Genomic DNA, 56,379 nt, shown 5'->3' with positions numbered 1-56,379 from the left:
CGAGAGCGTGGCGCCCGATTTGCCGCTGATCGACTACGTGGTGGACTGGCCGGGACAGGAGCCGGAATCGGCTCGTCGCTGGACCCCAATGGTTCGCCAGCCGCAGGAGTAGCCGTGTCGCGGGTGGTGGACCTGTTCGTTTACGGCACGCTCAAGCGTGGCTTGGCGAATCACCGCGCGTTCTGCGCCCAGGCCGTGCACATCCAGCCCGCGACGATCATGGGGCGGTTGTATCACCTGCCTGTGGGCTATCCGGCCGTGCAGATCCCGCCAAGCCAGATCCTGCTGGAAGCTAGCCCCGATCCGGCGCGCGACGCGGACCGTCAACACCGATCCCCTAAGCCTGCGTCTCCCGAGGCTCCGGAGGCCCACTGGGGTGCCATCCACGGCGAGTGGGTTCGCCTGCCCGATCCTGCGCGGACCCTGCCGCCGGTGGACACCCTTGAAGGCGTGCGCCCCGATGGCCGTGGGGAGTACCGCCGGACGCTGGTGTTGGCTCGAACCGAGGGTGGTCCGAGAGCCTTGTGGGTGTACTGGATGCCGCAGTTGCCATCTGGCGCGCGCTACCTTCCCGAAGGGACATGGCCGCCCAACTCCTGACCCGGTCGTAGCGCTTACCGTGTTCCCCCTTGATCCCGGCCGCCGGTGAACGGTGCGTCTCGCTTTGCTCAACCGCACCCTGAAACGCCGACTTAGGGCCTTCCTACCCGGCGGCGGCGAGGAGTTCGCGGGCGTGGGTCCGGGTGGTCTCGGTGAGCTGACTCCCACCGATCAGGCGCGCCAGGGCCTCCACACGGTGCTCGTCGTCCAGTGACTGGATTGCGGTGCGGGTCCCGTTCTCGGCGTGGGTCTTTTGCACCTCCAACTGGTGATGCGCTTGCGCGGCGACCTGGGCCAGGTGGGTGACGCAGAGGACCTGATGGCGCTCGCCGAGGGTCCGCAGTTTGCGCCCAACCACCTCGGCCACCGCGCCGCTGATGCCGCTGTCGACCTCGTCGAAGATCAGGGTGGGCACGGTCTGTTGCTGACTGGCCAGGACCTGAAGGGCCAGGCCGATGCGCGAGAGTTCGCCGCCGGAGGCGACCTTGGCCATCGGCTGCGGTGCGCTGCCCGGGTTCGCGGCCACGCGGAACTCGATCTGGTCGAGACCGTGCGCCTGTGGCTTGTCGGCGGGTTCGATGCCGATCTCGAAGTGGCCGCCGGCCATGCCCAGTTCCTGCATGGTGTCGGTGACTGCCTGGCCAATGTGTTCTGCCGCTTGCTGGCGGGCCTGGGTAAGTGCCGTCGCGGCGGTGTCGAAGGCGCTGCGGGTCTCCTGCTCGCGCTCCTCCAGCGCCTCTACGGTCTGGCCGCCGTTCTCGAGGGCGTCCAGCTCCGCCTGGAGTTCGTCGTACAGGCTAGGCAGGGTCTCGGGGTCGACGTGGTGCTTGCGCGCCAGGCGCAGGTATTCGCTGACCCGGGTGTCCAGCTCGGCCAGGCGCTCCGGGTCCAGCTCGACGCTGTCCGCGAGGCGCCGCAGGGTGTCGCCGGCCTCGTCGATCTGGATGCGGGCGGACTCCAGTAGGTCGACTGCCGGCTGGATCCGTTCGTCATGTTGCACGGCATCCTGCAAGGCATGCAGGACTTGGCTGAGCTGGGTGTCCAGCCCGCTGTCGTCCTCGATCTGCTGGCTGGCCGTTTGCAGGGCGCTCAGGACCTCGGTGCCGTGGGCGAGCTGGTTCTGCTCGGTCAAGAGCCGCGGGTACTCGTCGGCGACCGGCGCCAGTTCGGCCAGTTCGCCGGTCTGGAAACGCAGCAGGTCGAGACGGTCGGAGGTGTCGGCCTGGGCCTCGCGCGCCTGTTCCTGCGCGCGGGCGGCTTCGCGCCAGGCGCGGTAGGCATCGCGCACGGTCGCGACCGGCTGGCCCTCGAGAAAACCGTCCAGCCAGTGGCGCTGGGTGTCGCGCTGCAACAACTGCTGGTGGGCATGCTGGCCATGGATGTCTACCAGCCATTCGCCCAGGGTACGTAACTGGCCGACGGCAACCGGGCGTCCGTTGATCCAGGCGCGGCTCTTGCCCTGGCGGGTGAGGACCCGGCGCAGAAGCACGTGGTCGTCCTCGTCGGCGCCCAGCTCCTGTTCGGCCAGCCAGGCGGTGGCCGGGCCCTCGTCGGGCAGGGCGAATTCCGCGGAGAGATCGGCCTGCTCGGCGCCCTCGCGCACCATGCTGGCATCGGCGCGATCACCCAGCAGCTGGCCGATCACGTCGATCAGGATGGACTTGCCGGCCCCGGTTTCGCCGGTCAGGGCACTCAGGCCTGTATCCAGCTCCAGTTCCAGCTGGTCGATGATCGCGAAGTCGCGGATGCTGATCAGGCGCAGCATGAGATCAGGGTTGCTCGCCCCAGCGCAGCTTGGTGCGAAGCACGCGCAGGAAGTGATGTTCGCGGGGATGGATCAGCGTCAGCGCTTGCTCGCGGCGGTGGATGCGGAGCAGGTCGCCGGGGGCAAAATCCACGTTCTCCTGGCCGTCCAGTGCGATCTGGGCCGGCGAGCGGCTACCACTGGACAGTCGGATCTCGATGGTGGAGCGACCGCTGACGACCAGCGGGCGATGGTTCAGGCTGTGCGGGCAGACCGGTACGAGCACCATCGCGTCTAGCTGTGGGGTCAGGATCGGCCCTCCGGCGGACAGGGCGTAGGCGGTGGAGCCGGTTGGGGTGGCCACCACCAGACCGTCGGCGCGCAGACGGCCGACATCCATGCCGTCGATGGCGGTGTCGAATTCGATGATGCGCACCACGCTCAGCACGTGCAGGACCACATCGTTCAGGGCGATACCGCGGTGGATGGTGACACCGTCGCGGATCAGTTCCGCCTCCAGCATCGCGCGCGGTTCGCGCTCGAAGGCCCCATCGAGGACCTCGCCCAGCTCCTCGGGAGCCGTGTCGGGGGAGACGTCCACCAGGAAACCCAGCCGACCCAGGTTGATCCCCAGCAGCGGCGTGTCGGCGTCGGCCACCTCGCGGGCGGTGGCGAGCAAGGTCCCGTCGCCACCAATCACGATCAGCAGATCGACCGCCTGGGCCAGCTCTTCCAGGGGCAGCAGGTCGACGCGGTCCGGGCGTTCGAAGCCGTCGATCTCCTGTTCCATGAAGACCTGGCGTCCGCGTTCCTGCAGCAGACCCACCAGCGTCGCGACCAGCGGCGCGGTGCGCGAATCGCTGGTCTTGCCGACCAGTCCGACCTTATTAAAGTCTGGCATCATGCCGGCATTATCCGGAAAAGGGCCCGCGACTGCACCCGGGGTTTACAGGGACACACTAATCAGTGTTTCCCTTGACGTGCTTCCGACTCCATCCAAGACTGTACCTTTGTAGCACTCGACCGAGTGGAGCGCTGACGATCCATGGAAAACGCAACGATCAATCTGGACGCCAGGGCCCGCACCCTGCTGCGGACCCTGATCGAGAGTTATATCCGGGATGGTCAGCCCGTCGGATCGCGCACCCTGGCCCGAACCTCCGGGCTGAGCGTGAGTGCCGCCACTGTGCGCAACGTGATGGCGGATCTCGAGGATATGGGGCTGATCCACTCGCCGCACACCTCGGCCGGTCGTATTCCCACGCCGGCCGGTTACCGGTTGTTCGTCGACAGCCTGCTGGAGGTGCGTAACCCGTCGCCGGAGGACATCCGTGCGATCCAGTCCGGGTTCGACCCGAATGCCAGCACCCAGGACCTGATGGATGCCACCAGTAACCTGCTTTCGAGGGTCACGCGCATGGCCGGGATGGTACGTCTGCCCCGGCATCGCAACGTGGCACTCAGTCAGATCGAGTTCCTGCGTCTCGGCGAGGGCCGCGTCCTCGCGATCCTGGTGATTGATGGTAAAGAGGTGCAAAACCGGGTCCTGGAGCTGGAGCGTGACTTCGACCAGGACGAGTTGCAGCGCATGGCGAACTACCTGAACGCCCATCTGGCCGGGAAGAGCCTGCATACGGTGCGGGCCGAACTCCTGCGCGAAATGCGCGAAGTGCGCGACGACCTCGACGCGATGATGCTGGCCGCGATCGACCTGGGCGAGAAGGCGGTCGGCGACGAAGATCCGGACGACGTGGTCGTGGCCGGCCAGACGCATCTGCTCGGCTACGAGGAGTTGGCGGATATGGCCCGCCTGCGCCAGTTGCTGGAGGCCTTCAACGAGAAACAGGAGATCCTTGGCATCCTCGACCAGTGCATCCGCAGCGACCGAGTGCAGATCTTTATCGGTCGCGAATCCGGGCTCGACTGGTTCGAGAACTGTTCGGTGGTAACCGCTCCCTATAGCGTGGATGGTGAAGTGGTCGGCGTGCTGGGGGTCATTGGGCCCACGCGCATGTCCTATGACCGGGTGATCCCGATTGTGGATGTGACCGCCCGGTTGCTCGGTTCGGCGCTGGGCGATCCGGCCAACGATGCGAAGAAGTAGTTCCGCGGCCTTGAAACCACTACGAGTGCCCCCAACATTCGCTAGACAACCCGAATTCACTCTGCCTGCCGGTCGTACACCGGGCGGGCGGTCCCATTTTTTTCGATTCGCGAGGCCATCATGTCCGAACAGCGGGAACCCCAGGAACAGCCGGAAGAGCTCGAGAGCCGACACGAAGAGTCGCCCAGTGCCGATAGTCAGGACGACGGCGGCACGGACGATCGGTTACAGGAGCTTGAGGTCCTGGCCGAAGAGCGCCGCGATCAGGCCCTGCGCGCGCAGGCGGAGCTGGAGAATCAGCGCCGGCGTTTCGAGCGTGAGCTGGAGAACGCGCACAAGTACGCGATGGAAAAGTTTGCCTCCGAGATGCTAGAGGTGAGCGACTCGCTGGAGATGGGCCTGCAGGCCGCGCGCGAGTCCAAGGATGTCGAGCGCATCATCGAGGGCGCCGAGCTTACCCTGAAGAATCTGACCCGCGTGTTCGAGAAGTTCGGTATCCAGTCCGAAGACCCGACCGGCCAGCGTTTCGATCCGGAACGCCACCAGGCGATGTCCATGCAGGAAGATCCGGAAAACCCGCCGAATACCGTGGTCGCCACTATGCAGAAGGGCTTCCTGCTGCAGGGCCGTGTATTGCGCCCGGCCATGGTGGTGGTCTCCAAGGCGCCGACCTCTCCGAATATTGACGAGAGCGCCTGACGCCGTGTTTCCGGGGCGGGTTTCGGGGATGTCGGACACGGTCCCCTTGAAAACCCGACCCGAGGCCCCAGATTCCCGTACAAGTTGGCAGACGAACACGTGCTGCCGGAAAAAATTTTTCGCATCAGGAGATTTCAGTCATGGGCAAGATCATTGGTATTGACCTCGGTACCACCAATTCCTGTGTCGCCGTCATGGAAGGCGATCAGGCCAAGGTGATCGAAAACGCCGAAGGTACCCGCACCACTCCGTCCATCGTCGCGTTTAGTGACGACGGCGAGGTGCTGGTCGGCCAGTCCGCGAAGCGTCAGGCGGTCACCAACCCACAAAACACCGTGTTCGCGGCCAAGCGTCTGATCGGGCGCAAGTTCGATGAAGGCGAGGTCCAGAAGGACATCAAGCTCGTCTCCTACAACATCGTGAAAGCCGACAACGGCGACGCGTGGATCGAGGTGCAGGGTAAGAAGATGGCCCCGCCGGAGATATCCGCGCGCGTGCTGCAGAAGATGAAGAAGACCGCCGAGGACTACCTGGGCGAGACCGTGACCGAGGCGGTGATCACCGTCCCGGCCTACTTCAACGACTCCCAGCGCCAGGCGACCAAGGACGCCGGCAAGATCGCCGGGCTCGAGGTCAAGCGCATTATCAACGAACCGACCGCGGCCGCGCTGGCCTACGGCATGGACAAGCAGCGCGGGGATCGCAAGATCGCCGTGTATGACCTGGGTGGCGGTACCTTCGACGTCTCGATCATCGAGATCGCCGAGGTGGATGGCGAGCACCAGTTCGAAGTGCTGGCGACCAACGGCGATACCTTCCTGGGTGGCGAGGACTTCGACAACCGCCTGATCGACTACCTGGTCGAGGAATTCAAGAAGGATCAGGGCATCGACATCAAGGGTGACCCGCTGGCGATGCAGCGCGTGAAGGAGGCCGCCGAGAAGGCCAAGATCGAGCTGTCCTCCAGCCAGCAGACCGAGGTCAACCTGCCGTACATCACGGCCGACAACACCGGGCCGAAGCACCTGGCGCTGAAGATTACCCGCGCCAAGCTGGAGAGCTTGGTCGAGGACCTGGTCAAGCGTTCCATCGAGCCGTGCAAGGTCGCGCTGAAGGACGCCGGCCTGTCCGCTTCCGAGGTGGACGATGTGATCCTGGTCGGCGGTCAGACCCGCATGCCCAAGGTGCAGGAGGCGGTGCAGGCGTTCTTCGGCAAGGAGCCGCGCAAGGACGTGAACCCGGACGAGGCCGTCGCCGTGGGTGCCGCGGTGCAGGCCGGCGTGCTGGGTGGCGACGTCAAGGACGTGCTCCTGCTGGACGTGACCCCGCTGTCGCTCGGGATCGAGACGATGGGTGGCGTGATGACCAAGCTGATCGAGAAGAACACCACCATCCCGACCCGGGCCAACCAGGTGTTCTCCACCGCCGACGACAACCAGACCGCGGTGACCGTGCACGTGCTGCAGGGAGAGCGCGACATGGCCAGCGCCAACAAGTCGCTGGGCCGCTTCGACCTGCAGGACATCCCGGCCGCGCCGCGTGGTGTGCCGCAGATCGAGGTTACCTTCGACATCGACTCCAACGGGATCCTGAACGTCTCGGCCAAGGACAAGGCGACCGGCAAGGAGAATAAGATCGTGATCAAGGCCTCCTCTGGCCTGTCCGACGAAGAAGTCGAACAGATGGTCAAGGATGCCGAGGCCCATGCCGAGGAAGACAAGAAGTTCCAGCAGTTGGTCGGTGCGCGTAACCAGGCCGATGCCCTGGTGCACTCGGCCGAGAAATCGCTGAAGGATCTGGCGGACCAGGTTTCCGACGAGGAGCGCACGGCGATCGAGTCGGCCGTGGCCGAGGTCAGGACTGCGATGGAAGGGGACGATCCCGAGGCCATCGAACAGGCCACCCAGAAGCTGGCGGAGGCCTCCGGCAAGCTGGCCGAGAAGGCCTATGCCCAGGGCGCGGATGCCGCGGGCGATGCGGGGGCTGAGCAGGCCGATAGCGGCCAGCAGACCGACGACGTCGTGGACGCCGAATTCGAGGAAGTCAACGACGACCAGAAAAAGCAGGGCTGATGCCACACCCGGTGGGGCCTGGTGCCCCACCGCCAGGGAGACTTGCGTTTCCCTGTCGATTTAACGCCGCGCCCGGGGTACTCTCCGGGCGTTTGCGTGAAGGCATCCCGCGTTCACGCGAATATTCGGGCTAGCTGGGAATGACCATGTCACAACGCGACTATTACGAGGTGCTGGGCGTCTCCAAGGACGCCTCGGCCGCCGATATCAAAAAGGCCTTCCGCCGCCTGGCGATGAAGTACCACCCGGACCGCAACCCGGGGGACGAGGAGGCCGAGGCCAAGTTCAAGGAGGCGCGCTCCGCCTATGATGTCCTCAGCGACGATCAGAAGCGCGCGGCGTACGACCGCTACGGCCACGCTGGGGTGGATGGCAGTGCCGGCGGCTTCGGCGGCGGGGCCGGGGCCTCCAACTTCAGCGATATTTTCGAGGATATCTTCGGGGACATCTTCGGTGGTGGCGGGGGCGGCCGCGGCCAACGGGCCTATCGTGGCTCCGATCTGCAGTACAACCTGGATCTGACCCTGGAGGAGGCTGTATTCGGCACCGAGGTGAAGATCCGCATCCCGACCACGGTGAGCTGCGAGGCCTGCGACGGGTCCGGCGCCGAACCGGGAACCTCGCCGGAGACCTGTCCGACCTGTAACGGTGTGGGGCAGGTGCGCATTCAGCAGGGTTTTTTCTCGGTTCAGCAGACCTGCCCGCGTTGTGAGGGCTCGGGCAAGATCGTCTCCAGCCCCTGCAAGTCCTGCCACGGCAAGGGCCGGGTGCAGGAGCAGAACACCCTGGATGTGAAGATCCCGGCCGGAGTGGACAATGGCGACCGTATCCGCCTGGCCGGCCAGGGCGAGGCGGGCATGAACGGTGGCCCGCCCGGCGATCTCTACGTGCAGGTGCGGGTTAAGCCGCACAAGCTGTTCCGACGCGACGGTTCGGACCTGCATTGCGAGGTCCCGGTCTCGTTCGCGACGGCCGCGCTAGGGGGTGATCTGGAGGTCCCGTCGCTGGATGGACGGGTCAAGCTCAAGGTTCCGGCGGAGACCCAGACCGGCAAGCAGTTCCGGGTTGGGGGCAAGGGCGTGAAATCCGTGCATGGCGGCGGGGTTGGTGACCTGATCTGCCGCGTGGTGGTGGAAACGCCGATCAACCTGACCAAGGAGCAAAAGCAGCTCCTGCGCCAGTTTGATGAATCGACCCAGGCCGGTGGCACCAAGCACAGCCCGCAGGAGCAATCCTGGCTGGACGGCGTGAAAGGCTTCTTCGAAGACCTGAACTTCTGGTCCAAGTAGCCCTTCCTCACTCGTGCCTGTGGCCACTCGTGTTGGTTGCACCACAGAAAAAAGCGATTCACAGGAAGACGGGAAGATTGAAAGGGGGATAATGTGGTCGGCCGCACAGGCACGGTCGGCGTTGGCTTCGCGACGGTCACTGTTCCCGTCCTTTCACCCCAAAAAATCTTCCTGTCTTCCAAACTTCCTGTGAATCGCCCTTGGCCCGTCTTTTTCTGTGCGCTTTGTGGCGAAAAATGGAGCGCTGAGCGTTATGGCTCAGGTCGAGGAGAAGTCGAAGGTCGGTGCCGTCATGGGGGCCTGCAGGAAGTAGCCCTGGACGAGGTTCACGTTCAGGCTGTAGAGCACGGCCAGTACGCTGGCGTCCTCGACGTAAGGGACGATGACCTGCTTGCCTTTGGTGTGCGCCGCCTCGGTGTATTCGCGGATGACCTGCTGGTTCTCGTCGCTTTCCGCCAAGTTCTTCACATAGGACGGGTCCAGTTTGATGTGGTCCGCCTCCAGGTGCTGCAGCAGCTGGAACGGGTTCAGGCCGTTACCGAAGTCGTCGATGCACAGGTGGCCGTGCATTTCCTGGAGCCCGCGAGCGACGTGCATGGACGGTTTGAGGTGGGTGACGACGGTTGGCTCTTTCAGCTCGACGATCACGTTGTCGGCTGGGACGCGCAGGGTATGCAGATCGTCGTGTAGCCAGCTGACGACCGAGGGGTCGCCCAGTGAGCCGGTGGTCAGCTTCAGGAAGAACTGAGTACCCGGATCCTGCTTGAGCTGTTCCGCCAGGACCTGCAGCGCCGTCTTCAGGATCCACCGATCGATGGGGGTGGCCATGTCGGTACGTTCGGCGCTGGGCAGGAAGGCGTCCGGTTCGTGGACATGCCCTTCGGCATCACGCAGACGCACGAAGACGGAGTAACGCGGTCGATCGGCCCCGTGAAGGTTTACGATCGGCTGGTACAGCAGTTCCAGGCGGTTGTGATCCAGGGCATCCTGGATGCGCAGCTTCCACTGCTGGTCGGCCTGGGCCTGATTCATCTCGCCTTCCGCTGGGCGGAAGAAGCGGTGGGCTCCGCCGCCGACCTCCACGGCCTTCTGCAGCGCGCGGTCTGCCTGAGCGAGCAGTTCCTCGGCGTTCGCTGCGGCCTCGTCGGCGATCACGACCCCGGCCGACAGGGTGCAATTGGTGGAGGCATTGCTGAGTTCGAAGACGCGCCCGGTGACGGCCTCCATCAGTCCATGAATGCGGGATTCGACCTCGTTGCGGCGGGTGTCGGGAATCAGGATGCCGAAGTGCTCGCCATCCAGGCGGGCCGCGATCGCGGGTTCGGCGAAGTGGTCCTCGATCAGCTTGCCGATATCGGCCAGTAGTAGGTCACTGGCGGACATCCCGACGTTGGCCCGGATATCGGTGAATCGGTCCACCGCCAGGGTCACCAGGGCAAATGGTTTCTCCGACTGGGCGGCCTGGGTCTGAGCGGCCTCGATCATCCCGGTGAAGTGCTGACGGTTGTACAGCCCGGTGACCAGATCGCGTTGCGACAGGTAGTCGATCTTTTCCGCCAGCTCCGGATCTTCCTGGGCCGAGTCCAGCAGGACCTGAGTGCAGGCCTCGCCCTCGACGCTGGCGGTGGACAGGCGCAGGTTGGCCTCGAACGGGGTGCCGTCAAACGACTGCAGCTGGAAGGCCTGGTGCGCCTGCTCGCCCTCCTCGCCATTCTGGAAGCGTCGCAGCAGGGCCTTCAGTTCGTCCCGGCTTTCCGGGGCGATCAGGTCCATCAGGGGGAGGCCGTCAATCTCTTCGGGATCGGCAATCCCGAACCGCTCGCGCCAGGAGGCATTCGCGTAGATGTGCATGCCCTCATGCACGTAGGCGATCGCGTCGCGCGAGTTATCCAGCAAAAGCTGACAGCGGCGCTCCGATTCCTGCAACGAGGTGTCGATACGCGCCATCTGCTGGCGCAGCTGGAATTGCTCGGCGGCGCGAACGGTAAGGATACTGGCGAGCTCGTTCAGTTCGTGGTCCACAACGGCATAGGCACCCGCCTCGTAATCATCCAGCCGCTCCGCCTCAGCGCGTTCAGTCAAAACGATGACGGGCGTGCGGCGGCCGGAGGCCAGCAGGGCCTCGTCGATGTGTTCCCGGGTCAGGCCGAGGCCAGGTTCGATGAGTACGAGTACATCGAAGCGCCGGTTTTCCAGCGCCTCGGCCAGGGCGTCCGTAGTAGAGACCTGTTCCGGGCGAATCGCGTTACCGCGAGTGCGTATGTTGCTGATGACCTCTTCCGCCCGATTGGGGTTGCTGGTGACGAAGAGGGTGCGAATGGTCTCGTTCATGGGGCTTGATCGTCGCGGTTGCGGGTCGTGAATGGCGGTCCGTCGTCATTCTCGAGGGCGGGTCCGTTGTTGACCCCAAAATCCTCGTCGGGCGGCTTGGTGACCTCCAGGGCGGTCATACGGCAGCCCACTTCGGTGAACAGCGTAGTGCCTGTGCGCTCATTGTCCAGCTCGAGGACACGTGCGCGGCCGTTCAGCCAGCAGACGACGTGTTTCTCATGGTCGAACACCTGCGCCGGGAGGAACAACGCGGCCCCTTCGGCATCGGTGCGTTGTGGGGCAAAAAGGCCGGGGTGCGGTACCCCGGCGGCAATGCCATTGCGGTAGTCCTGAATCTGCATCGGCAGGCAACGGTTGGCCAGGTACTCCACGCCGATGCTGATACGGGCACCACGGTCGGCGTCGGGGGCGTCGTCGTAACGGATCCAGCGCAGTACGCCTACCGTCCAACGGTGCCCGTCTACCGCGCGCAGCCCGACCAGGTCGCCAATTAGCAGGGATTGCTGGGGCGCGTCCAGGTTCAGGCGAACACCGCCGGCACCGACGTCGTCGACCCGCCAATGTTCCGGGGGGTGGCGCTTGGTGATCGGCCCCTGTGGATCGTTCAGCGAAGAGATCTCGAGCCCCCGACTGACGTCTTCCCAGGCCGTGGCGCTGGCGCTTGGGATATCGTCCATCAGGGGGCGAAGGTCTTGGGTGCGACCGGTCGAATGCGGGTTGTCGGCCAGCGCGAGATCCGAGCCGCGTAAGGCCGCCTGGGACATAGCAAAGACGCTGACCCCGCGGTCGCGCTGTTGCAGGGATTGTGGTCGACCCTCATCCGGATCGCCTTCTGTGGGCGCTTCCCGTTCCTGGCGCTGGGTCTCCATGTCGGCCAGCAGGAAACCGTGGATCCGCTCCAGCCCGAGGACACAAACCCGCTGCTGATCCTGGGTGCGTTCACGGCTGTGGCGGCGGGTGGGCAGATGCGACCACAGTCGAATGAGGTGCTCGGCCAGGGGGCTCTCGTCCTGGTGGGTACCGGGTTCCAGGCGATCCGGATGTTCGCGCAGTTCTTCCAGAACCGGGGCCAGCTCTACGAAACAGGCGGAGTCGGTCGGGGGGTTGCTGCGCAGGACCAGGCCCGGGGCATGGTCGCGATCAAGATCGCAGCGCAGAACCGGGAGTTCCGGATGCTGAGTGGGGTCAGGGGCGGCGCGGCACTGCATCGGGAGCTTGTCGATCCAGTGGGCCAGGATGTCGATCTCACCCATCTTCAAGGCGTTCGTGTCCGTGTTGCTCAATACCATCAGGCGTGCCATCACGCTCTCGATGGTGTCGACCGACAGGGGGCCAAGGCGTTTCTGCGTGGCGGCCGCTTCGTTGGCCAGACCCTGGGATCGGGCCAGTCGAAGCAGGTCGAAGAGTTGTTGCCAATGCCCCGAAGGCATTGGCTGGTACAGCCGCCAATAGTGCACGCTCAAGGCGGCGAGCAGGGTGACGGCCGCTTGCAGGTGGGGTGCCACACGCTCGCTGTGGCGAGCGTCGACCGTGTCGATGCGTTCGCGTACGACCAGCAGCTCGGCCTGAACCAGGGCATGTAGCACGGTGCTGTGGCTTTCGGCGCGCTCCCGGCTGCGGTCGCCTAGCGGGAGTGGACGCTGGCGCAGCAGGCGCTCCAGTGCCGGCAGCAGGGGCAGTAGATGGTCTTCCAGGATCTCCAGCAGCGAGGCCCGCAGACCCGGGCGCAGGGCGGTGGCGTTGAGTGCGTTCACCGCGTCCCCCAGCTGTCGGATGCCGAGCTCGGGCTCGCTGCCGGGTAGCGCTTCGCACCAGGCCCTCAGCGCCTGCGGGGTCTGGTGAGGAAAGCTGCCAGGACCGGCCGGTTGGGCGGGTAGCTCGGGCAGGGCTTGCAGCATGGGCATATCCAGTGGTTGCTGGGGAGATGCTGACCTTATGGTCTTCGCGGGCGCTCGAGACGATAAAGCTGGCGCTACTTTAGCAGCAAACGGTGCAAACGGTGTGGTCGCTGATGTGCTTCATTCACGACCGGGAAACAGTGCCAGGAGCGTCTTTCCGGGGGCGCCGGAGATCTCGCGCGCCAACCGAGGAACCAGGTAGCCTGGCAGGCGGGCGTGCAGTGCCTGGTACAGCGCGTGGGCGCGCGCGTCCGGGACCTCGAAGTGCGCGGTGCCGCGGGTGCGATCGAGCTGGTGCAGGTAGTAGGGAAGCACGCCGAGGCGAAAACCGGCCTCCTGGAGTTCGACCAGGGTCTCGACATCGTCGTTGACCCCCGCGAGCAGGACGGCCTGGTTGAGCAGGGTGATCCCGGCCGCCTGCAGTCGCCGCAGGGCCGCATCCGCCGGTGCGGCGAATTCGCGCGGGTGGTTCGCGTGCAGCACCAGGACGTGCTGCAGGCGACCCTGCCCGAGCCAGGTCAGCAGGGCATCGTCCACTCGCTCCGGCAGGACCACGGGCAGACGGGTGTGAATGCGTAGACGCTGGAGGTGGGGGATGGCGGCCAGGCGATCGGCGAGGCGCTTTAGCCGGACGTCACTAAGCGCTAGAGGGTCTCCGCCGCTGAGGATGATTTCGTGGAGTTCCGGATGGCCCGCGATGTAGTCCAGCGCGGGTTCCCAGTCGTCCTGGGCAGGATTGTGTTCGGCGTAATCGAACTCGCGGCGGAAGCAGTAGCGGCAGTGGATGGCGCAGGCCCCAGTGGTTAGCAGCAGGGCCCGGCCATGATATTTGTGCACCACGCCCGGCGCTGCCAGGGCGTCGTGATCCCCCACCGGGTCGCTGACGAAGCCGGGAAGCTCATGGGTCTCTTCGTTGCGCGGCATGACCTGCCGCAGCAGCGGGTCATCCGGGTTGCCCGGACGCATGCGCGCCAGGTAACTCTCCGGGATGCGGGTGCGGAACAACCGATGCCCCGCCTGCGCGCTCGGCAGCGACGTGGATGGTAGCCCGAGCCTTTGCAGAAGCGTCTCCGGGTCCTTGATCGCGCGTGCCAGCGCCTGTTGCCAGAGCGGTGTGGTGCGCGGCCCGGTCGTTGTGGATGACTGGGTTCCGCGCGGCGCGCGCGTTATCATGACGGGCTTTGTGGGCATGGTTCGTTTCCGGACGGGGCGGCGTGTCCGCGCCACGCATCTTTGAGGACAGCGCGCAATGGCAACCTACAGTACCAACGAATTCAAGGCCGGTCTCAAACTCCTGTTGGATGGCGATCCGCAGTCCATCGTCGAGAACGAATTCGTCAAGCCTGGCAAAGGGCAGGCCTTCAACCGGGTGAAGCTGCGCAATCTGCGCACCGGCCGGGTACTGGAGAAGACCTTCAAGTCCGGTGAGTCGGTTGAGGCCGCCGACGTAATGGATACCGAGATGCAGTATCTCTACAACGATGGCGAGTTCTGGCACTTCATGGTGCCGGATACCTTCGAGCAGTACGCCGTTGGCGAGGCCGCGCTGGGGGATTCCGGCCAGTGGCTGAAGGAGCAGGACACCTGCACGGTGACCCTGTGGAACGGCGAACCGCTCTCGGTGGTGCCGCCGGCCTTTACCGAGATGAAGATTACCCAGTGCGATCCGGGCTTGCGTGGGGATACCGCGCAGGGCGGCACCAAGCCGGCCACGCTGGAGAGCGGGGCAGTGGTCAAGGTCCCGTTGTTCGTGGAAGAAGGCGAGACGATCAAGGTCGATACCCGCAACGGCGAATACGTCTCGCGCGCCTGACGTCGCCGGCCCCAACGGTATGAGCGACTGGCGGCCGGGTGCGGCCGAGGCCCGCACGGCCCGCGCCCGCCTGCTTGCCGGGCTGCGGGCGTTCTTCGCGGAGCGCGGGGTGCTTGAGGTGGAGACCCCGATCCTGAGCCGCGGGGCGCCCCTGGACCCGATGCTGGAGAGCTGGGAGGCACAGGCCCCTGGCGGTGAGCGGGGCTATCTGCAGACCTCGCCTGAGTTCCCGATGAAGCGCCTGCTCGCGGGCGGGGCCCCGGATATCTACCAAATCGCTCGGGTCTTCCGCGGCGGCGAAACGGGCCCCCGCCACAACCCCGAGTTCACCCTGCTGGAGTGGTACCGCCGAGACCTGGACCACCATGCACTGGCTCGCGAGGTGGTCGCGCTGATCGTGGATCAGGCGTCCCGGTCGCCCGACTGGCGGGCACCCAGCGGCTGCAAAGAGATCGCCTACGCGGACCTGTTTCGTACCACCCTGAATGTGGACCCCGTGCGCGCGGATGCCGCGGAACTGGAACGGGTGGCGGTGGATCACGGGCTCAGCATTCATGGTGGCTTGGACCGGGATGGCTGGCTGGATGCCCTGATCAGTCTGGTCATCGCACCACGATTCCCGCCGGACAGGCTGACGATCTTGTTCGACTACCCCGAGAGCCAGGCCGTGCTCGCACGCCCCTGCGTCGGCCGGCCGGACTACGCCGCCCGTTTCGAGCTCTACTGGGGCGACCTGGAATTGGCCAACGGCTATTTCGAACTGACAGATCCCAAGGTGTTTCGCCTTCGCCGGGATCGGGATATGGCGATCCGCCGCGAGCGTGGCCAGACGCTACCGCCACCTGATCGGCACCTGGAGGCGGCGCTGGATGCCGGTCTTCCAGACTGTGCCGGCGTGGCCCTGGGCGTAGATCGCCTGCTGATGTGTCTGCTGGATGTTTCCCGCATTGACGAGGTGCTCGATTTCCCCTGGTCGCGGATGTAATCGGGGCTTGTCCGGGAGGTCGCTTGGGACCAGTATAGGGCGCTGTTCATCACGCCTTCTCAGGATGGTTCGCCGCATGTCTCCGTATCGCTCTTTGTGTCGCCAGGGTAGCCCTTGGGGGCGCTGGTTTTTGGGTGGTGGTTATCTGTGGTGGGTTGCGCTGTTTTGGTTGGCAGCGCCGGTTGCACAGGCCCAGTTCGAACATCTGCCCGGTCCGTTGCAACAGGCGATCGAAAGCCAGCGGCTGCCGCCGGAGAACGTCGGCTTGTGGGTCCAGCGGATGTCCGATGGTGCGGTGCTGGCGCGCCTGAACGTCGATCAGTCTTACAACCCCGCCTCCACCATGAAGCTGGCGACTTCGCTGGCCGCCCTGCACGAACTGGGCCCGGATTACACCTGGACCACCGAGATATGGGCGACGCGTCCGGTGCGCGACGGTGTGCTGCGGGGCGATCTGGTGATTCGAGGGACCGGCGATCCCGGCATGGTCAGCGAGGAACACTGGCGCATGCTGGGACAGCTGCGCCAGACCGGGCTCCGGCGCATCGAGGGCAATGTCATCCTCGACGCCTCGCATTTCGAGCTAGCCCCCGAGGATCCGGCGGCGTTCAATGACCAGCCGCTGCGTGCCTACAATCAGTTGCCCTACGCCCTGCATGTGAATTCCAACGCCCAGCGCTTTCGGGTTCGCCCCGAACGTCGCGGGGACGGCATCGACGTGACCGTCGATCCGCCTTTGCCCGGGCTGGAGATCGTGAACCGCTTGCAACCAACCCGTGGCAGCTGTGGGGCCTGGCAAAGGGGGATCCGCTTCAACGCCAACCCAGAGGCGCAGCGGGTTACCCTCGCTGGCGAGTATCCGGTCAACTGTGGCGACTACGAAATGCTGCGCTCGGTGCTGTCGCCGGAGGCCAATCACGCCGAGATGTTCCGCCTGCACTGGGAACAATGGGGCGGTGAGTTGACCGGCGAGATTCGCCCTGGTGTCCTGCCCGTCTTGTACGACGAGCCGATCCTGCGCCATACCTCGCGGCCGCTGGCGGATCTGATTCGGGTCTCCAACAAGTGGAGTTCCAACGTGATGACCCGCCACCTGCTCCTGACCCTGGGGGCTCGCCATTTCACCCCGCCCGCGACCCTCGAGAAGGGGCGTGAAGCGTTGCTGGAATCGCTGCGTGGCATGGGGGTTGATGTGGGGGGTATGGTGGTCGACAACGGTTCCGGCCTGAGTCGGCATACCCGGATGACGGCACGCCAGTTGGGCGGCATCCTGGAGGCGGGCTGGAAGCACCCCCACCGTCCAGAGTTTCAGTCCTCATTGGCGCTGGCGGGGTTGGACGGGACGCTTCGCAACCGTTTCCGTAATGGCAGCCAGCGCGACTTACGCGGGCAGATGCACCTGAAGACCGGGCATCTGAACGAGGTCTCGACAGTCGCCGGCTATGTGCGCACTCAAGGCGGAGATGACCTGGCCGTGGTCGTGCTGGTCAACGATCCACGTGCCCATCTCGGCATGGGCCGAAACCTCCAGGATGCGGTCCTCGAATGGGCCCACCGCTTCTGACCCACCCGCGTGCCTCCGTGGCAGGGACCTTTAAGGAGACGCTGGTTCAATCGCACGTCCGCGTTGGTGCCCCCTGTTTCCCGATCCTGCGTTGCGCCTCCCTTGTGCAGAATGACTGCACCGCAGTCACCGCGCCTTGTTCGCACGCAAAAGCGACTCGAGCGCGGACGCGCGATTAAATCAGCGTCTCCTTAAAGCAATAAGCATCGACAGGAAGGCAAGAAGATTGGGAGAGGGATAGTGATTTAGTAGCGGAACCCATCGCGGCCGCCCTCGTCGCATCCTTCCGGTCTTCGAACCTGCCTGTAAATGAATTTCAGGTTTTAGGGAGGCTCTACGTGCCAGTTGGAGAGGATTGGGGGGCGCGAGACGTCGATCTCCAGCGCCTGTAGCCAGCGGGCGACCATGCGGTTGGAATTGTTGAATAGTGTGTAGGACTCCGGGTGTTCGACGAAGGCCATGTCCCACTCGGTAGACTGCGCCCGGTCGTCGTTGCCGGTCTCCCAAATGGCCTCCAGTTCCTCCCGCAGCCGTGTGACCCGTTCCCGAGTGACGATTAGCGGATAGAGCTCTTCCAGTGGCACCCGAAGTTGATGCTCCACCGCGCCCGCCAGTTCGGGCCCGGTGAGCGTCTGGCGTCCCAGTCCGCCACGTGTCGGCAGGAAGAGCCCGGCCAGGCCGACCAGAGGGCCTGTGCGCCGTTCAACGTAAAAGGCCCAGTCACCATAGGAATAGCGGCGCCAGATGTCGGCATTCTCGGTCGGCAGGACCAGGCTGGAATGACGGCCATGGTCCAGAAGCGCGACGGTCACGGGGTCGTCTGGTTCCGGTGGCGCCTGCACCGTGACGGCGGCGCAGCCCTGGATCAGCGACAGAGTCAGTGTAACCAGTGCCAGGCGGAGGGCCCGCGCTCCGCGAGGGGCGGGGACGCGCTGATGAGCGGGTGGCCGCATGGGCGGATCAGTGCTGCTCGAGCTTGCCAAGCTCTGCAAGGATAGAGAGGACCAGTGATTCGCCCTGGGCGCCCATACCCCGGCACAGCGTCTCGGGGTCGCGCTCGCCGTCCACCAGGCGCTTGGTGATGCCACCGAGGAGAGCCATGTCACCGCCAGCGCGGCTCATCTGCTCGGCCATCTGCGACAGCCAGTGCAGGGACTGGACATCGCCGCGGGCCGCACCGTGAATCATCTGTGCGAGGCCGGGCGCCGCCTGCGCGGGGTCGCCGCTTTGCTCGGGGTCGGGCAGGGTCGACGGGTCCTGCAGTCCGGACAGGATTGCCGTCAGGATCACGGTGTCTTCATCGTCCAGGCCGTGCAGCAGGGCCGGGTCGCGTTCGCCCTCAAGCACCCGGCGGATGCGCAGGATCAGGTCACCCCATCCGGCCTCGTGCGCCTGGTTCAGTACCGGCTCCAGTTCACGGCGCGTCTCGGGATTCTGCGTGGCCTGTACAACCAGGTTGATCAGGCCGGCCTGCGCCTGACGGATTTGTTGCGCGTGTTGCAGGTCAATCATGTTGGGACGGGCTCGCTCATGCTGGGACGAATGGTTCGAATGTAGGACATTGCTGCGACGTCCGGCTTCCTTCTTGAGGCGAGGTTAGCATGCCCGGAAGTGCGTTCGACCAGGGGCTGCGGCACAATGGCCCTTACATTTTCAGAGGATGTCGTGGTGGAAGAGCAGACAGCAGTCGGACTGTGGGTGGCCCTCGGGATTCTGGCGATCGTGGTGGCCGGCCTGGTGGGGTTCTGGGTCGGTCGCGTGACCAGTGACGAGCGCAAGCTGATCCGCGAACTGGAAGAAGAGCTGGATAGGCGCATGCAGGAGCTGACCCGCTACCGCAGCCAGGTCAACGACCATTTCGATCGCACCGCCACGCTTTTCGCCACCATGGCGGGGTCCTACCGGGACCTCTACCACCACCTCGCACAGAGTGCGGAGGAGCTGGCGGACAAGCCGACCCGGGACCGCCTGGAGGACCGCGCGGGTCAGTTGTTATCCCACATGACGCGTAGCGACTATGGCACCGGCCCCGGCGAGGCCGCCGGCGGCGCCAACGAGTCGGACGCCCAGGACGACGAGCCGGCCGGCAAGGGCTCCGGAGACGCGCCCCGCAAACCGGACGACCACCCTCGCCCTGACTGACCGCCGCCGCGGAACCAACCGGTTATCACTCCACGAAGCTGACGGAAAAAGCCGAAAAGCGCTAACAGGAAGGTACGAAGACCGGAAGATGGGTTGTGGCGTTGGGAAAATCCATGCGGATTATTCCCCCTGTATTCCTTCCGCTCTTCCAGTCTTCCTGTAGATGCCCTTTTTCGGCGATGGATCAGAGGGCGGAGAGCTGGGCGCGGATCTGGTTGTCCAGGTTCTGGATCCAGTTGTTGTAGTTCGGGTGAATGTTGCCGTCCGCGTAGTCCAGGTTGGAACTGTCCTTGTAGCGGATGCTGTATTCGCCCGCGGCGTACGGGATCTCTATCACGGCCACGTGGTCACGCAGGCTGAGTCGGCCCTCCAGCAAGCCGTCTTGGGTCTCTTCCATGCGCCAGCCCAGCGAGGCACCGGCGGTGCGGATGGCGCGTTCCATCTGTTCGGCACTGGGGCGCTCGCCGTCGACGTCGGTGACCGATGTGCCGCTGATGTCTTGAACTGGCACGGTCCCGCGGCAGCCTGCCAGGGCGACGAGTGCCACCATCAGAATGACCAGCAAGGTCTTGGTGTGCATGGTGTTTTCCTCCTCTGGGTATTGGCGTGTGGGAGTGTAGACAGGTCCGCTCGCGCTTTCCACGCCGGTTGGTATCAAGGTCTACGCAGGGATCGCCACAGCCCTGCGGGCCGCATCCCGCGGCGGAGCAGGTGGCTGGCTACCATCGCGATAATGCGCAGGGTGTCGGCAGTGGGCCGGTAGTGGCTGGGGCGGCAGTCCTCTGGATAGATGCAGCGCACCGGGACGCCCCGCACGGGAAACCCGAGGCGTTCGGCGACGATCAGTGCCTCGGATTCGAACACGAAGCCACGGGACCGGTGGTGGCGCAAATCCAGGCGTTGCAACAACGCGGACGGATAGAGGCGGAAGCCCGATTGCGAGTCCTGCAATGGCTGTCCGGATGCCCAGGCGATCCAGAAGTCCGCCATGCGATCACCAAACAGGCGCAAAGGAGGCGTGTGTTCACGGCCCTTCAGGCGCGCGCCCAGGATTAGCCGGTTCGGGGTCTCGTTCCAGGCGGCGATCAGTGCGGGGATCTCGCGGGTGTCGTGCTGTCCATCGGCATCCAGGGTTACGACCGCATCCGCACCAGTGGCCAGGGCGTGCTGCATGCCGGCCCACAGGGCGGCGGCCTTGCCGCCGTTTGTGTTCTGTCGCAGGACCTCGGCCTGTCCCTCGGCCCGCTTGGCCGTATCGTCATCGGAGCCGTCGTCGACCACGATCACGCGGTCGACATGGGCGCGGGCACCGGCCACCACCGCCTCGATGGTGACGGACTCGTTGTGGGCCGGGATCAGGGCTACGACGGCGGTCATGGCGCGATCAGGCGAGGGCGCCGTTGACGCCGATCACCTGGCCGGAGACATAGCTGGCCGCCTCGCTGGCGAGGAAGCCGACCACGTTCGCGACTTCCGCGGGTTGGCCGGCGCGGCGCATCGGGACCATGCTGCGGATGGTGTCGGCATCAAAGCTGGATTCGCTCATCGGGCTCTCGATGATCCCGGGCGCGACCGCATTGGCGGTGATCCCGCGCGAGGCCACTTCCTGGGCGAGGGAGCGGATCGCGCCGTGGAGCCCGGCCTTGGCCGCGGCGTAGTTGGTCTGGCCGCGGTTGCCGATCTGCCCGGCGACGGACGAGATCGCAATCACCCGCCCCCAACGCGTTGTGATCATCGGCAGTAGCAACGGTTGGGTAACGTTGTAGAAGCCATTCAGCCCAACATTGATTGGGCGATCCCATTGTTCCCGGCTCATCCCGGCCAGCGGGGCGTCATCGTGGATTCCCGCGTTGTGGACTAGGATCTGAATGGGCTGTTCGGCCGCCAGGGGCTCCAGGGTTGCGCGGCAGGCGGCCTCGTCGGTGATGTCGAATACCTGCACCTGGGCTTGCCCTCCGGCCGCCCGGATGGCCTCCACCGTTGCCTCGGCCGTTTTGGCATTGCGATGGGCGTGCAGGATGACCTCATGCCCGGATACGGCCAGGGCCTCGGCAATCGCGGCGCCGATCGCGCCGCTGGCGCCGGTGATCAGGGCGCGGATGGTCATGACGTTGGTTCCTCGTCGGCGGGTTGCAGGATGACCGTCGCGCGGGCGCTTAGCACGGCCTGCGTGCCCGCGGTGACCCGCAGGTCGTAGATGGAGCTGTTGGCATCCGACAGGATGCGCTCGGCCTCGATCGTCAGCGGGGCCTCCAGGTCGTCGAGTCGTTGAACCGGCAACTTCAGGTCGCGGACGGCGGCCAGGTAGCCTGCGCGAGGCGGCCCGGCGTCGGCCAGCAGCGCGCCGTGCACGGCCATACCCTGGGCTCCGTATTCCAGCGCGGCCAGGGCGTGTAGCCCGTCCTCCCCGCGCAGCGGGTTGGTCGGGTCCCGGTGGCGATCGGCACGACAATGGATAACGGTGTCGGACCAGTTTTCCACGGAATCCAGCAGACACATGGCCCCGGCATGCGGCAGTAGCCGGCAAATGGCCTCGTGATCCAGGCTTTCGGGTCGGGGTGGCATACGCGGGATCTTCCTGATCCGGGCGGACAAATCAGGGCTCGATCTGGATGCTCAGGGATCGGCCCAGTGGAGCCTGCAGCGTAACATGGCCGGGGGTCCCCCGAGCCAGCTGTTCCAGCAGTGGCAAGGCCCGCGCGGCGGGGTTGCTATCGCGCAGTGCCTCCAGTTCGTCGACCCGGCAGCGATCGGCCGGGACATCCCCCCCGAACGCTAGCTGCAATCGCCACGGCGCCCCTTCGGCCGGCCCAAGACGCAGGGCCACTGCAAAGGGATGGTGGATGGGCCGTACGTGGGCGAAGGTCTCCATCGACGGCACGTCGTAGCAGGCCAGAAGTACCCCGCCGCCCTCGGTCAGCTGCAGGGTGGCGGCCTCCAGCAGGCCGGTCGCAAGGCTCGCGGTGTAGCCCGAAAGCGCGGTGGCCGGGGCCGGGTTGCGGGTGGCGATGGACCAGTTTCCGGCCGGTGCGTTGTGCACCGAGTTGTGGAATTGCACCGGCGAGACCACGGGTTCCGGATGAGTCAGGGCGTCGCAGATGCGGTCGATGATGTCCATGTCGCCGGAGGATGAGGCAAACACGCTGCGCAGCTGGCTGCGATCCGCACCTTCGGTAGCCTCTTCCGCGACCTTCAATGCCAGACGGATAGTCGCCGTAGTACGGCGACGCTCGTTGGCCGGCAGCAGCCCAGGCGGCGGGATCTGCACATCCCGGCTCGTCAGTGGGGCCTTGCCGGCCAACACCGGCCGGGCACTCTCGAAGTCCTCCAGGCCCGGGCCCAGCAGGCCCACGGCGTACAAGCCGATCGGGTTCATGGGGCCGCCTCCAGGAGCAGGCTGCAGTTGTTGCCACCGAAGCCGAAGGCATTCACCAAGACCCGCTGCACCGGTCGCTGTTCGACGTCGGCGCGGGCATCCAGGTCCAGTTCCGGGTCCAGGGTCTGCAGCCCGGCGGTGGGCGGGATGAATCCCCCGGCAAGGCTGGCCAGGGCCTGTGCGACGCCGACCGCGCCGGCGGCCCCCAGGGTGTGCCCGGTCAGGCCCTTGCTGCCGACGGCGCGGCACCCTGTTCCCAGGCTGTGCGTCAGGGCACGGGCCTCGGAGCGGTCATTGGCCGGGGTGGCCGTGGCGTGCATCAGCACGTAATCGACCGCTTCGCCATGGCAACCCGCGCGCCCCAGGGCTTGTTGCATGGCCGTCCCGGCCCCCAGGCCTTCAGGGTGAGGCGCGGACATGTGATGGGCATCCGAGGATTCGCCGTGACCGATCAGGCGCGGGCCGGGGGTGTCGGCGGTGGCGCGTTCCAGCAGGAAGTAGCCGGCGGCCTCACCGATGGAGATCCCGGCACGGTCGCGGTCCAGCGGACTGCACGGCTGGGCGGCCACCAACTGCAGGGCATTGAAGCCGTACAGCGTCATGCCGCACAAGCTGTCCACGCCACCGACCACGGCCGCGTCGCACAGCCCTGCCGCGATGAAGCGTTGGGCGTCGGCAAAGACCTTGGCACTGGATGAGCATGCGGTGGAGATCACCATGGCCGGGCCGGACAGGCCAAAGCGGGTGGCGACAAAATCCGCCAGCGAGAACATGTTCTGGGTATGCTGGTAGTCGTAGTCCGGCGGTAGTGCCCCGGTCTGCGGATCGCGCCGGTGGTAGGCGGCCTCGGTGGCGGCGATCCCGGAGGTGCTGGTCCCTAGCAGGACCGCGACCCGGTCCGGGCCATGGCGTTGTGCCGCGGCGGTCACCGCCTCGGCAAAGCCGTCCTGGCGCAGGCCCAGCTCCGCGAGCTGGTTGTTCCGGCACTGGAACGGAGCCAGGTGCCCCTCCAGGGTGATGGTCTCCACGCCGGGCACGCGACCGATGTAGGTCTCCAGGGTGACGGCATCCAGGTCACAGGGGTGCAGTCCACTGGTCCCGTGTTTCAGGGCCTCGGTATTCGCGGCGATACCGGTGCCGGCAGCGCTTGTCAGGGTATGGGCAGTGATGACCAGGGGGTCCATGGAGCGGCGTGTCTGCGGGTTGTAGCCGGAGGGATCCCCGGGTGAGTGGTGTCCGTGTCGCGTCAGGCGGCCGCTTGTGGTCCCGTCTCGGGGGCCAGCAGCGCGGCGGCGAAGAAGGAAAATACCACGCCGAGCACCACGGTGAGACCCATGGCCTGCAAGACCGGAAGACTGGAAAGGGATAACAGGCCGAAGACCACCAGGGTGGACAGTGCGCAGACGCTGACCGAACGCAGATTGCGCAGGCGTGAGGCGGCCTCGCGCAGCGGACGGCTGAAGAACACCGCGTAGTCCAGGCACAGGCCGGTGATCAGCAGCAGAGCGATCAGGTGGAATAGCGACAGCTGCACGCCAAGCAGCACCAGTGTCGCCACCGTCAGCAAGAGCCCGGTTCCCACCGCGGTCAGGATGCGCAGGCTGCGACCCGGCGCCCGGGTCACGGCCAGAAGCAACAGTGCGACTGCGAGGATGCCCAGGGCCAGGCGTTCCAGGGCCTCGTTGCGGAACCCGATGACCAGCTCCTCCGAGGCGCGGAAGAAGTCGATGTACTGGAGCGCGGTGTCGTTGCCGGTGGATATATCGTCGGCCCATTGGGCCAGTGCGTCCGGGTCGTGGACCCCTTGCAGGCGGACCCAGGCGATCCAGCGCGTACCGTCTTCACGCGCCTGCAGGAGCGGCTCCAGAGCATTGCGCAGGGGACCCTCGGGCAGCGCTTCTGGGGTCAGCAGGCTCTGCTGGCGGGCGTTCTCGATGTCGGTCACAAACGGGTCAAACGCCCCGGCACGAAAGCCCAGCCCGGTGCTAGCGGCCCGCAGGCGCTCGCGCAGGGTATCGGGTGTTGGCAGGGCGGCCTGGCGTTCTTCCTGCCGCGCCTGGCTCGGCAGCACATCGGCGGCATGGTCGTAGTCCTCCAGGGTGCCCTCGGTCCGCAGGGTTGCCAAGCTGGTTTCCAGGGCCTCGCTGGCTTGCAGGACCTGCTCGGGGGTCTCGCCGGTGATCAGCAACGCATGCCGGACATCCGGCAGACCCAGGGCTTCGCGCAGCTCCTGGTCCAGCGCGACCTGGTCGTCCGGCACCGGATGCAACGCGGACAGACGGTCCTCCCACGGGAAGGGCTCCGTGGTCACAATCACGACGACGGCCGCCAGGGTCAGCCCGGCCATCCCCCAGCGCGCCCAGACAGGGGGATGGGCGAGGCCGGAGGGCAGTGGCAGGCGCAGGGGCGGAAGCCCCTCATTGCGCAGTCGGGCAGGGAACAGTGTAGGCAGGACCCAGCGCGTCACCAGGGCCGCCACCGCCACCCCCGTGAGCACGAACAGTCCCAGCTGCGCCATGCCCGAGAAGCCGGTCATCGCCATCAGGGCGTAGACCAGCACGGTACTCCCGGCCCCGAGGGCGATGGCCGGCCACAGCTCGCGCGCGATGTCCGGGATGCTCGCGCTGCGCGGTCGCTGGGCATGGGCGAACAGGTGCAGCGGATAGTCCAGGGCAATCCCTAGCACCGTAATGCCGAACGCCAGCGCGATGCCGTGCAGGTGGCCGAATACCACGGTGACGGTCGCTGCGGCGACCAGGATGCCGCTGGCCAGCGGGACGGCCGCCAGCCAGACCGGGTGGGGGTGACGGAACACGGCCAGTAGCAAAACGGCCAGGGCCAGACTCGCCCCGGCGGTGATCCAGGTCACCTCGCTGCGGATGGTGGCGCGGGATTCCACGGCGATCACCGCCGGCCCCGCGATCCGTAGATGCAGATCCGGCGTATCCAGCGCCGCGAAGGTTGCCTGCGTGCGTTCGATCAATATCGCCTGGGCGTCCAGGTCCATGCCGTCGGCGCCGCTGCGCAATACCAGCAGGGCCCGCTCCCGATGCGGGTCGATCCAGACGCCCTGGGGACCGGTGGTGGCACGCCCCCCGCTGGCGGCGAGCTGCTCCAGCACAGAGGGGATCTCGGCAGTGGGGTCGCGCGGGATCAGTTCTCGGGGTAGCTCCGGGACGCTGCTGGAGAGGTCGTCGCGACGGGCCTCCAGGTGCTCTGCAAGGCGAGCCTCTTCGAAGTGTTCGGCGTTGACCTGTGGGCTTAGCAGATAGCGATGTTCGAGCAGGAAATCCAGCGCCGGGTCGTCAGGGTTCAGGCGCCCGTTGTGGATGCCGGCCACATCGGTTTGGTCCTCCAGGGCGGCGACCAGGGCATCGCTTGCGTTCGCTCGCGCACGGGCGTCGCCGCCCTCGATGGCCAGCAGCAGGATGCGCGCGGCTGGGCCAGCGCCCGGGTCCAGAGGGACCCCGCCCTCGCTGATGGGGTCCGGGGCGAAGCCCTGCAGATCGGTGACCAGCTCGCCGCGCAGGGTGAGCGTTAGCGCGGCCAGCAGCAGGGCAATCAACCAGAGGCCCAGGGCGATGCGGGAGGTGAGGCCGCGCAAGTGTCAGTCTGCGTACTGGGATGGTTCGAAGCGCATGCGGCTTTGGTGGCCGCCCGATTCAATGGTGACCAACTCGCGCAGCTCTCCATCCGTGCCGCTCAGGGTCAGTTCCGGGACCATGCGGCGCAGGGCACGGTCGCGCGGGACCAGCTCCAGGGTCCAGGCGTCGGCATCCCCCGAGAGCTCGATCTCAAAATCACCCTCCAGCGTCTCGCGATCATCGGTCAGCAGGGCCCGGAACAGTCCGGCCAGGGTCGCCAGCGCAGGCTGTTCGCTGAGGTCAATCTCGCGGCTGGAGCTGCGCCGCTCCAGGGTCAGGGTGTCGCCCTCGATGTGGACCTTCTCGCCGCGCGGGCCGTCGACCTGGCGGATCAGGGTATCGGGGGGCTCGAAGAACAGGCTGCCCGAGCGGGTCTCGGGGAACTCCAGCATCGGGTCGTCGCGGCGCTCTTCGAATGTGAGCGTCGCGTCACGATCGGTGGCCAGCCCCGCCAGGATGCGGTCCAGCGTGTCGCCGGCGGTAGCATCGGCCGGAACCAGCAGCGCGATCATCAGCAGTATCAGGGTTGGGGTGGCTCGCCGGATACCGCTAGGGAAACACTGATTAATGCACGCGCTCGCGTTGGCACCCCAGGTTTGCCGAGACAAGGCGCGTCGTGCAGCGGGTAGTGGTTCTACCCGCAAGCGGCGCAACGCAGGATCGGGGAACCTGGGGTGCCAACCCCCACAAGCTATTGAAAGACGGGGCTCGGCCGCTTTTGCGCGCGCACGGCGTTGCGGTTCCCTTGTGCAGAATGACTGCACGGCAGTCGCCGCGCCTTGTTCGCACGCAAAAGTGACTCGAGCGCGAGCGCGAGCATTAATCAGTGTTTCCCTAGCGCGATGTGTCGTCCCAGAAGTCATAGAAGTTGAACCAGTTGTAGGGGGCCTCGCGTACCCGTGCCTCGAGGCGGCTGGCGTAGCGTTGTACCCACTGTGCCAGGGCTTCGTCGCGCTGGCCGCGCGGGGCGTCGATGGTCTCGGCGAAGGGTTCGAAGACAATATCGTAGCGGTTGCCGCCGCGATAGAGCCCGAAACACAGGATAACCGGAACCTTGAGCACCGCGGCCAGCAGGAGCGGACCCTGCGGGAATAGCGCGGTGTCGCCAAGGAAGTCGCAGGCGACCATCTTGTCGCTCTCGGCCACACGATCGCCCAGGGTCGCAATCAGTTCGCCCTGATCCAGGCACTCACGGGCCTGGATCAGGGTCTCGGTGTGCCCCAGCGGGATGACCGACGCGGCAACTTCAGGGTTCAGGGCCTCCAGAAACTGGGTGATGCTCTGGTTGTGGTCGTTGTACATCAGGACTCGCACCGGGAAGTCGTACTTCCCGACCGCCAGTGCTCGTAGGGCCTCGAAGCTGCCGAGGTGGGCGCCCAGTAGGATCGCGCCCTGATCACTGTCGACGTGTTCGAGGAAGACCTCGCGGTTGTGCACCTGGATATCCAGGCGGTCGTCCTGACCGGCCAGCAGGAAGACTCGGTCCAGGATGACCGCCGCGAAGCAGTGCAGGTGCCGGGCCAGGTCCATCAGGTGTGGCTCGCGCCCCAGCACGCGCCGCAGGTAGTTGCGGCTGTGGCGCCGCGATTGCGGGGCGAACAGCAGGAAATAGGCGGTGATCGGGTAGAGCAGGGCGCGGCTGGCGCGGCGGCCGACATTCAGCGCTACCCAAAGGATGATGCGCAGGGCCAGTGGCGAGCCCCGCTCCTTCTGCTGGAACCAGGCGCGGCTCATGCGGCCGGAGTGTCGTGGGTCGTGCACAGTTGCCCGGAACAGAAGGTCACGGGGGCGTCGGCGGTGTCGGCGACCACGCGGAAGGCCTGGCGATCGCCTCGTCCCGGTGGGTCGATCTCGACGCGAAAGTCGACATCCGGCTTCAGCGGGGCCAGGAACTTGACCTGGGGCAGGGCCTCGATCGGGCCCAGGCCATGAGCTTGGGCAACGGCGGCGACCTGGTCGAGGATGACCACGCCGGGCACGACTGGGTGCCCTGGGAAATGCCCTGGAAGCGACGGATGATCGGCCGCAATACAGCGCACGCTGGACTGGATGAGGGAAGACACGGGCAGGGCGCGCGTCAGGCGCACTCGCCGTGGCGTGCGAGGAGATCCAGCAGGACCTGACGCGGCAACTTGCCGGTTGCCGAGCGCGGCAGGTGGTCGACGTGGACCAGTGGGCGCGGCAGAAACAGGGGGTCCAGGCATTCGGCCAGCGTGGCCTGGATCTCGGCCTCGCTGCGCCCGGGTGCCACCACCAGCGCGGCCAGGCGGGTTACGCCGCGGGCGTCGGTGCTCGGCTCCGGCGGGATGAAGACCCCATCGAGGACGCCGGGGATCGCGTTCAGGCGCCGGTTCAGGTCGGCCAGTGAGGCCCGCTTGCCGGCAATGTTCAATTGGTCGGCCAGACGTCCCTCCATGCGGAAATGGTGGGCGTCGTGGGCTTCGATATGGTCCGGCAGCGGGACCGCTGCGGGATGCTGCGGCCCCTGGACCTGGACGATGCCGTCATCTTTGGCGTCGATCTCCACCCCAGGGTAGGTGGTCCAATCGCTCTCGCGGGTGGTGCGCCGAGTCGCGATGGCCCCGGCCTCGGTACAGCCGTAGATCTCGTCCAGGCGGCAACCGAATATGCGCTCGGACGCGCCAGCTGTCTCCGGGTCCAGTGGTGCAGTTGCGCAGAGGATGCGTTCAGGTTGCGGCCATTCCAGTCCCGCGCGCAGACAGGCATTCAGGTGAAAGGGTGTGGTGACCAGTACGGCCGGGGCGTAGGCCGCCAGCGCGGCGCGCACGTCCTCGGGATAGAACGGCCGCTGGCTCAGCAAGGTCGCATGGCCCAGCAGGGCATACAGGATGGTCGATTCCAGGCCGTACATATGCTGCGGCGGGACTGTCCCCACCAGGCTCGGCGGATCGGCCCCGTCCTGCAGGTCGAAGCATTCCAGCGCCTGATGGGTGACCGCATGCAGGGCGCCCCAGCTCCGCGCATGGATCGTGGGCGTGCCGGTGCTGCCCGAAGAAAAGGCGAGGATGGCGGTCTGGTCGCTGGGGATCGTCGGGATTGGCGCCGCGCTCTCCCCGGCCTCGCCGCAGGCGGATACCCGCAGGACCGGGATCGCGATCTCGGCATCCCGTCCGTCGACCAGGGCGGGGGCATCCGGGTACTGGCCGGCGATCTCCGCCAGGGTGGTGCGTCCGCGGTTCGGCGGCAGCAGGTTGATCTGGCGGCGCAGCAGGATTGCGGCGAAGGCGACTGCAAAGTGGTAGCGGTCCTGGCACAGGTTGAAGGCGGTTCGAGCTTGCGGCAGGCGCGCGGCCAGTACCTGCACATCGGCCAGGAATGCAGCGCGCGAGACCGTTCGCTTGCCGATACGGGCCAGGGGCGCGGGCGTGTCGGCCAGCAGAGGCAGGATGTCCTGCGGGTAGTCTTGGATCCCGGTCATGGCTGTTTCAGCATCTGCTGATGATCTACGTGGGCGAGTTCGACGAGGTAGGCAAGAAAGCCGCGCCGGGGCTCGTTATGCAACAGCCAGCGCCGTAGTGGGTACTCCAGCAGGAACAGAGCGGTCAGTAGCAGATAGTTCACGCCGTTGGCGAACAAGGCCCAGGTGGTCGCGGAGGCGAACACGGCCAGTAGGCCGGAGGCGACCGCCAGGGTGCCGCACAGAAGCGCCCAGGCCACGGTGAGGTTACGCGTGTAGCGGTGTACCGAGGGGGTGTCGGAGGCGCCCATCGCCAGGGCGTAGCGGGTGATCAGCGGTGTGGAGCCGCGGAGCAGCGAGCGGGCGAACAGCCACGACAGCAGCCCCATGATCAGTACCGGCATCGCGTATAGCAGCCAGGTTCCGGCGCCGAGCGTCAGTACGAGCGCGATGGCGCCAGCCAGCGCCGCGACCAGCGCGGTCCGGCCCGCGGATCCCAGGGAGGCCCAGCTCGCCACCAGGATGAGGGTAGCCAGGATCGCCAGCGGCAACAGAGGGACATCGAAGGTCACGCCGAGTACAACCGCGACTGGATAGCTCAGGGCCACGCTGGCGGCGAGGGGGGTGTTCACGACGCGGCTCGGTTCGCCTCGATGTGGGCGCTCAGGGCACGCAGGGACTCAAAGATCTGGCGGTTGTTCTCGTCGTCGGAACGGATCTGAACGCCGTAGGCGCGAGAGATCGCCAGGGCCAGTTCCAGGGCGTCGATGGAGTCCAGCCCCAGCCCATCGCGGAACAGGGCATTTTCGGGTTCGATCTCTTCCGCGGCCACGTCCTCCAGGTTAAGGCTGTCGACGATCAATTGGGCGACTTCCTGCTCGAACGTTGTTTGCGATGCCACGTGTTCCCCCGGGATGTGGTGATGTGCGGTTTTGTGACCCTCCGCGAACTTCCGGTTCGCGTGACGGTCACCCTGCTGGGCGCCGATGATACCCACACCTTGGGGGTCGTGGTACCCTCGCGACCGGTTCGGGTCGCCGTTTTGGGTTCCCGGATGGCAAGCGGAGACTGTATTTGAGACACGCGGGAGAGAAGGCGGTAACGGACGGCCGCTGCCAGGTGCTGGTCATTGGCGGCGGTCCGGCCGGTTCCACTGTCGCTTCCCGACTGGCGCAGAAGGGTCGCGACGTGGTGCTGTTGGAGAAGGCTCGGCACCCTCGCTTCCATATCGGCGAATCCCTACTACCGATGAACATGCCGCTGTTCGATGAGCTGGGTATTAGCGACGCCGTGGCGACCATCGGCATCCCCAAACACGGGGCCGAGTTCACCATCCCCGAGGCCCCCGATGAGCCGCGCACTTATTACTTCGAGCGTGCCCTGAACGAAGACACCCCGGCCTCGGCCTACGAAGTTCGGCGTTCGGAGTTCGATCACCTGCTCCTGGAGAACAGCGCGCGCCTGGGGGTTCGGGTCCTGGAAGAGGTTACGGTCTCTGATGTGGCTCTGACCGATCCCGCCAAGGGCGGTACCCAGCAGGTCACGGCTCGCGATGCGGCGGGCCACTCGCTGGAGTTCGAGGTGGACTTCGTGGTCGACGCGTCCGGCCGCGACACCTTTCTGGCCCGGCGACTGGATCTGAAGGCGCGCAACCCCGAGCACAACAGCGCCGCGATCTTCGGCCACTTTAATGATGTGCCGCGTCGTGCGGGGCGGGATGCGGGCAACATCAGCATCTACTGGTTCCAGCACGGCTGGATCTGGATGATCCCGCTGCGCGACGGGGCGATGAGCGTAGGGGCCGTCTGTTTCCCGGAGTATCTGAAGACCCGCAAGAGCAAGCCGGAGGTGTTCCTCTGGGACACGCTGAAGCTCTGCCCGCCCGCCTTCGAGCGCATGCAGGGCGCGACCCTGGCCGGTCCCGTCAATGCGACCGGCAATTTTTCTTACCGCTCCAGTCAGGCCTACGGGCCGGGCTATCTGCTGGTCGGCGATGCCTTCACCTTTGTCGACCCGGTGTTCTCCAGCGGGGTGTACATCGCGATGTCCGGCGCCTTCCGGGCCGCCGACGCAGTGGATCAGTGTCTGGATCGGCCGGCGCGAGCCGGTCGTTACCTGCGCGCCTTTGAACGCGATGTCCGCCGCGGGGTCCGCCGCTTCTCCTGGCTGATCTACCGTTTCAACAGCCCGGTGATGCGCAAGCTGTTCATGGGGCCGCGCAACACGCTCGGCATGGAACAGGCGGTGATCTCGCTGCTGGCCGGGGATGTCTATCGCAATACCCGCGTGCAGTGGTCCCTGCGGGCCTTCAAGGCGGTCTATTACACCCAGATGGCGCTGAATCTGCCCCGCGCGCTGCATTTCTGGTCCCGCCGTCGCCGCAATGCCCGGTTGCACTTCACCGGCGGCACCACCCCGGAAGACGAGGCCTGACTGGGTCGCCATGGGTACGCCGCGGGTTGGACTTCGGCGCATCGGCCCGGACGGCCTGGCCACCTTCGCGCTTTCCAATCTCCTGATCCTGGCGACCGGTGGCCTGTCCTGGCTGCTGCTGTGGGGCTACACCCTGCGCTGGTCGCGGAGCCTCCGCTGCCCGGGTCGTGGCCATTGCATTCTGGTGTTGGGGCAGCAATTGGTGGCGGGGGTGCCGGGTCCAGGCTATCGCCTGCGTCTGCTCCGCGCAGTGCGGCTGGCGCGGCGTAATCCGCAGGCCCGAATACTGGTGCTGGGTGGACAGACCTCGGAACGGGGGCCGACCGAGGCCACCGCGGGCGCCGAGTTCTTGCAGCAGTACGGCATCGCCCCCGAACGCATCCAGACCGAGGATGCCTCGCTGCATACCCTGGAGAACCTGCGCAACGCGCGCGACTTGCTGGTGGGGCAGCAGGATGTGGACGAGCCCCTGGTCCTGGTAACCAGCCGCTTCCATCTGGCACGTGCGGTCGCCATCGCGCGGGGCGTGGGGTTGCAAGTATGTCCCTGTCCGGCGGAGACGGGCGCGCAGGTATCCGCGGCCCGCCTGGCCCGCGAGGCCTGGATACTGCACTGGTATCACGTGGGCCGCGGCTTCGCCCGCCTCATCCGCCACCGCGGCATACTCGAACGCATAACCTGACAAAGGTCAAAGACGGTCCACAGGAAGATGCGAAGTTTGGAAGATGGACGGGGATTAAAGGTCGCTCACTAGTGGCAGTTGCCTCGGGTGCGACCCGGCGTTCATCTGTACCCGTCAGCCAAAACCACTTCTTGTCTTCCCAGCTTCCTGTTAACCGCCTTTGACCCTGCCCTTACATCGCGCGGATGCGTTCGCGCTGGGCGGCGAGCTGGTCGCGGGTGGCGTGCATTTCGGCAACGCGGTCGCGTTCTTTTTGCACCACGTCGGCCGGGGCGCGGTCGACAAAGCTCGCGTTGGACAGGCGCTTTTCGCTTTGCTCGAGGTTCTTGTCGAGCTTGCCGATTTCCTTGTCCAGGCGTGCCAGCTCGGCGTCCTTGTCGATCAGGCCGGCCAGCGGGATCAGCAGCTGCATCTCGTCGACCAGAGCCATCGCCGATTCCGGCGCCTCGTCGGCCGCGTCCAGCCAGGTGATGCTTTCCGGCTTGGCCAGGAATTCCAGCAGGCCGCGGTGGCGGGTGTAGCGTTCCTGATCGGTGTCGGTCCAGTTCTTCACCAGCACCGGCAGCGGCTTGCCCGGGGCGATGTCCATCTCCGCGCGGATGCGGCGCAGCCCGGTGATGAAGTCCTTGACCCAGTCGAGCTCGGCCGTTGCCGTTTCGTCGCGCGGGAAGCCGTCCTGGGTGGGCCACGGGCGCTGCACCAGGAACTCGATGTTGTCGCTGATGTCGGCGTGCGGCTTCACATTGGTCCAGATCGCCTCGGTGATGAACGGAGTGACCGGGTGCAGCAGGCGCAGCAGTGCCTCGAGCACGGTGACCAGGGTGTTGCGGGTCGCACGCTTGACCGCCTCCGGGGTGGCCTCGTCGTTCAGTACCGGCTTGGTCAGCTCCAGGTACCAGTCGCAGTAGTCGTGCCAGGTAAACTCGTACAGCGTCTGCGCGGCGAGGTCGAAGCGGTAGGCATCGAGCTGTTGCGTGGCGGTCGCGGCCGTCTCGACCAGGCGGTCGAGGATCCAGCGATCAGCCAGCGTGCGGTATTCCGCCGTGTCGTCGGTGGCCGAGCAGTCCTGCTCCTCGACGTTCATCAGCACGAAGCGCGAGGCGTTCCACAGCTTGTTGCAGAAGTTGCGGTAGCCCTCGATGCGGCCGAGGTCGAACTTGATGTCGCGCCCGGTGGTGGCCAGCGCCGCGAGGGTAAAGCGCAGGGCATCGGTGCCGAACGCGGGGAAGCCGTCGGGGAAGGCCTTGCGCGTGGTCTTCTCGATCTTCGCGGCCATCTGCGGCTGCATCAGGCCCTGGGTGCGCTTGGCCACCAGGTCGTCGGCGCTGATGCCGTCGATCAGGTCAATCGGGTCGATCACGTTGCCCTTGGACTTGGACATCTTCTGGCCTTCCGAGTCACGGATCAGGCCGGTGACGTAGACCTCGCGGAAGGGGACGTCGCCCATGAAGTGCTCGCCCATCATGATCATGCGGGCGACCCAGAAGAAGATGATGTCGAAGCCGGTGACCAGCACGCTGGTCGGGTAGAAGTCGCGCAGTTCCGGCGTCTCCTGCGGCCAGCCGAGGGTGGAGAACGGCCACAGCGCGGAGGAGAACCAGGTGTCGAGCACGTCTTCGTCCTGTTCGAGCGCGACCTCGGCGCCCAGACCGTGCTTCTCGCGCACCTCGTCCTCGGAACGGCCGACGTACACGTTGCCATCGCGGTCGTACCAGGCCGGGATGCGGTGGCCCCACCAGATCTGGCGCGAGATGCACCAGTCCTCGATGTTGCGCATCCACTCGAAGTAGGTCTTCGACCAGTTCTCCGGCACGAAGCGGATGCGGCCATCCTCCACCGCCTTGATCGCCGGTTCGGCCAGCGGGCCGGCCTTCACGTACCACTGGTCGGTCAGATAGGGCTCGACCACGGTGCCGGAGCGGTCGCCGCGCGGGACCATCAGCTTGTGATCGTCGATCTTCTCCAGCAGTCCCAGTGCGTCCAGGTCGTCGACGACCTTCTGTCGCGCCTGGTAGCGGTCCAACCCGCGATAGGCCTCGGGCACGTTGTCGTTCAGGCAGGCGTCAATGGTCAGGATATTGATCACCGGCAGGTCGTGACGCTGGCCCATCGCGTAGTCGTTGAAGTCGTGCGCCGGGGTAATCTTTACGCAGCCGGAGCCGAACTCGGCCTCGACATAGTCGTCGGCGATGATCGGGATCTCGCGCCCGACCAGTGGCAGCCGGATCGTCTGGCCGATCAGGTGCCGGTAGCGCTCGTCCTCCGGGTGCACCGCGACGGCGGTATCGCCCAGCATGGTCTCCGGGCGCGTGGTCGCAACGGTCAGGTGCCCGGAGCCGTCGGCCAGCGGGTAGCGGAAGTGCCACAGGTGACCGTTTTCCTCCTCCGACAGCACCTCCAGGTCGGACAGCGCGGTGTGCAGCACCGGGTCCCAGTTGACCAGGCGCTTGCCGCGGTAGATCAGGCCCTCTTCATGCAGGCGCACGAAGACCTCGCGCACCGCCGCGGACAGGCCCTCGTCCATGGTGAAGCGCTCGCGCGACCAGTCCACCGAATCGCCCAGCCGGCGCATCTGGCGGGTAATGGTGCCGCCGGACTGGCCTTTCCAGTCCCAGACGGCCTCGAGGAACTTCTCGCGGCCGAGGTCGTGGCGGCCCTTGCCGTCGGCGGCGAGCTGGCGCTCGACCACCATCTGGGTGGCGATCCCGGCGTGGTCGGTGCCGCCCTGCCACAGGGTGCGGTCGCCGTGCATGCGCCGGTAGCGGATCAGGGTATCCATCAGCGTGTGCTGGAACGCGTGCCCCATATGCAGGGTGCCGGTCACGTTCGGCGGCGGCAGCAGGATGCAGTAGCTGGCCTCGCCCGATTCCGGCGGCGCGAAGATGTTCGCGGCCTCCCAGCGTTCGTACTGGGTCTGCTCGATGCTCTTGGGGTCGAAGCTCTTGTCCATGATCGCGGGCGCGCTCGGGTCGGAATGTGGGGAAAGCCGCGCATTATAACGGCGCGGCGCGCTCATCGCCCGCTGTCCGCTATCGTGTTTACGTCTGGCCACCACAAGGCCGGCGGCTGGACGTAACCACCATAAAGATCAGGAGCCGAGCGCGGCCCAGCCTGCAAGGCGTGAGAGCTTGGCTCGGGTGGTGGCGATCTGGTCGAGGAGGGCTCCGTAGCCTGTTTGGTAGTCGGGGTACTGGAGGTGGTAGCCGCTGGCGTGCAGGCGTGCGTTTTCGCAGCGCTTGCCGTGGACTGCGCCCTCCGGCATGGGGGGTGTGGTGCCGGGCGTGTCGAGGCCCATCTCCTGGGCCAGCCAGGCGAGCAGTTCGTGACGTAGGACCGGAGCGTCGTCGACGCCGAGATAGATCGAGTCCGGGTGATCCAGGTGGAACAGATAGATCAGTAGGCCGACGCAGTCGTCGCGGTGGATGCGGTTGGTCCAGACCGGGGGTTCGTGTAGGCCTCGGATGCCTTCGCGCACCTTGAGCAGGTGGTAGTCGCGTCCTGGGCCGTAGATGCCGCCGAATCGTACGACGACGCCGGGGACCGGGCTATCGGACAGTAACTGTTCGGCTTCGCGCAGGCAGCGGCCGGAGAAGCGGGTGGGTTCGGTGGGGCTGGTCTCGTCCACCCAGCGTCCGTCGTCGGCACCGTAGACGGAAGTACTGGACACGAACACGATCCGGCGCGGTTGTTGCTGTGCACGTTCCAGGTTGGTCAGGGTGTTGCGCAGGCCGTCGACATAGGCGCGGCGATAGGCGGCCTCGGTGAACTCGCCCGGGGTTGCGATGAAGTAGACGGTGTCGAGTATCGGGGGCAATTCCGGTAACCCGTCGGCCCGCCCGAAGTCGCCAGCCAGAGGGCGGATCGGCTCCGGGATCGCTTGCGGCTGGCGACGCAGGCCCCAGACGGTGTGGCCGGCGTGGGCGAGTTGCGTGCCGACGGCACAGCCGAGGTCGCCGCAGCCCATGATCAGGATGTTGGCCATTGTTCCCTCCACGCGGTGCGTTCCAACGCTACCGTTTCCTTGCGTGAAAGACCAGCCCCCAAGTGGGGGTTCGACGGGGGCGATCGCCTGCGGCATGCTCGGTCTCGGGAACGGAAAGGAGAGCTCGATTGGGTAAGTCCCGTCGTAAACAGGGAGACGTCTGCGCTTGCGGTTCAGGTAACAACCGCGCGGCCTGCTGCGGCCCGTATCTGGATGGCGGGGCTTCGGCGCCGACGGCGGAGGCCCTGATGCGCTCGCGTTACACCGCGTTCGTGGAAGGGCGCGAGGGCTATCTGCGGGCGACCTGGGCGGCGGAAACGCGCCCGGAATCGCTCAGGCTGGATCCCGATCAGCGCTGGCTGGGACTGGATATCCGCGCGACGGAGGCGGGTGGGGCGGAGGACGCCGAAGGCTGGGTGGAGTTTGTTGCGCGTTCCCGTGTGCAAGGTCAGGGCGTGCGGCTGCACGAGCGGAGCCGCTTTCGCCGCGAGGCTGGGCGCTGGGTCTATGTCGACGGGGTGTTTCCGGGGGTATGACGCATGGGCCGGACAGCGTCGACTCGCCGGTGGATGCGGCGCTGTTGGAGCGGGTGCTGGAGTGCCTGCGGGTGCAGCCGTCCGGGCTGACCGAACACGCCCTGATCGGGCAGTTGCGCGCCGCGGGTGTGGAGCCGTTTGCGGGGGCGCGGCTAAAGGAGCCCTTGAGTCTGTTCCAGACCCACTTCCTGCTGTTCCACTGCCTGTACCGGCTGCGCGATCACCTGCTGGGGCAGGGCGAGTGGGTGCGCATCCACTGCCTGGATATCGGGATCGAACGGGCAAGTGGCGGGCCGGGGGCTGGTGCGGCGGGTTTGCTGGCGCACCGCGATCCGCTGCGGGCCTATTACCTCGACCTGACGCAACTGGAGCGGATGGATACGGCGGCGGTGGAGGTACTTCTGGGCGAGTTCTGGCGGCGGCTGGGCCGCGATCAGCGGCGTGAGCAGGCCCTGGAGGTGCTGGATCTTGCGGATCCGGTGGATGCGGATACCGTGCAGCGTCAGTACCGCAGGATGGCGCAGCGCCATCACCCCGACCGGGGTGGTGACACGACCACCCTGCAGCAGATCAATGCGGCTCGCTGGGTACTGCTCGCCGACCGCTGAGGCGTTTTTCGAGGGCTCAGTCGTCCGAGTCGGACATCGTGGTCACGAAGGCCTGTTCCACGGTGAAGGTGCCCACGCCCTTGTAGTTGGTCTGGACCCAGCCGTGTTCGGTCAGCCACTCACTCATCTCGCGGTTCATCGCGGGGTTGCCGCAGAGCATCACGCGGTCATGTTCCGGATCCGGGGTCGGTAGCTCCAGCACCCGGCTCAGTTCGCCGGAACGGAACATGTCTGCGCCGCGCTGGTTGTTGTCATACGGCTGTTGCGCGATTGGGCAGGCGAAGTCGTGGTTCTCGCGGGTCACCGTGGGCACGTAGCGCAGGCGGTTGCTGATGCGCGATTCGATTTCCTCGCGGTAGGCCAATTCTTCGACCGTACGGACGCTGTGCACCAGCACCGCGTTGTCGAAATGTTCGAGCAGCTCCGGGCTGCGAATCAGCGAGATGAATGGAGCCAGCCCGGTGCCGGTGGCAATCATGTACAGGGTGCGACCCGGCTGCACGTAGTCGAAGGTGAGCGAGCCGGTGACCTTGGTGTTGATCCAGATCGAGTCGCCCGGTCCGGCCTCGGCGAGTCGGCTGGTCAGCGCGCCGTCCGGTACGTGAATGCTCAGGAACTCCAGTTCCTCGGCCTCGGGTTCGGAAACGATCGAGTACGCGCGCGGGACCAGCTTGCCCTCGGGGCGCAGCCCCAGGGTGACAAATTGCCCGTTCTTGAACTCCAGGCCCTCCGGTCGCGTGGTGGTGAAGCTGAAGGTCTTGTTGGACCAGCGTCGCGTGGAGGTGATGCGTTCTTCCGAATACGGCATGGGTGCGTGGCTTCCCTGTTTTTGTTCGCCATTACGCTATCAAGTCCCTACCCCGACCGCGAAAGCGCAGGCAAAAACCAAGGAAAACACTCAGAAAATGGCGAGCCCGAGGGGGCGGCGCGACGGACAGGCGTCAGGTGATCGTTGTGGCCATCAGGTCGCCTGCCCGCTGGCGGGCGGCAGCAGCTGTTCCAGCGGCGTCGGTTCGGACAGGTAGAACCCCTGCACGAAGTCCAGCCCGATCCCGCGCAGGTGTTCCATGGTGGCCTCCGACTCCACACACTCCGCGACGGTGCGCAGGCCCAGCACGTGGCCCACGCGGTGGATGGCCGTGACCATCGCCGAATCCACCGCGTTGTGGGCGATATCGCGCACAAAACTGCCATCGATCTTGATCAGGTCCACGGGCAGGTTTTTCAGGTAGCCGAAGGACGACAATCCGGTGCCGAAGTCGTCCAGCGAGAAGCGGCAGCCCATGTAGCGCAGGGTGCGGATCAGGCTTTGCGCGCGGTCGTGGTGGCTGATGGCCGCGGTCTCGGTGATCTCGAAGACGATGCAGTGTGCCGGGATCGCGTAGTGCTGCAGGCGTTCGGTAATGAACCCCAGCATGTTCTCCTGGGCCAGGGACTGACCGGAGAGGTTGATCGCGATGCTGGGTTCGCCGTAGGCATCCTCCCGAGTTCCGCGGTGCCGGGCCAGCACGGCAAAGGCATGGTCGATGATATGGTGATCGATCTCCGGCATCAGGTGATAGCGCTCGGCGGCGGGGATGAAGGCGCCTGGGGAAACCATGTTCCCGTCTTCGTCCAGCAGGCGCATCAGGACCTCGATGTGCGCCAGGCCCGGGTCGGTGGGTCCGAGCGGGTGCACGGCCTGTCCAAACAGGGTAAAGCGCTGTTGTTCCAGCGCGGTCCGGATGCGGCCCACCCATTCCATCTCCCCGCGCCGGCGACGCAGGGCCTGGTCGGTGGGTTTCCATACATAGAGGCGGTTGCGGCCTTCCTCTTTTGCGGCGTAGCAGGCGGAGTCGGCCTGGCTGAGGATTTCGGGGAGGGTAGGCGCGGGGCTGGCGACTGGCACCAGGCCGATGCTGACGCCGACATCGAAGCGGCGTCCTTCCCACTCGAAGCGCAGGGCCTGTACCGTATTCAGGATCTTCCCGGCAATCACCTCGGCGCGCTCTGGAGGGCAGTGGCACAGCAGCAGGCCGAATTCGTCACCACCCAGTCGCGCCAGGGTGTCGTTCTCGCGGATCAGGTGTCCCAGGTGCTCGGAGAGTTCGCGCAACAGCTCATCGCCCGCCTGGTGGCCACAGGTGTCGTTGATGATCTTGAACTGGTCCAGATCCATGTAGAGCAGCGTATGTGGGGTCTGGCCCTCCTCCAGCGTGTGCAGGGCCTCCTGGAGGCGGCGTTCGAATTCGCGGCGGTTGCACAGCCCGGTCAGGTCATCGTGCGTCGCCTGGTGGTTGAGCTGCTGGGTCATTCGCCACAATTCGGTATGGTCGTGCAGCACGATCACGACGCCCTGAGTCTCGCTGCCGGGCCGTTGCAGGGGCGAGGCCAGCAGTCGCACCACGCGCGTGCCGCCGTCGGCCCGATGCAGCACGCGCTCGGGTGATTCCACCGTGCCCCCCAGGCTCAGGCACTGCTCGACCGGGCGGTGTACGTTACTTCCGGTGCGGGTGTCTTCGAGTTCCAGCAACTCGTCCACCAGGCAGCCCTGCGCCTGGGTGGAGTCCATCCCCAGAAGCGCCTGAGCAGCCGGATTGAGATAGGTCAGGCGTCCGCGGATGTCGGTGGTAATGACGCCGTCATTGATCGATTGCAGCGTGGTTAGCAGTCGGTCGCGTTCCGCGCCGGTGGCCGCCTCGGCAACGCGCAGGGAAGTGATGTCCCAGGCGACGCCCAGCACCCCGGCGTCCTGGGCTTTGAGGTTCATCCAGCTGACCCGGAGATGGTTGCCCTGTATGCGGACCTCGTCCTCGAAGGTCTGCCCGGCCAGCGCCCGGTCCAGGGCTGCGAGGATCTCCGGGTGGTCCGCGTAGACCTCGCGTGCGCTACGACCGACGACCTCGCCGGGCTCCAGTCCCAGGACCTTCAGTCCAGCGCCCTCGGACAAGGTGAAGCGGCCGTTGGAGTCGAGCGCGAACAGGATCAGTGGGGCATTGCGGATGGTCGCGCCCAGGCGCGTCTCGAGGGTCTTGAGGGCCTGTTCCGACTGGTGCTCGCGGGTGATGTCGCGCACAGTCGTGAAGACCTCCAGCTCCCCTTCGGTGCGGATGGCATTGATGAACACCTCGGCCGGGAATTCGCTGCCGTCGCGGCGTCGGTAACGGCTCTCGAAGTGGGCCGGGAGGCGACGCTCGGGGTCGGAGTGGGCCTGTTCGACGTCGGCCTGGGTCGCCTGCAGGTCGAGATCAGTGATATGGACCCCGGCGGTCAGCTCGGCCTCGGTGTAACCCAGCAGGTCGCAGGCGGCGTGATTGGCCGCGACGATGCCACCAGCGCGGCTGAGGACCAGGTGGGCCTCGGGCGCCTGTTCGAAGATCCGTTGATAGCGCGTGGCGTCCGGGTGGTCGGGCATGGCGGCTGGCTCGGATCCATTGGGTGACGGGCGGCAAGCCGCGCGAGGTCACCTGATCATGGTTGTACGACTCGCGCGAACAGGCACCGAGTGTCGCCGGTCACAAAGTCGCTGGCAAGCTCAGGCCGGGGCTTGGGTGAGCCGGGCAATCGTTGCAGCCGGTTCCTGCCGCTCGGGTTCCCGCAGCCGCGCGCGGGCCCAGGCCACGTGCTCGCGCACCCGTTCCGAGTCATGCTCGGCGCGCGTCGCGAGGGCCGCCTCGGCCTCTGGTGTGGCCGGGCCATTGCCCAGGGCAACGGCGATGTTGCGCAGCCACTGGATGTGCCCGATGCGTCGGATGGCCATGCCTTCGGTCCGAGCCAGGAAGGTGGCTTCGTCCCAGGCGAACAGCTCCGCCAGACTGGCGGCATCCAGCCCGTGACGGGCGATGAAATCCTGTTCCGCGCTGACCTCGGCGAAGCGATTCCACGGGCAGACCAGCTGGCAGTCGTCGCAGCCGTAGATGCGGTTGCCGATCAGCGGGCGCAGGTCCTCGGGGATGGAGCCCTTCAGTTCAATGGTCAGGTAGGAGATGCAGCGCCGGGCATCGAGGTCGTAGGGTCCGCGAAAGGCCTGCGTGGGGCAGATGTCCAGGCAGGCGGTGCACTGGCCGCAGTGTTCCCCAACCGGCTCGTCCAATGGCAGCGGGAGGTCGGTGAAGAGTTCCCCGAGGAAGAACCAGGAGCCACTCTCGCGCGCCAGCAGGTTGGTGTTCTTGCCAATCCAGCCGAGCCCCGCCTGCGCGGCCAGGGCCTTCTCCAGGATGGGGGCGCTGTCGGTGAAGGCGCGGTAGCCGAACGGGCCGATCTCGGCCTCGATCCAGCGCCCCAGCGTGGTCAGGCGTTTGCGCACCAGCTTGTGGTAGTCGCGGCCCAGGGCGTAACGGGAGATGTAGGCGCGCTCGCCCGCGGCGAGCTGGATGGCCGGGCGGCGGGTGGCCGGCGGGAAGTAATCCATGCGTACACTGATGATGCGTTGTACGCCGGGAACCAGCGCATCCGGGTCATGGCGAAGGGGCGCGCGGTCGGCCATCCAGTCCATGTCGCCATGCGAGCCTTGGGCCAGCCAGTCGTCCAGATGCTGGCGATCCGCTGCTGGGACTTCGGCCGGGGCGATGCCGACCGCCTGGAAGCCCAGCTGATGGGCCCAGCGGCGGATGCGCTCGGCCAATTCGGCGCATTGGCGTGGATCGAGGCGCTCAGGCACGATTTCGGCTTCCGCGAAGGAGATTGATGGCGTGAATCATGAACCCGACCCCCAAGCCTTGACCAGCGCACTGTTTGACAATGCGGGCATGCGGGCCCTGGATGCCGCCGGCCTGGCCCTGCCCGGCATGGCGCCGGGCGAGCTGATGGAGCGCGCCGGCCAGGCCCTACTGGAGGCCTTGCAACGCCACTGGCCGCTGGCCCGGCGAATCGGGATTCTCTGCGGGCCCGGCAATAACGGCGGCGATGGCTACGTGCTCGCGCGTCTGGCCTCCGCGGTGGGACTGGAGCTGGTGGTGCATGGTGGCCCGTCGCGGGCGCGCCCCAAGTCCGATGGTCGGCGGGCCCATCGCCGCTGGCAGGAAGGCGGCGGCGCCGTGCATGCACTGGAGGATTTTGATCCGGCCGCCGCCGAGGTCTGGGTGGATTGCCTGTTCGGGATCGGGCTGGAGCGTCCGCTTACCGATGCCTATGGGACGCTGATCAAACAGCTGAATGCGAGCGACCGGCCGGTACTCGCGGCGGATGTGCCCTCGGGCGTGGATACCGATACCGGTCGGGTGCTGGGTGTGGCCGTGCGCGCCGAGCACACCCTGACCATGATCGCCGACAAGCTGGGGCTGCATACCGGCGCGGCGGTGGACTGTGTCGGACAGGTGGAAGTGGCCCCCCTGGATCTCCCCACGACCGTAGCGGCGGGCATCGCCCCGGTCGCTCGCCGGGTAGGTCCGGACGACTGGCGCCATCGCCTGCCGGTCCGGCGCAAGGGGGCGCACAAGGGCGACTTCGGTCACGTGCTGGTTGTGGGTGGGGCACCCGGTTATTCGGGGGCGGCTCGGCTGGCGGCAACGGCGGCCCTGCGCGCCGGCGCCGGGCGCGTGACCCTGGCCACGCATCCCGATCACGCGGTCTGGGCCAACCTGGAACGCCCGGAGCTGATGGTGCGCGGAGTATCCAGTTCCGGGGAGTTGCAGGCCTTGATGCGTCAGGTGGATGTGGTGGCTGTGGGGCCGGGCCTGGGGCAGGACGCCTGGGGCCGGGGCCTGTGGCTGGCGGCGGCCGATGCCGGTCTGCCTCGCGTGGTTGACGCCGATGCGCTGAACCTGCTGGCCGAGGCCCCGCGCCGGGGTGAAGACTGGGTGCTGACCCCGCATCCTGGTGAAGCGGCTCGCCTGCAGGGTGTGGAGGCGGCGGCCATCGAGTCCGACCGTCCGGGCCACGCCCACGCCCTGGCCGAACGCCTGGGGGGTGTGGTGCTGCTTAAGGGAGCGGGCACGCTGGTCGCCGGCTCGGAGTCGGGTCCGCTCGCCTGTGTCATCGGCGGGCACCCCGGTATGGCAACTGCCGGCAGCGGCGACGTACTGACCGGCATCATTGCGGCCCTGCGTGGGCAGGGGGCCGATGCCCGCACTGCGGCCGAGGTCGGGGCCGCCTGGCACTGCGCGGCGGCAGGTATCGCTCGCGATTGCCTGGGCGGTGGGCGCGGCATGCTGGCTGGCGACCTTGCCGCGGCGCTTCCGGCGGCCGCTGGAGGCCAGCCATGACGGGCCCTGGATCCGCGCTGCTGTTGCCGCGGCTGGAGGCGACCGAGGCGGCCGGGGCGCTGCTGGCGGAGATGAAGGCGCCCCGGATCGTCTACCTGGAGGGCGATTTGGGCGTCGGCAAGACGACCTGGGTCCGCGGCCTGCTGCGCCGACTGGGACACGAGGGCGCCGTGCGCAGCCCCACCTATACCCTGGTCGAGCCCTATGTGCTTGGGGGCCGCGAGGTCCTGCATTTCGATCTTTACCGCTTGGGAGACCCTGAAGAGCTGGAGTATCTCGGTGTGCGCGAGGACTTTGGCGGGGAGGCCCTGTGGCTGGTGGAGTGGCCCGAACGCGGGCAGGGCTGGCTGCCTGCGGGGGATTTGGTGGTGCGCCTGGCCCATCGTCCGGATGCGGCCGAGGGCCGCGAATTGAATCTGGAAGGTCCGCTGGCCGCGACCTATCGCGAGGCGTTGCTTGAGCGCGGTGTCGTGGCGGACGCGTAAAAGTTGCCCCTCCACGCGCAAAAACCGCGATATCTCGCTCATAAGGAACGAAAATCACTATTGCTTTTCCAGAAAAAGCGTCCACAATGTAATCAGAACCCCTGATTACAAAGGGAATCACCGTGGGCCGACCGACACCACCGAATCTGCGCCGCCGTCAGTTGCTGTGCGCCATGACTGCCCTTGGGCTGGTCGGGATGCCTTTGCCGGCCCTGGCCCGGACCGGGGTGCAGCGCGTGCGCATGTCGGTGGACGGCGATACGACCCGTCTGGTGTTCGACATGGACGGCGAGGCGGAGTACTCGATGTTCCACCTGCAGTCTCCGGACCGCCTGGTCGTGGATATCGAGAACGCCAGGGCGGTGGAAGACCTCAAGATCAGCGACAACCCGCGCTCGGCGATCAAGGCCGTGCGCCATGCGGCACGCAATGGCTCGGATCTGCGGGTGGTCTTCGATCTGCGCAAGCCGGTGGAGCCGCGCAGTTTTGTGTTGATGCCGGCACAGGGTTCGCCACATCGTCTGGTTCTGGACCTGACGAGCGGGGATGCGCCGGCGGCGCCGCGCTCGGCCGAGGACAACGGGTCGCGCCGTGGGCGTTCGCAGGAGAACCTGCGCGATGTCGTGGTGGCGATCGACCCCGGCCATGGTGGACACGATCCGGGTGCGATTGGCCCCGCGGGCACGCGCGAAAAGGATGTGGTCCTGCAGATCGCCAAGCGTCTGGCCGAACGGGTAGACAACGAACGCGGCATGAAGGCCGTGATGACCCGCACCGGCGACTACTTCCTGCCGCTGCGCGAGCGCATCGAGCGGGCGCGTAAGGCGGATGCGGACATCTTTGTGTCGATCCATGCCGATGCCATTGCCAACAGCAACGTGCAGGGGTCCTCGGTATACATGCTTTCCGAGCGCGGGGCTTCCAGTGAGGCCGCGCGGTTCCTGGCCCAGCGCGAGAATCAGGCCGACCTGAGCCTGGGTGGCGTGCCGATCAACGGCAAGGATGACTCCCTCACCAACGTACTGCTGGACCTGGCGCAGAGCGGGAGTCTGGAGGCCAGTAATACGCTGGCCGAGCGGATGATTTCAGAGCTGCACCGGGTGGGCAAGGTGCGCAAGCCGGAGGTGGAGCGGGCCAACTTCGCGGTGCTGCGCGCGCCGGATGTCCCGTCGATCCTGGTAGAGGCGGCATTTATCTCCAACCCCTCCGAGGAGCGCAAGCTTCGCAGCACCAGTTTCCAGGAGTCGCTGGCAGACGCCATGCTGACCGGTTTGCGGTCGTACTTCTCCACCCACGCTCGGCCCGGAACGCTGATCGCCGACGGGCAGCCGGACCAGCACATCATCCGCCCGGGCGAGACCCTCTCCGGGATCGCTGATCGCTACAGCCTGTCCGTGGCGGAACTGCGTTCGGCCAACGACGTGAGTGACGACCGCATCTTTGCAGGTCAGGTCCTGCGCATCCCGCGCGACGGCTGAAGGCGCCGATACGCGGGCAGCCCGTCACGCCTTGCGTCAACCGTCCACCCTTCGGCTAGGCACTCCGGCACCGCCCCGGTTAGGCTAGGGATCCCGTTTTCCCAGGTCCTGCCCGTGGCGATCGCAAAGCTCTCCGAACAACTGATCAACCAGATCGCGGCCGGCGAGGTGATCGAGCGCCCGGCCTCGGTGGTCAAGGAACTGCTGGAGAACGCCCTCGACGCGGGCGCGACGCGGGTGGACGTGCGCCTGGAGCAGGGCGGCATCCGGCTGATCCAGATCAGCGACAACGGCGGCGGGATCTTCCGCGACGAGATGCCGCTGGCCTTGTCGCGCCACGCCACCAGCAAGATCGCCTGCATGGATGACCTCGAGGCTCTGCATACACTGGGCTTTCGTGGTGAGGCGCTGCCATCCATTGCCTCGGTCTCGCGGCTGTCGCTGACCTCCATGGTCGAAGGCGAGCGCAATGGCTGGCGTTTGACCGGGGACGGCTCCGATATCTTCCGCGAGGCCGCCCCGGCCGCGCACCCGGTGGGCACGACGGTCGAAGTCCGCGACCTGTTCTTTAATGTCCCGGCGCGGCGCAAGTTCGTGCGCACCGAGCGTACCGAGTACAACCATTGCGAAAACGTGATCCGCACCCAGGCCGCCTGCTGCCCCGAGGTGGCCTTCAGCCTGCGCCACAACGACCGCGTCACCCTGGACCTGCCGGCCGCAGGCGACCCGGGCGAGCGGGTTCGCGCGCTGCTGGGCGATGCCTTCATGGAGCATGCGACCCCGGTGGACGAGCAGCGGGCCGGCTTGACTCTGTCCGGCTGGCTGGGTTCGCCGACCCAGTCGCGGGCCCAGCCCGACCAGCAGTTCTTCTTTGTGAACGGACGGGCGATCCGCGACCGCGTGCTGGCGGCGGCGGTGCGCAAGGCCTACCAGGATGTGCTCTACCACGGCCGGCATCCGATGTTCGTTCTGGAACTGGAGCTGGATCCGACCCAGGTGGACGTGAACGCGCATCCGACCAAGCAGGAGGTTCGTTTCCGCGAGTCGCGCATGGTCCACGATTTCATCTTCCATGCCCTGCACAAGGCCCTGGCGGCATTGCGCCCCGGAGATGCCGGGCATGCCGCGGCGGTTCCCGGCATGGGCGCATCGGCTCCCCGCGAGCGCGGCGGCGCCTGGCCGGAACAGCAGGATCGCCCGTTGTCGGGGCTAGGCGGTCCGGGCGCGGGTGGTTACGCCTCGGCGCGCGAACCACACCCAGCGTCTGCTAGCCGCGACCCTGCATTTGGCGCCGCCTGGGCGGAGTTTCGCGGAGGCGCGTCCGTCGCCGAAGCCCGGCCCGCCGGTTATGCAGCCACAGCGTACGAGGCCACGGCCGTTACGGCGGCCTCCACCGCACCCGAGACCCCGGCCGATGCCGACGGCATGCCGCCTCTTGGGTTCGCGCTGGGCCAGGTGGCCGAGACCTTTATCCTGGCCGAGAGCGCCCAGGGCCTGATCGTGGTCGACATGCACGCGGCCCATGAGCGCATTACCTACGAGCGCCTCAAGCGTGAGTGGGAGGGGGCGCGGGTGACCTCGCAGCCGATGCTGGTACCGGAAACGCTGGAGGTCACCCCGGCCGAGGCCGAGCTGGCCGAGGAGCATGCGGGTCTGCTGGGTGAGTTCGGTTTCGAGCTGGACCGCGCCGGCCCCGAGACCCTGACCCTGCGGGCGGCCCCGGCCCTGCTGCGCGGTCAGGATGTCGCTCAGCTGGTGCGTGACGTGCTCGCCGACCTGGCGAGCGTTGGCTATAGCCACCGTGCCGAGGGGGCGATGAACGCGGTGCTCGGCACCATTGCCTGTCACGGCTCGGTGCGTTCCGGGCGCCGGCTGACCCTGCCCGAGATGAACCAGCTGCTGCGCGACATGGAGGCCACCGAGCGTAGTGGCCAGTGCAACCACGGGCGCCCGACCTGGGTAGAGCTGGACCACCAGGCACTCGATCGGTTGTTCCTTCGGGGGCGTTGATGGGCGCATTCGGACCCGGCCGCCCGCCGGTGGTGATGCTGGCCGGTCCGACCGCGACGGGCAAGACCGCGCTTTCGCTGGCATTGGCCGAGGCCCTGGACGCGGAGATCGTCAGCGTGGACTCGGCGCTGGTTTATCGCGGCATGGATATTGGCACTGCCAAGCCGGATGCCGCGGAGCGAGCCCGAGTCCCGCACCACCTGCTGGACATCCGCGACCCGGAGGACACCTACAACGCCTCCGGCTTCGCCCGCGATGCGCAGGCCGCGATCGATGCCATCCACGCGCGGGGTCGGGTGGCCCTGCTGGCGGGCGGTACTCTGCTCTACCTGCGGGCCTTGCTGGATGGCTTCGACCCGATCCCACCGGTACCGGATGCGGTGCGCGAATCCGTGCGTGCCCGTCTGGAGCAGGAGGGGGCCGGGGCCCTGCACGCCGAGCTCGCGACGGTGGATCCGGAGGCCGCCGCGCGTATCCACCCGAATGACCCGCAGCGCATCCTGCGGGCCCTGGAGGTCTTTGCCGCCAGTGGCCAGCCGCTGTCGGCGTTTCAGCGGGGCGCGGGGGCCACCATCCCCGCGGGCTGGGTGTCGCTGGCGTTATGGCCGGAGGATCGTGAGCGGCTGCGGGCGCGGATTGCACAGCGCTTCGACGCGATGCTGGAGGCCGGTTTCGTCGATGAATTGATGGCCCTGACCCGGCGCGCGGGCCTGACCGCGGAGCACCCCTCGCAGCGTGCGGTCGGGTATCGCCAGGGCTGGCAGTGGCTGGCCGGCGAATATGACCTGGCTACCTTCCGCGAGCGGGCGATCGCCGCGACTCGCCAGCTGGCCAAGCGCCAGCTGACCGGCCTCCGCCGCTTCCCGTTGCATGCCCGGCTGAACGCCGAGAACGCGGATCTGTCGCAGGCCCTCGAAGCGATTCATGCGGCGTCCATCGCACCCAACGAACGTAAGACGTCACCGAATAACGCCGACCTTGCACCTTGAGCGGCAATGTCGAGCCGGTATGCTACGCTTCAAGAAGGCCCGCCCAACCGCTGGATCGGCATATGCCGAGCGGGCCTCGAGCCAATAATAACGATCAAGGAACGCACTGATGGCCAAAGGGCAAATGTTGCAGGAACCCTTCCTGAATGCGCTGCGTCGGGACCGGATCCCGGTCTCCATTTATCTGGTGAACGGGATCAAGCTGCAGGGGCAAATCGAGTCGTTCGACCAGTTCGTGGTGCTGCTTCGCAGTACGGTCTCGCAGATGGTCTACAAGCATGCGATCTCCACAATCGTCCCGGCTCGCCAGGTGAACATGAGCCTCGAGGGCGAGGCCGCTGCCTCTGCGGAGGCCGAGTCTTGATGACGACGGGTCCCCGGCTTGTTTGAGCGTCCGGAGAGTGGCGGCGAGGCCGCCGTTGGCAATGGCGCGATCCTGGTCGCGCTGAATGTTGGGGACAACCCCGATATCGAGGCCCAGGTTCAGGAGTTCGATGAGCTCGTGCGCTCGGCCGGCGCAGAGGTCCTGGCGGTGGTGCGCGGCTCGCGCGATCGGCCGCATCCCAAGCTATTCGTCGGTGCCGGCAAGGCCGACGAGATTCGCGACGCGGTGCAGGCCTCCGCGGCAGACGTTGTGATCTTCAATCACGCCCTGTCGCCCAGCCAGGAGCGCAATCTCGAGGCCCACCTGAAATGTCGGGTGCTGGACCGCTCCGGCCTGATTCTCGATATCTTCGCCCAACGGGCGCGTTCCCACGAGGGCAAGCTGCAGGTAGAGCTGGCCCAGTTGCGCCATATGTCCACGCGCCTGGTGCGCGGCTGGACTCACCTGGAGCGGCAGAAGGGCGGGATTGGCCTGCGCGGCCCGGGGGAGACCCAGCTGGAGACCGACCGCCGACTTCTGGCCGGGCGTATCAAGCACATCGAGCGGCGCCTGGAAAAGGTCGAGCGCACCCGCGAGCAGGGCCGCCAGGCGCGTCTGCGTAACGAGATCCCTACGGTGTCACTGGTCGGCTACACCAACGCCGGCAAGTCGACTCTGTTCAACCGCCTTACGCACTCGGATGTCTACCAGGCGGACCAGCTGTTCGCGACCCTGGACCCGACCCTGCGCCGTCTGGATCTGGCGCCGCACCAGTCGCTGATCTTGGCGGATACCGTCGGCTTCGTGCGCGACCTGCCGCACGAACTGGTCGCGGCGTTCAAGGCCACGCTCACCGAGACCCGCGAGGCGGCCCTGCTGCTGCACGTGATCGATGCCGCAGACCCCGAGCGCGAGGCGCGCATCCGCCAGGTCGAGGAAGTCCTGGAGGAAATTGGCGCCGAGGAGGTCCCCTGCTGGCGGGTCTACAACAAGATCGACCAGTTGGAAAACCCTGCCGAAGACCCGGACGACCGCTTCGGGTTGGCGGACGATGCCTTCTGGCTGTCGGCACACACGGGTGAGGGCGTTAAGCGCCTGGAACAGCGCCTGGCCGAGACTTTTACCGAATCCATGGTCCAGGGCTGGGTCGAGCTTCCGCCTTCCGCTGGCCGGCTGCGCGCGCGCCTCTACGAGGAAAAGGCTGTGGAGTCCGAACAGACCACGTCGAATGGCTCGATCCAGCTCCGCGTACAGCTGCCCCAGCGGCGCTTCGAGCAGCTCTTCCGCGCGGCTGGGCTGGATCCCGAGACGAGCCTCCTGCAGCCGGAAGATTTGGGGGCAGTCGCCGTCGGACGCTGAGAGGGCTGCAGCCGCGCGCCCCAGCGCGAAGCGAGGACGGCGGCTTCAGGGTTTGGATCAGGTTTCGCCGGTGGCGACGGAGTCGAGGTCGGCGCTGGCGAGATACAGGGTCAGGGTCTCGCCAGCGCGAATGCCATCTCCATTGAGACTGTTCCAGCGCCGCAGGTCGCCGATGCTGACCTGATGGCGGCGGGCGATTCCGGACAGCGAATCACCGGGCTGAACCTCGTATTCGACGCGCTGCCCATCGGGCCCGCGGTCGGGGTCGCTCTGCACCACCTTGAGCGTGTCGCCCGGACGCAGGATGGCATCTGCCTCAAGGTCGTTCGCGGCGCGTAGCTCGCGAATCGTCATGCCGGTGTGCTGGCTGATGTGCCACAGGCTGTCGCCAGGCTGGATCTCGTAGTCTTCGGTGATCGCACCATTGTCGCTGGCGACCTGCAGCGAGTCGTTATGGTCGGGTGCGCTGGCGGGGAGGCGCAAGGTCTGTCCGGCGCGGATCATGTCACCGCTCAGGTCATTCATGTCACGCAGTACCGCAACCTGGGTACCGCCGCGTTCGGCGATCTGGCCCAGGTTGTCTCCATCGCGTACGGTGTACTCGCGAAAGCGAATCAGCGGCTCGTCGTCACGGTCTTCCAGCGCTGTTTCGAGCACTGGTACGACCTCCCGGGGGACGAACAGGTGTTGCGCCCCACCGGGGTGGGTGGCATGGCGGCGGTAGCCGGGGTTGAGCGCCTTCAGGGTTTCGGGATCCAGCTCGACCAGTTCCGCGATCAACGCGAAATCCGCCTGGCGGCCCGGTTCGATCATCTCCAGGGCCGGTTTGTTGGCAATCGGCGCCAGGGCAACGTCGTGGGTGTCGGGATCCATGAAAAGGTGGCGCAGGGCCAACAGGCGCGGAATGTAGGCGGTCGGTTCTGCCGGTAGGTCCAGACTCCAGTAGTCGGTGGGCTCACCACGTGCCGCGTTGTGGTTGATCGCGCGCTGGATGTTCCCCTGGCCGTAGTTGTAGGCGGCCAGAGCCAGATACCAGTCGTCGAAGCGTCGGTGCAGTGCCTGCAGATAGTCCAGGGCTGCCAGCGTCGACTTGTAGACGTCGCGGCGCCCGTCGTACCAGTCGTCGCGTGACAGGTCGAAATGGTCCCCGGTCGCCGGCATGAATTGCCAGATCCCGGCTGCGCGGCTGCGCGACGTCGCATGCGCGACAAACCCGCTCTCCACAATCGGCAGCAGCAGGAGCTCGGCGGGCATGTCGCGCGCTTCAATCTCGGACAGAATGAAGTAGGCGAACGGCTCCGCGCGGCGCGTGGCATGCTCGATGATGCGAGGGTGGTCGCTGTAATGCGTGATGTAGCGTTCGACGCGCTCGTGGTCTAGCGCGTCATTGAAGCCGAAGCCCAGGCGTGCACGCTCCCACAGGTCGTCGGTCTCGGCGGCGCGCTGCGAGGCCTCTCGGTTTTGTCGTTCCATCGCGGCCTGCACGTCCTCCGTGGTGCGCGGTTCGACGATCGGCTGACCCGCCGCTGAGGTATCCAGTGTGCGCTCGGAGTCGTGTAGGCTACAGGCAGAGGCGAACAGGGCCGTCAGGCCGAGGGTCAGGGCGGTCGTGAGCCGCGATTGGAGGCGTGGTTTCATGGCGCTGGAGGATAAACCAGAGATGGAGGATTACCAAGACCCGTTTCTGAACTGGTTGGCGCAGTGGTATGCCCAACCGCAGGGGCGACAGGTCCGAGAGCGCTTTCTGGAACGCATTCGGCGCTATGGCGAACCAGGCCCCGGCGACCTCGCGGTGGAGTTGGCCCCGATCCCCATACTGGAGGATTACGATGCGCTGCAGGCCCCGCTGATCCGGATTGCCTCCCCGAACCCGATGCTGCGTATGGATCCGGAGGCTTGGCCGCTGGAGTCCGCCTGCGCGCAGCGCGTCGTGCTGGCCCATCCCGGTGCCCAGAGCCCGCGCCCGGCCGCGGTCGTGGCCGAAGCGGCGCGAGTGCTGGAACCGGAAGGGCGTATCTTCCTGTTGGAGGGGAATCGCCTGCAACGGGCGGGGCGCAACGGGGTGCGTGCATCCGCGCTTCCGGAAGGTCTGCGCCGGCGCCAGTACCGCGAGCTCCTGGAGGCGGCAGACCTGGAGGTGCTGGATCAGTGGAGTCTCAGCCTGTTGCCGCCGGGGTTGCCGGCGGCCTGGCAGAAGCGCCTGGCGACCATGGATGCCTGGACCCTGCGCGGCCTGCCGCCGCTGGCCAGCATGATTCTGACCGTGGCCCACAAACGAGTGGACATGCCCTTGCGTCCGGCGCAGCGCTTCCGCTTTGCCACGCCTAACCCCGCGATGCGACCGGGGCTGGTATCCTCGCGCTCCTCCAATTCCCAATCCCGAGCGCGCTGAACCGATGGCTGACGAACGCGTGTACATCTATACCGACGGGGCCTGCCGCGGGAATCCCGGGCCGGGTGGCTGGGGCGCGATCCTGCGCTTCGCCGGACGCGAGCGCGAGCTCTACGGGGCCGAGGCCGAGACCACCAACAACCGGATGGAGATGACCGCCGCGATTCGTGCGCTGGAGACCCTGAAGCGACCCTGCAAGGTGGAGCTGGTGACGGATTCCAAGTACGTGAAGCAGGGCATGACCGAGTGGCTGCCCGGCTGGAAACGGCGCAACTGGAAATCCGCCAGTGGCTCGCCGGTAAAGAATCGCGATCTGTGGGAAGAGCTGGATGCGCAGGCCCAGCGCCACGACATTGAGTGGTACTGGGTGCGCGGTCATAGCGGCCATCCGGAGAACGAACGCGCCGACGAACTCGCCAACGCGGGCATCGATGCTCTGTTGGCCGGCGAACCGATCGAGAACTGAAGGAAGCCGCGATGCGCCAGATCGTGTTGGATACCGAGACCACGGGCCTTGAACCCTCCGATGGCCACCGCATCATCGAGATCGGTTGCCTGGAGCTGGATAACCGCCGGCCGACCGGGCGCAAGCTGCATGAATACCTACAGCCGGATCGTGAGATCGATGCCGGTGCGATCGAGGTGCACGGGATCACCAACGAATTCCTCGCCGACAAGCCCCGCTTTGCCGACGTGGCCAGTGAGTTAGTCGATTTCATCCGTGGTGCGGAGCTGATCATCCACAACGCGCCGTTCGATATCGGCTTCATCAATCATGAGCTGCGTCTGCTGGGTGATGCTGCGCCGGTGACCGAGGTGGTCGAGGTCTGCACCGTGCTGGATTCGCTGGTGATGGCGCGGCGTATGCACCCAGGGGCGCGCAACTCGCTGGATGCGCTCTGCAAGCGCTACGAGGTCGATGGCTCCGGGCGTACCCTGCACGGGGCGCTGCTGGATGCCGAGCTGCTGGCGGATGTCTACTTGGCGATGACCGGTGGGCAGGTAGCCCTGACCCTGGATGCCGGGGGCGATGGAGGGGCCGCGGCGGGTCCCGTCAAGGCGCGGCGCTCGGGCAAGCCACTGCCCGTCATCGAGCCGACTCCCGAAGAGCAGGCGGCGCACGAAATACTCCTGCGGACCCTCGACGAAGCGGCCGGCGGTCCCTGCCGCTGGCGCTCTCCTCAAGGCAGCTGAAGTGTGCAGCAGTGCCCGTGAACTGGGTCGCATTTCTTTCCAGGCCGGGAGATCGGCGTCACAGTTACGGCCCGGGATCCGGGTAGTGATCCCGGGCGGGGGCCGGTATGGGGCTAGGGTAGAAGGAGATCTATACCCGAGGCCTTCGTGGATCCAAGTCAACCGCTTCGTTTGACAAGCCTTGAGCGCGCGCTGTTGCGCTATTCTATCGTGCTCACATCGGCCGTGGTGTTGGTGGGGCTGGTGGGACTGATTGTGTGGGCGCTGGGGCAGGTCGTTTCCTTTTTCTATGCCCTGTTGCTGCCGCTGTTGGTGGCCGGTGTGCTCGCCCTGATCCTTTATCCCGTGGTTCGCTGGATCCAGCGCGTGACGCGCTGGCCCCGGGTGACCGTGGTGAGCGTCCTGTTTGTGGCAGTGTTGACGGTCCTTGCGACGGTGGTGGTTGTGGTGGCGCCGGCCGCGAGTGATCAGATTCGGGATTTTGTTGATACCGCGCCCGAGTTGGCCGAGAACGCCTACGACTCGCTCTCGTGGCGTTTTCCGAAGGCTACTGAGTTTGTGGCCGATACGATCTCCGAGATAGATTTGGAAAGCCTGCTCCCCAACCTGGAGGGTATCGGCAGCCGGCTGCTGACCTATGCCGGGGTTGTGGTGGGGCTAGGCTTCGTGCCCCTATATTTGTTCTTTGCATTGCTTTCGGGGGAACGGCTGAAAGATGGCGCGCGCGAGTTGCTGTCGATCTTCAGCCCCCAAGTCCAAACCGACGTGATGTACCTGGTGCGGCTGTTCATCGGTTATATCACCGCGTTTTTCCAGGGGCAGGTCGTGATCGCGCTGATCATGGGCGTATTACTGGCCATTGGGTTCACCATTGTGGGGCTGGAGGCGGCGATTCTGTTCGGCTTGTTGCTGGGAATGCTGAACATCGTTCCATACTTGGGCACGATCGTCGGACTGCTTCTCGCCCTTCCGGTTGCGTACCTTCAGCCGGATGGTGGGTTGCTGCTGGTGGCGCTCGTGTTGTCAGTATTTGTGGTGGTTCAGCTCATCGAAAGCTGGTTGCTGACCCCCAAGATCATGGCCGATCGATCCGGTCTGCATCCCGCTGTCGTGGTGATCTCGATCTTCTTCTGGGGCACGGCCTTGGGCGGCATCATTGGAATGATTCTCGCCGTCCCGTTGTCTGCATTTTTAGTAAGCCTGTGGAAACACGCCAAGGAGAAATGGGCCTCGGCTGTGGTGGATACCCCTGATCTGCAGCATTCGGAACTGGATATGTCGACCGGCTGGCGTGACGCCAACTTGAATCACGGCCGCGACCATCGTTCCGATTGACGTCCCGCGACGGCAGCCAGCGGGAACCAAATGGCTGCCATCGGGTAATGGAGACAGTGTGATGGTAACGAAAAGCAGCTCGCAAAAGACCTCGGAGAAGACGAGCACCGAGACAGAAGCCGATAGCGCGCCGAATACGACACAGCGCGTTGCCGAGCAGGCCCACGAGGCCGTGGACTGGGCGGCCGAGCATGCCGGACAGGCCGAGGAACGAATCCGCGAGGGCATGAACTCGGCGGATGAGGAGGTCCGTGAACGGGCCGCCAAGGCACGCCAGGGATCCGAGGACGTTCTGCGTGCGGTGGGAACCTATATTCGGGAGAATCCCCTTACGGCAGTGGGTCTGGCATTTGTCGCCGGCTCGCTGTTTTCGTCGCTTACGCGGCGCCGCTAGTCGTTTCTCATGAGTAGTGGTGAAGGCCGCGAGGCGCCGCATCCCCCAAACGAGGATGCGGCGGAGCCGACGGCCGACCCGCAAGCGCTGGTGGATGATGTTGGGCGCATGTTGGCGGATTCTGGTCGTCTGTTCGGGGTCGAGACCCGCCGTTTGATCCGAAACACAATCGGCGTATTGGTGCTGGCCGTTGGGCTGGGTGTCCTGCTCGTGTCAACCTGGTTGGTGGCATTGGCTGCCGGGGCTTTTTGGCTGCACGCACAGTTCACCCTGTCGA

53 protein-coding genes (2 of these 53 running past the window's edge) are annotated in these 56,379 nt (G+C 66.3%); 27 read left to right on the top strand and 26 right to left on the bottom strand.

Going from position 1 to position 56,379, the window contains the following annotated elements; all coding sequences use genetic code 11:
• Both F462_RS03930 and F462_RS03925 read left to right on the top strand, forming a co-directional pair.
• Positions 1–112, top strand: the end of a protein-coding gene (locus tag F462_RS03930) for a YcgN family cysteine cluster protein (RefSeq protein ID WP_038051802.1). The gene continues 404 nt to the left of window position 1, outside the view; only the last 112 of its 516 coding nucleotides appear in the window; its start codon lies off the left edge, out of view; its stop codon occupies positions 110–112.
• A gap of 2 nt (positions 113–114) precedes the next feature.
• The gene (locus F462_RS03925) at positions 115–600 is read left to right on the top strand and encodes a gamma-glutamylcyclotransferase family protein (protein ID WP_038051799.1); all 486 of its coding nucleotides are present in this window, start codon (positions 115–117) and stop codon (positions 598–600) included.
• Positions 601–703: 103 nt separating this feature from the next.
• On the opposite strand, the gene recN is transcribed toward F462_RS03925, so the two are convergent.
• Together recN and F462_RS03915 are read right to left on the bottom strand one after the other, a co-directional pair.
• Positions 704–2,365 (bottom strand): DNA repair protein RecN, encoded by a 1,662-nt coding sequence (recN, locus tag F462_RS03920; RefSeq protein WP_038051796.1) that lies wholly within the window; start codon positions 2,363–2,365, stop codon positions 704–706.
• Between the two features lie 4 nt (positions 2,366–2,369).
• The gene (locus tag F462_RS03915; RefSeq protein ID WP_038051792.1) at positions 2,370–3,248 is read right to left on the bottom strand and encodes an NAD(+) kinase; all 879 of its coding nucleotides are present in this window, start codon (positions 3,246–3,248) and stop codon (positions 2,370–2,372) included.
• 141 nt (positions 3,249–3,389) lie between these two features.
• Between F462_RS03915 and hrcA the strand changes: the two genes are divergently transcribed.
• The 4 genes from hrcA (at position 3,390) to dnaJ (ending at position 8,508) form a co-directional block, all read left to right on the top strand.
• Positions 3,390–4,448: a heat-inducible transcriptional repressor HrcA gene (gene hrcA, locus F462_RS03910; RefSeq protein WP_018142032.1), complete on the top strand. Its 1,059-nt coding sequence runs from the start codon at positions 3,390–3,392 to the stop codon at positions 4,446–4,448.
• Between the two features lie 120 nt (positions 4,449–4,568).
• Entirely contained in the window at positions 4,569–5,147 is a 579-nt protein-coding gene (grpE, locus tag F462_RS03905) for a nucleotide exchange factor GrpE (RefSeq protein ID WP_038051789.1), read from the top strand.
• A 140-nt stretch (positions 5,148–5,287) separates the two neighbouring features.
• The gene (gene dnaK / locus F462_RS03900) at positions 5,288–7,219 is read left to right on the top strand and encodes a molecular chaperone DnaK (protein ID WP_038051786.1); all 1,932 of its coding nucleotides are present in this window, start codon (positions 5,288–5,290) and stop codon (positions 7,217–7,219) included.
• Between the two features lie 140 nt (positions 7,220–7,359).
• The gene (gene dnaJ, locus F462_RS03895; RefSeq protein ID WP_208854126.1) at positions 7,360–8,508 is read left to right on the top strand and encodes a molecular chaperone DnaJ; all 1,149 of its coding nucleotides are present in this window, start codon (positions 7,360–7,362) and stop codon (positions 8,506–8,508) included.
• A 258-nt stretch (positions 8,509–8,766) separates the two neighbouring features.
• Here dnaJ and F462_RS03890 read toward each other — a convergent pair whose 3' ends face one another.
• From F462_RS03890 to epmB, 3 genes are all read right to left on the bottom strand, one after another.
• Positions 8,767–10,839, bottom strand: coding sequence for an EAL domain-containing protein (locus F462_RS03890; protein ID WP_038051779.1), 2,073 nt, complete (start codon positions 10,837–10,839; stop codon positions 8,767–8,769).
• Positions 10,836–12,737, bottom strand: a complete 1,902-nt coding sequence (locus F462_RS03885) for a hypothetical protein (protein ID WP_038051777.1) — start codon at positions 12,735–12,737, stop codon at positions 10,836–10,838. The genes F462_RS03890 and F462_RS03885 overlap by 4 nt, the downstream gene beginning before the upstream one ends.
• 120 nt (positions 12,738–12,857) lie before the next feature.
• The gene (gene epmB / locus F462_RS03880; protein ID WP_038051775.1) at positions 12,858–13,910 is read right to left on the bottom strand and encodes an EF-P beta-lysylation protein EpmB; all 1,053 of its coding nucleotides are present in this window, start codon (positions 13,908–13,910) and stop codon (positions 12,858–12,860) included.
• A gap of 76 nt (positions 13,911–13,986) precedes the next feature.
• Here epmB and efp point away from each other — a divergent pair, with 76 nt between their 5' ends.
• From efp to dacB, 3 genes are all read left to right on the top strand, one after another.
• Positions 13,987–14,550: an elongation factor P gene (gene efp / locus F462_RS03875; protein WP_018142025.1), complete on the top strand. Its 564-nt coding sequence runs from the start codon at positions 13,987–13,989 to the stop codon at positions 14,548–14,550.
• Between the two features lie 19 nt (positions 14,551–14,569).
• The gene (gene epmA, locus F462_RS03870; protein ID WP_038051772.1) at positions 14,570–15,535 is read left to right on the top strand and encodes an EF-P lysine aminoacylase EpmA; all 966 of its coding nucleotides are present in this window, start codon (positions 14,570–14,572) and stop codon (positions 15,533–15,535) included.
• A gap of 76 nt (positions 15,536–15,611) precedes the next feature.
• Positions 15,612–17,099 (top strand): D-alanyl-D-alanine carboxypeptidase/D-alanyl-D-alanine endopeptidase, encoded by a 1,488-nt coding sequence (gene dacB / locus F462_RS03865; RefSeq protein ID WP_038051769.1) that lies wholly within the window; start codon positions 15,612–15,614, stop codon positions 17,097–17,099.
• 323 nt (positions 17,100–17,422) lie between these two features.
• Here the strand turns inward: dacB and F462_RS03860 are convergent, their stop codons facing one another.
• Positions 17,423–18,052 (bottom strand): DUF2459 domain-containing protein, encoded by a 630-nt coding sequence (locus tag F462_RS03860; protein ID WP_038051767.1) that lies wholly within the window; start codon positions 18,050–18,052, stop codon positions 17,423–17,425.
• A 7-nt stretch (positions 18,053–18,059) separates the two neighbouring features.
• On the bottom strand, positions 18,060–18,611 hold the full coding sequence (locus tag F462_RS03855) for a hypothetical protein (protein ID WP_038051766.1): 552 nt from the start codon (positions 18,609–18,611) through the stop codon (positions 18,060–18,062).
• Positions 18,612–18,767: 156 nt separating this feature from the next.
• Here F462_RS03855 and F462_RS03850 point away from each other — a divergent pair, with 156 nt between their 5' ends.
• On the top strand, positions 18,768–19,241 hold the full coding sequence (locus F462_RS03850) for a Z-ring associated ZapG family protein (protein WP_156100413.1): 474 nt from the start codon (positions 18,768–18,770) through the stop codon (positions 19,239–19,241).
• Between the two features lie 184 nt (positions 19,242–19,425).
• Here F462_RS03850 and F462_RS03845 read toward each other — a convergent pair whose 3' ends face one another.
• From F462_RS03845 to F462_RS03785, 13 genes are all read right to left on the bottom strand, one after another.
• Positions 19,426–19,821 (bottom strand): hypothetical protein, encoded by a 396-nt coding sequence (locus F462_RS03845; protein WP_038051761.1) that lies wholly within the window; start codon positions 19,819–19,821, stop codon positions 19,426–19,428.
• 74 nt (positions 19,822–19,895) lie between these two features.
• Entirely contained in the window at positions 19,896–20,618 is a 723-nt protein-coding gene (locus tag F462_RS03840) for a glycosyltransferase family 2 protein (protein WP_038051755.1), read from the bottom strand.
• 7 nt (positions 20,619–20,625) lie between these two features.
• Positions 20,626–21,348 carry a 3-oxoacyl-ACP reductase FabG gene (fabG, locus tag F462_RS03835; protein ID WP_038051752.1) on the bottom strand — a complete coding sequence of 241 codons (723 nt, stop codon included), beginning with the start codon at positions 21,346–21,348 and terminating at the stop codon, positions 20,626–20,628.
• Complete coding sequence (locus F462_RS03830) at positions 21,345–21,806, bottom strand: hotdog family protein (RefSeq protein ID WP_038051749.1); 462 nt, start codon at positions 21,804–21,806, stop codon at positions 21,345–21,347. Before F462_RS03830 ends, fabG begins: the two co-directional genes overlap by 4 nt.
• Positions 21,807–21,837: 31 nt before the next feature.
• Entirely contained in the window at positions 21,838–22,617 is a 780-nt protein-coding gene (locus tag F462_RS03825; RefSeq protein ID WP_038051747.1) for a beta-ketoacyl synthase chain length factor, read from the bottom strand.
• Positions 22,614–23,801, bottom strand: a complete 1,188-nt coding sequence (locus F462_RS03820) for a beta-ketoacyl-ACP synthase (RefSeq protein WP_038051744.1) — start codon at positions 23,799–23,801, stop codon at positions 22,614–22,616. The genes F462_RS03825 and F462_RS03820 overlap by 4 nt, the downstream gene beginning before the upstream one ends.
• A 62-nt stretch (positions 23,802–23,863) precedes the next feature.
• Positions 23,864–26,221 carry an MMPL family transporter gene (locus F462_RS03815; RefSeq protein ID WP_038051742.1) on the bottom strand — a complete coding sequence of 786 codons (2,358 nt, stop codon included), beginning with the start codon at positions 26,219–26,221 and terminating at the stop codon, positions 23,864–23,866.
• Between the two features lie 3 nt (positions 26,222–26,224).
• Entirely contained in the window at positions 26,225–26,773 is a 549-nt protein-coding gene (locus F462_RS03810; RefSeq protein WP_038051740.1) for a LolA-related protein, read from the bottom strand.
• Between the two features lie 322 nt (positions 26,774–27,095).
• On the bottom strand, positions 27,096–27,995 hold the full coding sequence (locus F462_RS03805) for an LpxL/LpxP family acyltransferase (RefSeq protein WP_038051738.1): 900 nt from the start codon (positions 27,993–27,995) through the stop codon (positions 27,096–27,098).
• Positions 27,992–28,348 (bottom strand): hotdog family protein, encoded by a 357-nt coding sequence (locus tag F462_RS03800; protein ID WP_038051735.1) that lies wholly within the window; start codon positions 28,346–28,348, stop codon positions 27,992–27,994. Before F462_RS03800 ends, F462_RS03805 begins: the two co-directional genes overlap by 4 nt.
• Positions 28,339–29,700, bottom strand: coding sequence for an AMP-binding protein (locus F462_RS03795; protein ID WP_038051732.1), 1,362 nt, complete (start codon positions 29,698–29,700; stop codon positions 28,339–28,341). Before F462_RS03795 ends, F462_RS03800 begins: the two co-directional genes overlap by 10 nt.
• Complete coding sequence (locus F462_RS03790; RefSeq protein WP_038051729.1) at positions 29,697–30,311, bottom strand: COG4648 family protein; 615 nt, start codon at positions 30,309–30,311, stop codon at positions 29,697–29,699. The genes F462_RS03795 and F462_RS03790 overlap by 4 nt, the downstream gene beginning before the upstream one ends.
• Positions 30,308–30,580, bottom strand: a complete 273-nt coding sequence (locus tag F462_RS03785; protein ID WP_038054799.1) for a phosphopantetheine-binding protein — start codon at positions 30,578–30,580, stop codon at positions 30,308–30,310. The genes F462_RS03790 and F462_RS03785 overlap by 4 nt, the downstream gene beginning before the upstream one ends.
• Positions 30,581–30,798: 218 nt before the next feature.
• On the opposite strand from F462_RS03785, the gene F462_RS03780 reads away from it, so the two are divergent.
• Together F462_RS03780 and F462_RS03775 are read left to right on the top strand one after the other, a co-directional pair.
• Entirely contained in the window at positions 30,799–32,112 is a 1,314-nt protein-coding gene (locus tag F462_RS03780; protein WP_038051726.1) for an NAD(P)/FAD-dependent oxidoreductase, read from the top strand.
• A 10-nt stretch (positions 32,113–32,122) separates the two neighbouring features.
• A complete protein-coding gene (locus F462_RS03775) occupies positions 32,123–32,794 on the top strand; it encodes a YdcF family protein (protein ID WP_038051723.1) in 672 nt (223 codons plus the stop codon).
• A gap of 172 nt (positions 32,795–32,966) precedes the next feature.
• Here the strand turns inward: F462_RS03775 and F462_RS03770 are convergent, their stop codons facing one another.
• Both F462_RS03770 and F462_RS03765 read right to left on the bottom strand, forming a co-directional pair.
• On the bottom strand, positions 32,967–35,744 hold the full coding sequence (locus F462_RS03770) for a valine--tRNA ligase (protein WP_038054798.1): 2,778 nt from the start codon (positions 35,742–35,744) through the stop codon (positions 32,967–32,969).
• A gap of 138 nt (positions 35,745–35,882) precedes the next feature.
• Positions 35,883–36,776: an SDR family oxidoreductase gene (locus F462_RS03765; RefSeq protein WP_051918107.1), complete on the bottom strand. Its 894-nt coding sequence runs from the start codon at positions 36,774–36,776 to the stop codon at positions 35,883–35,885.
• 128 nt (positions 36,777–36,904) lie between these two features.
• On the opposite strand from F462_RS03765, the gene F462_RS03760 reads away from it, so the two are divergent.
• On the top strand, positions 36,905–37,312 hold the full coding sequence (locus F462_RS03760; protein WP_167549480.1) for a YchJ family protein: 408 nt from the start codon (positions 36,905–36,907) through the stop codon (positions 37,310–37,312).
• Complete coding sequence (locus tag F462_RS03755) at positions 37,309–37,920, top strand: DNA-J related domain-containing protein (RefSeq protein WP_038051718.1); 612 nt, start codon at positions 37,309–37,311, stop codon at positions 37,918–37,920. Before F462_RS03760 ends, F462_RS03755 begins: the two co-directional genes overlap by 4 nt.
• Positions 37,921–37,936: 16 nt before the next feature.
• Here the strand turns inward: F462_RS03755 and F462_RS03750 are convergent, their stop codons facing one another.
• From F462_RS03750 to queG, 3 genes are all read right to left on the bottom strand, one after another.
• Complete coding sequence (locus F462_RS03750) at positions 37,937–38,728, bottom strand: ferredoxin--NADP reductase (RefSeq protein WP_018141999.1); 792 nt, start codon at positions 38,726–38,728, stop codon at positions 37,937–37,939.
• Between the two features lie 153 nt (positions 38,729–38,881).
• Entirely contained in the window at positions 38,882–41,314 is a 2,433-nt protein-coding gene (locus F462_RS03745; protein WP_038051717.1) for an EAL domain-containing protein, read from the bottom strand.
• A 120-nt stretch (positions 41,315–41,434) separates the two neighbouring features.
• Positions 41,435–42,559 (bottom strand): tRNA epoxyqueuosine(34) reductase QueG, encoded by a 1,125-nt coding sequence (gene queG, locus F462_RS03740; protein WP_038051715.1) that lies wholly within the window; start codon positions 42,557–42,559, stop codon positions 41,435–41,437.
• Positions 42,560–42,617: 58 nt separating this feature from the next.
• Between queG and F462_RS03735 the strand changes: the two genes are divergently transcribed.
• The 7 genes from F462_RS03735 (at position 42,618) to hflX (ending at position 50,787) form a co-directional block, all read left to right on the top strand.
• Entirely contained in the window at positions 42,618–44,102 is a 1,485-nt protein-coding gene (locus F462_RS03735; RefSeq protein ID WP_038054796.1) for a bifunctional ADP-dependent NAD(P)H-hydrate dehydratase/NAD(P)H-hydrate epimerase, read from the top strand.
• On the top strand, positions 44,099–44,587 hold the full coding sequence (gene tsaE / locus F462_RS03730) for a tRNA (adenosine(37)-N6)-threonylcarbamoyltransferase complex ATPase subunit type 1 TsaE (RefSeq protein WP_038051714.1): 489 nt from the start codon (positions 44,099–44,101) through the stop codon (positions 44,585–44,587). The genes F462_RS03735 and tsaE overlap by 4 nt, the downstream gene beginning before the upstream one ends.
• Positions 44,588–44,760: 173 nt before the next feature.
• On the top strand, positions 44,761–46,065 hold the full coding sequence (locus F462_RS03725) for an N-acetylmuramoyl-L-alanine amidase (RefSeq protein ID WP_051918106.1): 1,305 nt from the start codon (positions 44,761–44,763) through the stop codon (positions 46,063–46,065).
• 114 nt (positions 46,066–46,179) lie between these two features.
• Entirely contained in the window at positions 46,180–48,075 is a 1,896-nt protein-coding gene (gene mutL, locus F462_RS03720; RefSeq protein WP_038051713.1) for a DNA mismatch repair endonuclease MutL, read from the top strand.
• On the top strand, positions 48,075–49,064 hold the full coding sequence (gene miaA, locus F462_RS03715) for a tRNA (adenosine(37)-N6)-dimethylallyltransferase MiaA (protein ID WP_038051712.1): 990 nt from the start codon (positions 48,075–48,077) through the stop codon (positions 49,062–49,064). The genes mutL and miaA overlap by 1 nt, the downstream gene beginning before the upstream one ends.
• Before the next feature lie 109 nt (positions 49,065–49,173).
• Entirely contained in the window at positions 49,174–49,428 is a 255-nt protein-coding gene (gene hfq / locus F462_RS03710; protein ID WP_038051709.1) for an RNA chaperone Hfq, read from the top strand.
• Between the two features lie 18 nt (positions 49,429–49,446).
• A complete protein-coding gene (gene hflX, locus F462_RS03705) occupies positions 49,447–50,787 on the top strand; it encodes a ribosome rescue GTPase HflX (protein ID WP_038051705.1) in 1,341 nt (446 codons plus the stop codon).
• Between the two features lie 57 nt (positions 50,788–50,844).
• Here hflX and F462_RS03700 read toward each other — a convergent pair whose 3' ends face one another.
• The gene (locus F462_RS03700) at positions 50,845–52,425 is read right to left on the bottom strand and encodes a LysM peptidoglycan-binding domain-containing protein (RefSeq protein ID WP_038051702.1); all 1,581 of its coding nucleotides are present in this window, start codon (positions 52,423–52,425) and stop codon (positions 50,845–50,847) included.
• Between F462_RS03700 and F462_RS03695 the strand changes: the two genes are divergently transcribed.
• The 6 genes from F462_RS03695 to F462_RS03670 form a co-directional block, all read left to right on the top strand.
• The gene (locus F462_RS03695; protein WP_038051698.1) at positions 52,424–53,179 is read left to right on the top strand and encodes a hypothetical protein; all 756 of its coding nucleotides are present in this window, start codon (positions 52,424–52,426) and stop codon (positions 53,177–53,179) included. The two genes, F462_RS03700 and F462_RS03695, sit on opposite strands and share 2 nt — an antisense overlap.
• Before the next feature lie 4 nt (positions 53,180–53,183).
• Positions 53,184–53,645, top strand: coding sequence for a ribonuclease HI (gene rnhA / locus F462_RS03690; RefSeq protein ID WP_038051694.1), 462 nt, complete (start codon positions 53,184–53,186; stop codon positions 53,643–53,645).
• Positions 53,646–53,656: 11 nt separating this feature from the next.
• Positions 53,657–54,373, top strand: a complete 717-nt coding sequence (gene dnaQ / locus F462_RS03685) for a DNA polymerase III subunit epsilon (protein WP_038051692.1) — start codon at positions 53,657–53,659, stop codon at positions 54,371–54,373.
• A 147-nt stretch (positions 54,374–54,520) separates the two neighbouring features.
• Entirely contained in the window at positions 54,521–55,708 is a 1,188-nt protein-coding gene (locus F462_RS03680) for an AI-2E family transporter (protein WP_038051688.1), read from the top strand.
• 58 nt (positions 55,709–55,766) lie between these two features.
• Positions 55,767–56,102, top strand: coding sequence for an ElaB/YgaM/YqjD family protein (locus tag F462_RS03675; RefSeq protein WP_371180488.1), 336 nt, complete (start codon positions 55,767–55,769; stop codon positions 56,100–56,102).
• Between the two features lie 9 nt (positions 56,103–56,111).
• A protein-coding gene (locus tag F462_RS03670) for a phage holin family protein (RefSeq protein ID WP_038051681.1) crosses the window boundary here: on the top strand, positions 56,112–56,379 show its 5' portion. 158 nt of this gene lie beyond the right edge of the window; only the first 268 of its 426 coding nucleotides appear in the window; the start codon lies at positions 56,112–56,114; its stop codon lies off the right edge, out of view.

This window comes from Thioalkalivibrio sp. ALJ1 (genome assembly GCF_000745395.1).
Classification (GTDB): Bacteria; Pseudomonadota; Gammaproteobacteria; order Ectothiorhodospirales; family Ectothiorhodospiraceae; genus Thioalkalivibrio.
Note: the sequence above shows the minus strand (reverse complement) of the source record. Positions and strands in the feature narration are given on the sequence as shown.

What these genes read in the sequence shown, in the direction of transcription:
- recN (WP_038051796.1), bottom strand. Translation starts at nt 2,365, where the DNA reads ATGCTGCGCCTGATCAGCATCCGCGACTTCGCGATCATCGACCAGCTG.
- F462_RS03915 (WP_038051792.1), bottom strand. Translation starts at nt 3,248, where the DNA reads ATGATGCCAGACTTTAATAAGGTCGGACTGGTCGGCAAGACCAGCGAT.
- hrcA (WP_018142032.1), top strand. Translation starts at nt 3,390, where the DNA reads ATGGAAAACGCAACGATCAATCTGGACGCCAGGGCCCGCACCCTGCTG.
- grpE (WP_038051789.1), top strand. Translation starts at nt 4,569, where the DNA reads ATGTCCGAACAGCGGGAACCCCAGGAACAGCCGGAAGAGCTCGAGAGC.
- dnaK (WP_038051786.1), top strand. Translation starts at nt 5,288, where the DNA reads ATGGGCAAGATCATTGGTATTGACCTCGGTACCACCAATTCCTGTGTC.
- dnaJ (WP_208854126.1), top strand. Translation starts at nt 7,360, where the DNA reads ATGACCATGTCACAACGCGACTATTACGAGGTGCTGGGCGTCTCCAAG.
- F462_RS03890 (WP_038051779.1), bottom strand. Translation starts at nt 10,839, where the DNA reads ATGAACGAGACCATTCGCACCCTCTTCGTCACCAGCAACCCCAATCGG.
- F462_RS03885 (WP_038051777.1), bottom strand. Translation starts at nt 12,737, where the DNA reads ATGCTGCAAGCCCTGCCCGAGCTACCCGCCCAACCGGCCGGTCCTGGC.
- epmB (WP_038051775.1), bottom strand. Translation starts at nt 13,910, where the DNA reads ATGATAACGCGCGCGCCGCGCGGAACCCAGTCATCCACAACGACCGGG.
- efp (WP_018142025.1), top strand. Translation starts at nt 13,987, where the DNA reads ATGGCAACCTACAGTACCAACGAATTCAAGGCCGGTCTCAAACTCCTG.
- epmA (WP_038051772.1), top strand. Translation starts at nt 14,570, where the DNA reads ATGAGCGACTGGCGGCCGGGTGCGGCCGAGGCCCGCACGGCCCGCGCC.
- dacB (WP_038051769.1), top strand. Translation starts at nt 15,612, where the DNA reads ATGTCTCCGTATCGCTCTTTGTGTCGCCAGGGTAGCCCTTGGGGGCGC.
- F462_RS03860 (WP_038051767.1), bottom strand. Translation starts at nt 18,052, where the DNA reads ATGCGGCCACCCGCTCATCAGCGCGTCCCCGCCCCTCGCGGAGCGCGG.
- F462_RS03855 (WP_038051766.1), bottom strand. Translation starts at nt 18,611, where the DNA reads ATGATTGACCTGCAACACGCGCAACAAATCCGTCAGGCGCAGGCCGGC.
- F462_RS03845 (WP_038051761.1), bottom strand. Translation starts at nt 19,821, where the DNA reads ATGCACACCAAGACCTTGCTGGTCATTCTGATGGTGGCACTCGTCGCC.
- F462_RS03840 (WP_038051755.1), bottom strand. Translation starts at nt 20,618, where the DNA reads ATGACCGCCGTCGTAGCCCTGATCCCGGCCCACAACGAGTCCGTCACC.
- fabG (WP_038051752.1), bottom strand. Translation starts at nt 21,348, where the DNA reads ATGACCATCCGCGCCCTGATCACCGGCGCCAGCGGCGCGATCGGCGCC.
- F462_RS03830 (WP_038051749.1), bottom strand. Translation starts at nt 21,806, where the DNA reads ATGCCACCCCGACCCGAAAGCCTGGATCACGAGGCCATTTGCCGGCTA.
- F462_RS03825 (WP_038051747.1), bottom strand. Translation starts at nt 22,617, where the DNA reads ATGAACCCGATCGGCTTGTACGCCGTGGGCCTGCTGGGCCCGGGCCTG.
- F462_RS03820 (WP_038051744.1), bottom strand. Translation starts at nt 23,801, where the DNA reads ATGGACCCCCTGGTCATCACTGCCCATACCCTGACAAGCGCTGCCGGC.
- F462_RS03810 (WP_038051740.1), bottom strand. Translation starts at nt 26,773, where the DNA reads ATGATCGCGCTGCTGGTTCCGGCCGATGCTACCGCCGGCGACACGCTG.
- F462_RS03805 (WP_038051738.1), bottom strand. Translation starts at nt 27,995, where the DNA reads ATGAGCCGCGCCTGGTTCCAGCAGAAGGAGCGGGGCTCGCCACTGGCC.
- F462_RS03795 (WP_038051732.1), bottom strand. Translation starts at nt 29,700, where the DNA reads ATGACCGGGATCCAAGACTACCCGCAGGACATCCTGCCTCTGCTGGCC.
- F462_RS03775 (WP_038051723.1), top strand. Translation starts at nt 32,123, where the DNA reads ATGGGTACGCCGCGGGTTGGACTTCGGCGCATCGGCCCGGACGGCCTG.
- F462_RS03770 (WP_038054798.1), bottom strand. Translation starts at nt 35,744, where the DNA reads ATGGACAAGAGCTTCGACCCCAAGAGCATCGAGCAGACCCAGTACGAA.
- F462_RS03765 (WP_051918107.1), bottom strand. Translation starts at nt 36,776, where the DNA reads ATGGCCAACATCCTGATCATGGGCTGCGGCGACCTCGGCTGTGCCGTC.
- F462_RS03755 (WP_038051718.1), top strand. Translation starts at nt 37,309, where the DNA reads ATGACGCATGGGCCGGACAGCGTCGACTCGCCGGTGGATGCGGCGCTG.
- F462_RS03750 (WP_018141999.1), bottom strand. Translation starts at nt 38,728, where the DNA reads ATGCCGTATTCGGAAGAACGCATCACCTCCACGCGACGCTGGTCCAAC.
- F462_RS03745 (WP_038051717.1), bottom strand. Translation starts at nt 41,314, where the DNA reads ATGCCCGACCACCCGGACGCCACGCGCTATCAACGGATCTTCGAACAG.
- tsaE (WP_038051714.1), top strand. Translation starts at nt 44,099, where the DNA reads ATGACGGGCCCTGGATCCGCGCTGCTGTTGCCGCGGCTGGAGGCGACC.
- F462_RS03725 (WP_051918106.1), top strand. Translation starts at nt 44,761, where the DNA reads ATGACTGCCCTTGGGCTGGTCGGGATGCCTTTGCCGGCCCTGGCCCGG.
- miaA (WP_038051712.1), top strand. Translation starts at nt 48,075, where the DNA reads ATGGGCGCATTCGGACCCGGCCGCCCGCCGGTGGTGATGCTGGCCGGT.
- hfq (WP_038051709.1), top strand. Translation starts at nt 49,174, where the DNA reads ATGGCCAAAGGGCAAATGTTGCAGGAACCCTTCCTGAATGCGCTGCGT.
- F462_RS03695 (WP_038051698.1), top strand. Translation starts at nt 52,424, where the DNA reads ATGGCGCTGGAGGATAAACCAGAGATGGAGGATTACCAAGACCCGTTT.
- F462_RS03700 (WP_038051702.1), bottom strand. Translation starts at nt 52,425, where the DNA reads ATGAAACCACGCCTCCAATCGCGGCTCACGACCGCCCTGACCCTCGGC.
- rnhA (WP_038051694.1), top strand. Translation starts at nt 53,184, where the DNA reads ATGGCTGACGAACGCGTGTACATCTATACCGACGGGGCCTGCCGCGGG.
- dnaQ (WP_038051692.1), top strand. Translation starts at nt 53,657, where the DNA reads ATGCGCCAGATCGTGTTGGATACCGAGACCACGGGCCTTGAACCCTCC.